General features: G+C 72.6%; 49 protein-coding genes and 2 pseudogenes (2 of these 51 cut by a window edge). 32 read left to right on the forward strand and 19 right to left on the reverse strand.

Annotated elements, in window-relative coordinates:
* Positions 1–195 carry the final stretch of a LacI family DNA-binding transcriptional regulator gene (locus ACIPSE_RS25850; RefSeq protein ID WP_401666438.1) on the forward strand. 822 nt of this gene lie to the left of the window's left edge, so 195 of the gene's 1017 nt are visible here — the last part of the coding sequence; its start codon lies off the left edge, out of view; it ends in the stop codon at positions 193–195.
* Positions 196–252: 57 nt separating this feature from the next.
* Here the strand turns inward: ACIPSE_RS25850 and ACIPSE_RS25855 are convergent, their stop codons facing one another.
* Positions 253–1047 (reverse strand): VOC family protein, encoded by a 795-nt coding sequence (locus ACIPSE_RS25855; protein ID WP_401666441.1) that lies wholly within the window; start codon positions 1045–1047, stop codon positions 253–255.
* Positions 1048–1294: 247 nt separating this feature from the next.
* On the opposite strand from ACIPSE_RS25855, the gene ACIPSE_RS25860 reads away from it, so the two are divergent.
* Positions 1295–1540, forward strand: a complete 246-nt coding sequence (locus ACIPSE_RS25860) for a WhiB family transcriptional regulator (RefSeq protein ID WP_401666443.1) — start codon at positions 1295–1297, stop codon at positions 1538–1540.
* A 101-nt stretch (positions 1541–1641) separates the two neighbouring features.
* Here the strand turns inward: ACIPSE_RS25860 and ACIPSE_RS25865 are convergent, their stop codons facing one another.
* The 4 genes from ACIPSE_RS25865 to ACIPSE_RS25880 all read right to left on the reverse strand — a co-directional run bounded on the left by ACIPSE_RS25865 (position 1642) and on the right by ACIPSE_RS25880 (position 7961).
* Positions 1642–4113, reverse strand: coding sequence for a hypothetical protein (locus ACIPSE_RS25865; RefSeq protein WP_401666445.1), 2472 nt, complete (start codon positions 4111–4113; stop codon positions 1642–1644).
* Positions 4114–4228: 115 nt separating this feature from the next.
* Positions 4229–5200, reverse strand: coding sequence for an acyl-ACP desaturase (locus tag ACIPSE_RS25870; RefSeq protein ID WP_401666448.1), 972 nt, complete (start codon positions 5198–5200; stop codon positions 4229–4231).
* 228 nt (positions 5201–5428) lie between these two features.
* The gene (ddaH, locus tag ACIPSE_RS25875) at positions 5429–6205 is read right to left on the reverse strand and encodes a dimethylargininase (RefSeq protein ID WP_401666451.1); all 777 of its coding nucleotides are present in this window, start codon (positions 6203–6205) and stop codon (positions 5429–5431) included.
* 130 nt (positions 6206–6335) lie between these two features.
* A complete protein-coding gene (locus ACIPSE_RS25880) occupies positions 6336–7961 on the reverse strand; it encodes an ABC-F family ATP-binding cassette domain-containing protein (RefSeq protein ID WP_401666453.1) in 1626 nt (541 codons plus the stop codon).
* A gap of 377 nt (positions 7962–8338) precedes the next feature.
* Here ACIPSE_RS25880 and ACIPSE_RS25885 point away from each other — a divergent pair, with 377 nt between their 5' ends.
* Complete coding sequence (locus ACIPSE_RS25885; protein WP_401666456.1) at positions 8339–8974, forward strand: GPP34 family phosphoprotein; 636 nt, start codon at positions 8339–8341, stop codon at positions 8972–8974.
* Between the two features lie 73 nt (positions 8975–9047).
* Positions 9048–9899, forward strand: coding sequence for an isocitrate lyase/phosphoenolpyruvate mutase family protein (locus tag ACIPSE_RS25890; protein WP_401666459.1), 852 nt, complete (start codon positions 9048–9050; stop codon positions 9897–9899).
* Positions 9900–9911: 12 nt separating this feature from the next.
* On the opposite strand, the gene ACIPSE_RS25895 is transcribed toward ACIPSE_RS25890, so the two are convergent.
* Positions 9912–10328: an SsgA family sporulation/cell division regulator gene (locus tag ACIPSE_RS25895; RefSeq protein ID WP_401666461.1), complete on the reverse strand. Its 417-nt coding sequence runs from the start codon at positions 10326–10328 to the stop codon at positions 9912–9914.
* A 226-nt stretch (positions 10329–10554) separates the two neighbouring features.
* Here ACIPSE_RS25895 and ACIPSE_RS25900 point away from each other — a divergent pair, with 226 nt between their 5' ends.
* The 3 genes from ACIPSE_RS25900 to mmpA all read left to right on the forward strand — a co-directional run bounded on the left by ACIPSE_RS25900 (position 10555) and on the right by mmpA (position 12714).
* Positions 10555–11655: a WD40/YVTN/BNR-like repeat-containing protein gene (locus tag ACIPSE_RS25900; protein ID WP_401666464.1), complete on the forward strand. Its 1101-nt coding sequence runs from the start codon at positions 10555–10557 to the stop codon at positions 11653–11655.
* Positions 11656–11692: 37 nt separating this feature from the next.
* Positions 11693–12412, forward strand: coding sequence for an endonuclease V (locus ACIPSE_RS25905; protein WP_401666466.1), 720 nt, complete (start codon positions 11693–11695; stop codon positions 12410–12412).
* A gap of 125 nt (positions 12413–12537) precedes the next feature.
* Positions 12538–12714, forward strand: coding sequence for a morphogenic membrane protein MmpA (mmpA, locus tag ACIPSE_RS25910; protein WP_401666469.1), 177 nt, complete (start codon positions 12538–12540; stop codon positions 12712–12714).
* A gap of 30 nt (positions 12715–12744) precedes the next feature.
* Here the strand turns inward: mmpA and ACIPSE_RS25915 are convergent, their stop codons facing one another.
* Positions 12745–13923, reverse strand: a complete 1179-nt coding sequence (locus tag ACIPSE_RS25915; protein WP_401666471.1) for a saccharopine dehydrogenase family protein — start codon at positions 13921–13923, stop codon at positions 12745–12747.
* Positions 13924–14186: 263 nt separating this feature from the next.
* Between ACIPSE_RS25915 and ACIPSE_RS25920 the strand changes: the two genes are divergently transcribed.
* The 6 genes from ACIPSE_RS25920 to ACIPSE_RS25945 all read left to right on the forward strand — a co-directional run bounded on the left by ACIPSE_RS25920 (position 14187) and on the right by ACIPSE_RS25945 (position 22525).
* Complete coding sequence (locus ACIPSE_RS25920) at positions 14187–15332, forward strand: CaiB/BaiF CoA transferase family protein (RefSeq protein WP_401666474.1); 1146 nt, start codon at positions 14187–14189, stop codon at positions 15330–15332.
* Positions 15329–16471 (forward strand): acyl-CoA dehydrogenase family protein, encoded by a 1143-nt coding sequence (locus tag ACIPSE_RS25925; RefSeq protein ID WP_401666476.1) that lies wholly within the window; start codon positions 15329–15331, stop codon positions 16469–16471. Before ACIPSE_RS25920 ends, ACIPSE_RS25925 begins: the two co-directional genes overlap by 4 nt.
* Positions 16472–16527: 56 nt before the next feature.
* On the forward strand, positions 16528–17742 hold the full coding sequence (locus ACIPSE_RS25930; RefSeq protein WP_401666478.1) for an acetyl-CoA C-acetyltransferase: 1215 nt from the start codon (positions 16528–16530) through the stop codon (positions 17740–17742).
* A gap of 40 nt (positions 17743–17782) precedes the next feature.
* On the forward strand, positions 17783–19963 hold the full coding sequence (locus ACIPSE_RS25935; RefSeq protein ID WP_401666480.1) for a 3-hydroxyacyl-CoA dehydrogenase NAD-binding domain-containing protein: 2181 nt from the start codon (positions 17783–17785) through the stop codon (positions 19961–19963).
* Positions 19964–20092: 129 nt separating this feature from the next.
* Positions 20093–21721, forward strand: coding sequence for a thiamine pyrophosphate-binding protein (locus tag ACIPSE_RS25940; RefSeq protein ID WP_401666483.1), 1629 nt, complete (start codon positions 20093–20095; stop codon positions 21719–21721).
* A 60-nt stretch (positions 21722–21781) separates the two neighbouring features.
* The gene (locus tag ACIPSE_RS25945) at positions 21782–22525 is read left to right on the forward strand and encodes an IclR family transcriptional regulator (protein ID WP_401666486.1); all 744 of its coding nucleotides are present in this window, start codon (positions 21782–21784) and stop codon (positions 22523–22525) included.
* Positions 22526–22574: 49 nt separating this feature from the next.
* Here the strand turns inward: ACIPSE_RS25945 and ACIPSE_RS25950 are convergent, their stop codons facing one another.
* Genes ACIPSE_RS25950 through ACIPSE_RS25960 form a run of 3 tightly spaced genes read right to left on the reverse strand, consistent with a single transcriptional unit; the run spans position 22575 to position 26192 of the window.
* A complete protein-coding gene (locus ACIPSE_RS25950) occupies positions 22575–24047 on the reverse strand; it encodes a sugar ABC transporter ATP-binding protein (protein ID WP_401666488.1) in 1473 nt (490 codons plus the stop codon).
* Between the two features lies 1 nt (position 24048).
* Positions 24049–25119 (reverse strand): sugar ABC transporter substrate-binding protein, encoded by a 1071-nt coding sequence (locus ACIPSE_RS25955; protein WP_401666491.1) that lies wholly within the window; start codon positions 25117–25119, stop codon positions 24049–24051.
* Between the two features lie 38 nt (positions 25120–25157).
* Positions 25158–26192: an ABC transporter permease gene (locus tag ACIPSE_RS25960; RefSeq protein ID WP_401666494.1), complete on the reverse strand. Its 1035-nt coding sequence runs from the start codon at positions 26190–26192 to the stop codon at positions 25158–25160.
* A 138-nt stretch (positions 26193–26330) separates the two neighbouring features.
* On the opposite strand from ACIPSE_RS25960, the gene ACIPSE_RS25965 reads away from it, so the two are divergent.
* Entirely contained in the window at positions 26331–27056 is a 726-nt protein-coding gene (locus ACIPSE_RS25965; RefSeq protein WP_401666497.1) for an SDR family NAD(P)-dependent oxidoreductase, read from the forward strand.
* On the opposite strand, the gene ACIPSE_RS25970 is transcribed toward ACIPSE_RS25965, so the two are convergent.
* Positions 27033–27809 (reverse strand): MerR family transcriptional regulator, encoded by a 777-nt coding sequence (locus ACIPSE_RS25970; protein ID WP_401666500.1) that lies wholly within the window; start codon positions 27807–27809, stop codon positions 27033–27035. The two genes, ACIPSE_RS25965 and ACIPSE_RS25970, sit on opposite strands and share 24 nt — an antisense overlap.
* Before the next feature lie 98 nt (positions 27810–27907).
* Between ACIPSE_RS25970 and ACIPSE_RS25975 the strand changes: the two genes are divergently transcribed.
* Complete coding sequence (locus ACIPSE_RS25975) at positions 27908–28423, forward strand: macro domain-containing protein (RefSeq protein ID WP_401666503.1); 516 nt, start codon at positions 27908–27910, stop codon at positions 28421–28423.
* A 50-nt stretch (positions 28424–28473) separates the two neighbouring features.
* Entirely contained in the window at positions 28474–28947 is a 474-nt protein-coding gene (locus ACIPSE_RS25980) for a hypothetical protein (RefSeq protein ID WP_401666505.1), read from the forward strand.
* Between the two features lie 51 nt (positions 28948–28998).
* Here the strand turns inward: ACIPSE_RS25980 and ACIPSE_RS25985 are convergent, their stop codons facing one another.
* On the reverse strand, positions 28999–30504 hold the full coding sequence (locus ACIPSE_RS25985; protein WP_401666507.1) for a M1 family metallopeptidase: 1506 nt from the start codon (positions 30502–30504) through the stop codon (positions 28999–29001).
* Positions 30505–30688: 184 nt separating this feature from the next.
* Between ACIPSE_RS25985 and ACIPSE_RS25990 the strand changes: the two genes are divergently transcribed.
* From ACIPSE_RS25990 to ACIPSE_RS26000, 3 genes are all read left to right on the forward strand, one after another.
* Positions 30689–32638 carry a Xaa-Pro dipeptidyl-peptidase gene (locus ACIPSE_RS25990; protein ID WP_401666509.1) on the forward strand — a complete coding sequence of 650 codons (1950 nt, stop codon included), beginning with the start codon at positions 30689–30691 and terminating at the stop codon, positions 32636–32638.
* Between the two features lie 38 nt (positions 32639–32676).
* On the forward strand, positions 32677–33924 hold the full coding sequence (locus ACIPSE_RS25995; protein WP_401667244.1) for a M14 family metallocarboxypeptidase: 1248 nt from the start codon (positions 32677–32679) through the stop codon (positions 33922–33924).
* Positions 33925–34009: 85 nt separating this feature from the next.
* Entirely contained in the window at positions 34010–35728 is a 1719-nt protein-coding gene (locus tag ACIPSE_RS26000) for a BCCT family transporter (RefSeq protein ID WP_401666512.1), read from the forward strand.
* Positions 35729–35800: 72 nt separating this feature from the next.
* On the opposite strand, the gene ACIPSE_RS26005 is transcribed toward ACIPSE_RS26000, so the two are convergent.
* Entirely contained in the window at positions 35801–36778 is a 978-nt protein-coding gene (locus ACIPSE_RS26005) for an FAD-dependent oxidoreductase (protein ID WP_401666515.1), read from the reverse strand.
* Between the two features lie 66 nt (positions 36779–36844).
* Here ACIPSE_RS26005 and ACIPSE_RS26010 point away from each other — a divergent pair, with 66 nt between their 5' ends.
* Positions 36845–37867, forward strand: coding sequence for an oxidoreductase (locus tag ACIPSE_RS26010; RefSeq protein ID WP_401666518.1), 1023 nt, complete (start codon positions 36845–36847; stop codon positions 37865–37867).
* A 67-nt stretch (positions 37868–37934) separates the two neighbouring features.
* Here ACIPSE_RS26010 and ACIPSE_RS26015 read toward each other — a convergent pair whose 3' ends face one another.
* Entirely contained in the window at positions 37935–38855 is a 921-nt protein-coding gene (locus ACIPSE_RS26015) for a peptidoglycan-binding protein (protein WP_401666520.1), read from the reverse strand.
* Between the two features lie 237 nt (positions 38856–39092).
* Between ACIPSE_RS26015 and ACIPSE_RS26020 the strand changes: the two genes are divergently transcribed.
* Positions 39093–40736, forward strand: coding sequence for an ABC-F family ATP-binding cassette domain-containing protein (locus ACIPSE_RS26020; protein ID WP_401666523.1), 1644 nt, complete (start codon positions 39093–39095; stop codon positions 40734–40736).
* A gap of 233 nt (positions 40737–40969) precedes the next feature.
* Here the strand turns inward: ACIPSE_RS26020 and ACIPSE_RS26025 are convergent, their stop codons facing one another.
* Positions 40970–43366 carry a Tex family protein gene (locus ACIPSE_RS26025; protein WP_401666526.1) on the reverse strand — a complete coding sequence of 799 codons (2397 nt, stop codon included), beginning with the start codon at positions 43364–43366 and terminating at the stop codon, positions 40970–40972.
* Between the two features lie 98 nt (positions 43367–43464).
* Positions 43465–44334: a hypothetical protein gene (locus tag ACIPSE_RS26030; protein ID WP_401666528.1), complete on the reverse strand. Its 870-nt coding sequence runs from the start codon at positions 44332–44334 to the stop codon at positions 43465–43467.
* Between the two features lie 125 nt (positions 44335–44459).
* Between ACIPSE_RS26030 and ACIPSE_RS26035 the strand changes: the two are divergent.
* Positions 44460–45014: pseudogene (locus ACIPSE_RS26035) on the forward strand (DJ-1/PfpI family protein); the annotation flags it as partial.
* Positions 45010–45375: pseudogene (locus ACIPSE_RS26040) on the forward strand (DJ-1/PfpI family protein); the annotation flags it as partial. The pseudogenes ACIPSE_RS26035 and ACIPSE_RS26040, both read left to right, overlap by 5 nt.
* On the opposite strand, the gene ACIPSE_RS26045 reads toward ACIPSE_RS26040, so the two are convergent.
* The gene (locus ACIPSE_RS26045) at positions 45353–46102 is read right to left on the reverse strand and encodes an enoyl-CoA hydratase/isomerase family protein (protein ID WP_401666530.1); all 750 of its coding nucleotides are present in this window, start codon (positions 46100–46102) and stop codon (positions 45353–45355) included. The pseudogene ACIPSE_RS26040 and the gene ACIPSE_RS26045 sit on opposite strands and share 23 nt — an antisense overlap.
* Positions 46103–46167: 65 nt before the next feature.
* Between ACIPSE_RS26045 and ACIPSE_RS26050 the strand changes: the two genes are divergently transcribed.
* Positions 46168–46833, forward strand: a complete 666-nt coding sequence (locus ACIPSE_RS26050; RefSeq protein ID WP_401666533.1) for an HdeD family acid-resistance protein — start codon at positions 46168–46170, stop codon at positions 46831–46833.
* A gap of 174 nt (positions 46834–47007) precedes the next feature.
* Positions 47008–47505 carry an ATP-binding protein gene (locus ACIPSE_RS26055; protein ID WP_401667247.1) on the forward strand — a complete coding sequence of 166 codons (498 nt, stop codon included), beginning with the start codon at positions 47008–47010 and terminating at the stop codon, positions 47503–47505.
* A 15-nt stretch (positions 47506–47520) separates the two neighbouring features.
* On the opposite strand, the gene idi is transcribed toward ACIPSE_RS26055, so the two are convergent.
* Together idi and ACIPSE_RS26065 are read right to left on the reverse strand one after the other, a co-directional pair.
* Complete coding sequence (gene idi / locus ACIPSE_RS26060) at positions 47521–48114, reverse strand: isopentenyl-diphosphate Delta-isomerase (protein WP_401666535.1); 594 nt, start codon at positions 48112–48114, stop codon at positions 47521–47523.
* Positions 48115–48292: 178 nt separating this feature from the next.
* A complete protein-coding gene (locus ACIPSE_RS26065; protein ID WP_401666537.1) occupies positions 48293–49228 on the reverse strand; it encodes a cation diffusion facilitator family transporter in 936 nt (311 codons plus the stop codon).
* 402 nt (positions 49229–49630) lie between these two features.
* Between ACIPSE_RS26065 and ACIPSE_RS26070 the strand changes: the two genes are divergently transcribed.
* The 7 genes from ACIPSE_RS26070 to ACIPSE_RS26100 form a co-directional block, all read left to right on the forward strand.
* Positions 49631–51424 carry a DUF5941 domain-containing protein gene (locus ACIPSE_RS26070; protein WP_401666539.1) on the forward strand — a complete coding sequence of 598 codons (1794 nt, stop codon included), beginning with the start codon at positions 49631–49633 and terminating at the stop codon, positions 51422–51424.
* On the forward strand, positions 51421–52173 hold the full coding sequence (locus ACIPSE_RS26075) for a sugar phosphate nucleotidyltransferase (protein ID WP_401666541.1): 753 nt from the start codon (positions 51421–51423) through the stop codon (positions 52171–52173). Before ACIPSE_RS26070 ends, ACIPSE_RS26075 begins: the two co-directional genes overlap by 4 nt.
* Positions 52161–53222: an iron-containing alcohol dehydrogenase family protein gene (locus tag ACIPSE_RS26080; protein WP_401666543.1), complete on the forward strand. Its 1062-nt coding sequence runs from the start codon at positions 52161–52163 to the stop codon at positions 53220–53222. The genes ACIPSE_RS26075 and ACIPSE_RS26080 overlap by 13 nt, the downstream gene beginning before the upstream one ends.
* Complete coding sequence (locus ACIPSE_RS26085) at positions 53200–53979, forward strand: CDP-alcohol phosphatidyltransferase family protein (RefSeq protein ID WP_401666546.1); 780 nt, start codon at positions 53200–53202, stop codon at positions 53977–53979. Before ACIPSE_RS26080 ends, ACIPSE_RS26085 begins: the two co-directional genes overlap by 23 nt.
* A 32-nt stretch (positions 53980–54011) precedes the next feature.
* Entirely contained in the window at positions 54012–54857 is an 846-nt protein-coding gene (locus ACIPSE_RS26090; RefSeq protein WP_401667250.1) for a glycosyltransferase family 2 protein, read from the forward strand.
* Positions 54858–54952: 95 nt separating this feature from the next.
* Positions 54953–55888, forward strand: a complete 936-nt coding sequence (locus tag ACIPSE_RS26095) for an ABC transporter permease (RefSeq protein WP_401666549.1) — start codon at positions 54953–54955, stop codon at positions 55886–55888.
* Positions 55881–56201, forward strand: partial view of an ABC transporter ATP-binding protein gene (locus ACIPSE_RS26100; RefSeq protein ID WP_401666551.1) — the 5' portion only. It continues 459 nt past the right edge of the window; the window shows 321 of its 780 coding nt (coding positions 1–321); its start codon is at positions 55881–55883; the stop codon falls past the right edge of the window. The genes ACIPSE_RS26095 and ACIPSE_RS26100 overlap by 8 nt, the downstream gene beginning before the upstream one ends.

Below are 56201 nucleotides of genomic sequence, written 5' to 3' on the forward strand. Positions count from 1 at the left end.
CCGGACGACGTCGCCGTCATCGGCTTCGACGACATGCTGCCGGTCGCCGAACAGACCGATCCGCCGCTGACCACCATCCGGCAGGACATCGAGGAGATGGGCCGCCTGATGGCCCGCCGCCTGCTGGAGGGAGCGGAGGCGGCGCCTTTCGGGGTCGTCCTGCCCACGACACTGGTACGACGGGCGTCGGCGTAGGTCCCGTCCGGCGGGTCGTGCCGGCAGGACCGGGCAGGAGCCTCCGCGCGGGCGGTGTCAGGTCTGCGGGGCCTCGCTCCTGATCACCGCGAACCGGGCGCCGTAGGGGTCGGCCAGCTTGGCGACGCGGCCGACGCCCGGCAGGTCGGTCGCGGGCAGCCGGATCTCGCCGCCCAGCGCCCGGGCCCTGTCGACCACCGCGTCCGTGTCGGTGACCTCGATGTACGGCAGCCAGTACGGGGCGCCCGCCGCCTCCAGCGGGTCGTCGGCGAAGGGGACGATCCCGCCGAACATGGCGTCCTCGGACTCCCCGGCCGGGTTCAGGGTCGTGTAGGTGCTGCCCGGTGCCATGTCCACGCCGAAGGTCTCCAGGCCGAGGATCTTGTTGTAGAACCAGGCCGCCATGGGCAGGTCCGCCGTGTACAGCTCGATCCAGCACAGCGAGCCGGGTTCCTGGACCACGTCCAGGCCCTTGAGCAGGCCGGGCTGCCAGACCCCGAAGGGCACACCGGCCTTGTCGCCGAGGATCGCCATCCGGCCCTGGTCCATCACGTCCATGGGCTGCATCAGCACCGACCCGTGGGCCTGCTCGGCGGCCTTCGCCGTGACGTCCGCGTCCTGTGTCCGGAAATACACCGTCCACGACGGCGGCCCGTCCTGCGCGCCCGTCTGCATTCCGCCGGCCACGGTCCGCCCGTCGAGCTGGAAGAAGCCGTAGCCGCCGGCCTCGGGCCCGCCCGGGAGGAAGGACCAGCCGAAGAGGCCGTTGTAGAAGGAGGTGGCGCCGTCGATGTCGGGGGTACCGAGATCGATCCAGTTGGGAGCACCGGTGACATAGCGGGTGGTGAGCATCTTCGCTCCTTCGCGGGGTCCCGTTCTCTGCACTGACGAGTCTCGCACCGCCCACTGACAATCGCCCCTGTTCACCGCCCGCCCGTGCGCACCGCCCGCCCGAGTTCGGCGAACGTCCGGACCGTTCCGCGCGCCGCCGTGCGCACGAGGACGCCCCCGAGGACCATCGGTGGGGCCGGAGGCCCGCGAACGGCCCGTTGATCCGGCGTTGATCGAACGTTTTTCGAGTCCGTGCACGATGCTGCACATGCTCATCGATACGACCACCCCGTCCGGCCTCGACTGGCAGGACGAGGCGTTGTGCGCCCAGACCGGCGGCGACTTCTTCTTTCCCGAACCGGGCAGCTCCGTCCGCGAGGCGAAGCAGATCTGCGGCCTGTGCCCGATCCGCTCCGCCTGCCTGGAGTTCGCCCTCGACAACGACGAGCGCTTCGGCGTCTGGGGCGGCCTGTCGGAGAAGGAACGCCTCGCCATCCGGCGCGCACCCCGCTGACCGACCACCGTCCGTAACGCCACGATCCCCGGCACCACGGTCCCCGACGCCACCGTCGTGGCCCCGGTGCGGGTGCCCCGGACGCCGCCGACCGCGCCCGGTCATCCGTAGGTCACACCGAACCGTTCCGTCCCCGCCGGCACCCGCACGTCCCGGCCGCTCCACACCAGCTCCCGGCCCCCGGCGTCGGCCGAGCGCACCTCGCCGAAGCAGCACGGATAGACGAACCGCACCCCCTCCGGCGCCTCGGTGATCTCCACCGTGACCCGCCGCGCGCGCGGATCGTGGGCGAGGCGGTAGCCGAACGGCGAGCCGAACAGCGTCGGTGCCGCGTCCACGCCCACCTCCTCCCCGCCCGGCACCCAGTGCGGACGCACCCCGGGCGCGAGGTACAGATGCGGATCGCGGTCCTCGTCGGCCTCGAAGAAGAGGATGTCGCGGATCAGCAGCAGATACTCGGCCGCCGCCCAGCCGTGCGGGATGTCGCCCATGTACCAGCGGCTGTAGGGCATGTCGCGGAAGCCGGACGCGATCGTGAACGCGTGCTGCTCGTTCCACGCGCCCAGCGCCACCGCGCGACCCGCCACCTCGGGGAAGCCCGCCTCCACGACCCAGCCGAGCAGCGCGTCCATGCGCCCCGGATCACCGGCGAGCAGATACGCGTGCGCCAACTGGAGGGTGAGGTAAGGCCCGTAGGCGTTCCAGGCCGCCTCGTGCCGGAAACCGCCGGTGACGAAGTGCGCGTACATCGTGTCGAGCGTGTGGCGGGCCGCGGCGTCGATGTCGTCGCCGAGCTTGCTGCCCATGTGCAGCCGCAGCGGATGGAAGTACGCCGCCGCGCCGATCATCGTCGAGTCGAGGCGCCCGACGTCGGCCGGCCCGGTCGGGATGAAGGTCTCCCACGCGCCGCGCCCGCGCTGCTCGCCCAGCACCCAGCGGATCGAGTCGCCCGTCGCCCGCTTCAGGTCGTCGAAGGCACCCCACAGCTCGGCGACCTCCTGGGCGCCGATCCGTTCGGCGAGACGGGCGGCCTCGTACAGGCCGGCCAGTGCCCAGAAGTCGTCCCAGTAGTGCGGCTTGTCGCGCTCGCCGAGGTGCTCGGCGCTCCAGCCGCTGTGCAGCAGGCCGTACCCGTCCCGGTTGTCGCGGATCCAGCGGGCCGCGTCCCGGACGTAGGGGACGTAGGCCCTGGCGCCGAACGCGGCGCGCGGGCCGCGCGTGCGGTCGAACCGGCCGATGGCCCACAGGGCCTGGCCGTTGCTGTCCCACTCGCGGTCGTCCTTCTCGTGCGGGCCGCCGTAGAAGCCGTACTCGGCGCACGGCCCGATCCGCCCGGTGCCGAGGTTGAAGCGCCGGGGGTAGTGCGTGCCCAACTGCCGTTCCGCGAGGGCCGTGTCGCCGACCAGCGAGCAGGCCGTCGCCTCCACGGAGGAGTCACGGATCCAGAAGGAGTCGTAGACCGTCGGGCCCGGATGGATCTCGCCGTGGTCGGAGAGCACCAGCAACTGCGAACGGGCCTGCCGGAACAGGTCGGTGAGATGGGCCACCGGGCGCGGCAGCCCGGGCTGGAGGCCCTGCCCGAGGAGCTTCGCCGTCCAGAAGTCCCGGTTGGCCCGCTCCAGTTCGGTGGTCGGCGTGCCCCTGAGCTCGGCGAGGTCGGCCGGGCCGGAGAACTCGCCGACGGGCAGCCGTACGTCGATCTCGAAGACCTCGTCCTCGGCCACCCGGAACGGCCACGCGAACACCGCGCTGCACATCCCGGCGACCTGGTCCCGGGCCTCCCGCGCCCCGCTCAGCTTGCCGCCCTCGACGAGGTCGTGGAAGGCGCTGCGGGTGAGGTAGGTGTCCGGGTCGAGGGAGAAGTCGTCGTTGCCGTACACGCCGTACTGCTCGGGCGCGGTGTCGAAGACCGGGCCCCAGCCGGAGTCGGTCTCCACCCGCCGTTCGTCCGGCAGGTGGCGCAGGAACGTCAGGCGCCGGTCGGCGGAGGTCCGCCCGCCCTGGCCGTGCCGCTGGAAGCCGGTCGGTCCGGCGGGCAGCACCGCCGCGCACAGCAGCCCCTCACGGGGGCGCCCGGTGGGGCTGCCGACGGTCACCCGGCTGACGACCAGGTCCCGCCCGGCCGCGCCGACCGTGGTGGCGAAGGTTCGCTGGACGAACTCCACGTCGTCCGGCGTGCGGAACGTCGTCAGGACGACCGGCAGATGCGGGGCCTCCATGCGCTGCTCCAGCCGCCCCGCGCCGGGGAGTTGGGGCAGGTACGGGGTGCCCGTCGCCGGGTCGTGCAGGAAGAAGCAGAGGCTGTACCGGTCGTAGACGGGCTCGATCTCGCCTGCCTGGCCGATCAGGGACTCCTGACGGTGGTCCTTGACGCCGACCATGTGCCAGTACCGGTACAGGGCGTTGGAGGCGAAAGCCGCCTCCTTGGAGTCGTACGTGCCGGAGTCGTAGTCGTCGCTCCAGCGGCGGAAGGCCTGCTGCGCCCACCAGGGCACGGGATACGGGATACGGTCCCGGCCCGCCCAGCCGCGCCACATGACCTCGTAGAACATCCACTCATGGGTCCGGGCCATGGAGTTCACCCCCTGCGGGCACCGTTGCACCGCAGGGGGCGGACGTAAATCGCCGGAACAGGCCGGAACAGGACGGAGGCCCGCCCTCCGCTCACGGAGTCCCGGTTCCGGGTGGTCAGCCGGCGCGGGCCGCCATGCGCGCCTTGCGGGCCGCGAGCTTCTCGTCGAACTTCGACGCCTCGGTGTCCAGGCCGTTCATGTACAGGCCGAGTTCCTCCTGCGCCTTGAGGCCCTCCGGACCGAGACCGTCGATGTCCAGCACCTTCAGGTAGCGCAGGACGGGCTGGATGACGTCGTCGTGGTGGATGCGCATGTTGTAGATCTCGCCGATCGCCATCTGCGCGGCGGCGCGCTCGAAGCCGGGCATGCCGTGGCCGGGCATCCGGAAGTTCACGATCACGTCGCGCACCGCCTGCATCGTCAGGTCCGGGGCGAGTTCGAACGCGGCCTTCAGCAGGTTGCGGTAGAAGACCATGTGCAGGTTCTCGTCGGTCGCGATGCGCGCCAGCATGCGGTCGCAGACCGGGTCGCCCGACTGGTGACCGGTGTTGCGGTGCGAGACGCGGGTGGCCAGCTCCTGGAAGGAGACGTAGGCCACCGAGTGCAGCATCGAGTGCCGGTTGTCCGACTCGAAGCCCTCGCTCATGTGGGCCATCCGGAACTGCTCCAGCTTGTCCGGGTCGACCGCGCGCGAGGCGAGCAGGTAGTCGCGCATCACGATGCCGTGGCGGCCCTCCTCGGCGGTCCAGCGGTGCACCCAGGTGCCCCAGGCGCCGTCCCGGCCGAAGAGGGAGGCGATCTCGTGGTGGTAGCTGGGGAGGTTGTCCTCGGTGAGGAGGTTCACGACCAGGGCGATCCGGCCGATCTCGGTGACCTTGGACTGCTCCTTGTCCCAGGCCTCGCCGTCCTCGAAGAAGCCGGGGAAGTTGCGGCCGTCGCTCCAGGGCACGTACTCGTGCGGCATCCAGTCCTTGGTGACCTTCAGATGCCGGTTGAGCTCCGTCTCGACGACTTCCTCCAGCGCGTACAGCAGCTTGGCGTCGGTCCAGACGGCAGGGCTGCCGAGATGAGGGGAGGCGATCGTCACGGGAACTCCAGGGGGACGCACGACACGAGGAACGCGACCGGCGAGCGGTGCCGGAACTTACGGGATCGTAGGCTACGAGACCGTAGGTTACGAAGCCGTAGGTTAAGAACGGTGTAAAGATCCCTGATCAGACCCTGTCGACCAGCGATCCTCCAGCGATCTTCGAGCCTCGAAAAAAGCCCCGGGACCCGCAGGTCCCAGGGCTGAACGGGTGATCGGATCACCCGGTCAGGCGTACAGCTCCCGGACCCGGACCGAGAGGCACGTCACACATCCTTCGAGCTTCTCGAACTCGCCGATGTCCACGACGACCGGGTCGTGACCGAGATCGGCGAGCAGCTCCGCCGTCTTGGGCGCGCTGGCCGCGATGAGCAGCTTGTGCCCCCCGAGCAGCACCACATGGCCCCCCGCCTCCTCCGGCACGCTCAGGAAGCGCGGGAACAGCGAAGGCCGGTCCACCTTCGGGATGTGCCCGATGACCGTTCCGTCGGGCAGCGCGGTCACCGCCGACTTCAGATGCAGCACCTTGCTCACCGGCACCGCGACCACCCGCGCCCCGAGCGGCTCGAAGGCGGCCCGCAGCTGCTGCACACCGGCCGCGTTGGTCCGTCCGCCCCGGCCGACGTAGATCGTGTCGCCGACCTTCAGGACGTCACCGCCGTCGAGCGTCCCGGGCTCCCAGACCCAGTTGACCGAGCAGCCCAGCGCCGCCACGGCCTCCTCGACCCCGGCGGTCTCCGCGCGCCGCGACTCGGCGCCGGGCCGGGTGATCAGCGCGACGTTGCGGTACATGACGACGGTGTCCTCGACGAACACGGAGTCCGGGCAGTCGTCGGCCGGGTCCACCTCGATGGTCTGCCAGTCGTGCGCGCGCAGGGCCTCCGCGTACGCCTCCCACTGCTCCAGGGCGAGATCGACGTCGACCTTGTCCCGCTGGACATGCGTGACCAGCCCTTCGGCGAGGCGCGGGCTGGGGCGGCGGATCAGGGCCTTCTTGCTGGGCACGAGGAACTCCGTATCGGCGGGACACTGGCGGCGCCCTCGGAGGGGGGCGCCGCCCAGCCATCATGCAGCGCGTGTCCAGCTCGGCAAAACCTTCGTTGTGAGGCTGTGCCCGTCCTGAGACGCACGCGCATTACTCACGGGTACGTCCGACCGCCTCCGCATCGGTCTCCCGCAGCGCGCCGTCCTCCATCAGCAGCCACCTGGTGATGCCGATCGACTCCAGGAACGGCAGGTCGTGACTGGCCACGACCAGCGCCCCCTCGTAGGACTCCAGCGCCGAGGTGAGCTGCCGGACCGACGCCAGGTCCAGGTTGTTCGTCGGCTCGTCCAGCATCAGCAGCTGCGGCGCGGGCTCGGCCAGCATCAGCGCGGCCAGCGCCGCCCGGAAGCGCTCGCCGCCGGAGAGCGTGTCCGTGCGCTGGTCGGCGCGGGCGCCCCGGAACAGGAAGCGGGCGAGCCGCGCCCGGACCCGGTTGTTGGTGGCGCCCGGCGCGAGCCGCGCCGCGTTCTCGGCGACGCTCAGCGCGCCGTCGAGCACGTCCAGGCGCTGCGGCAGGAAACGCAGCGGCACCTGCGCCCGCGCCTCGCCCGCCACCGGCTCCAGCTCCCCGGCGATCGTCCGCAGCAGTGTCGTCTTGCCCGAGCCGTTGCGCCCGATCAGCGCGACCCGCTCGGGCCCGCGCAGATCGAGGTTGCCCGCCCGCGCGCCGTGCGCGAGCTCCAGATCCAGCAGGGTCAGCACGCCCCGGCCCGGCGGCACGGCCGTGTACGGCAGGTCGACACGGATCTCGTCGTCGTCCCGCACCGCCTCCACCGCCTCGTCGAGCCGTTCCTTCGCGTCGGCGAGCCGCTCCTCGTGCAGGATGCGGTGCTTGCCCGCGGACTCCTGCGCCGCGCGCTTGCGCGCCCCCATGACGATCTTCGGCTCGCGCTTCTGGTCCCACATCTTCTGCCCGTAGCGCTTACGGGCGGCCAACTTGACCTGGGCGTCGACCAGTTCCCGCTTCTGCTTGCGGAAGTCCGCCTCGGCGGCCCTCACCATCCGCTCCGCGGCGTCCTGTTCGACGGCGAGGGCCTCCTCGTAGGCGGAGAAGTTCCCGCCGTACCAGGTGACCTCGCCCGCGTGCAGATCCGCGATCTGGTCGACCAGGTCGAGGAGTTCACGGTCGTGGCTGACGACGACCAGCACGCCCGGCCAGGACGCGACGGCCGCGCGGAGCCGGCGGCGCGCGTGCAGGTCGAGGTTGTTGGTCGGCTCGTCCAGGAGCAGCACGTCGGGGCGGCGCAGCAGCAGGGCGGCCAGCCGCAGCAGCACCGACTCGCCGCCGGACACCTCGCCGACGGTGCGGTCCAGGCCGATGTGACCGAGACCGAGCTCGCCGAGGGTGGCCAGCGCCCGTTCCTCCACGTCCCAGTCGTCGCCGATCGTCTCGAAGTGCTCCACGGCCACGTCGCCCGCCTCGATGGCGTGCAGCGCGGCCCGCCGCGCGGCGATGCCGAGCGCCTCGTCGACCCGCAGCGCGGTGTCCAGGGTGACGTTCTGCGGGAGGTAGCCCACCTCGCCCGCGACCCGGACGGCGCCGTCGGCCGGGGTGAGCTCACCGGCGACCAGCTTCAGCAGGGTCGACTTCCCCGACCCGTTGACGCCGACGAGCCCGGTGCGGCCGGGGCCGAAGGCGACGTCGAGGCCCTCGAAGACGGGGCTGCCGTCGGGCCAGCCGAAGAAGACGGAGGTACAAGTGATGGAGGTTGACATACGGGCCTCGCGGTTGCTCGGTGCGGTAAGGGGCAAACGCGTATCGAGAACACCTGCGACCGGAAGGGGAGGTCCTGGGGAGGGCGGGGCGGCATGGCAAGGGCCCCGCACCGGAGGACGGCTCGAACGCCGAGGTCGCACGCGGCGTACACACACCTCGGGTGTGCGACGCGGTGTCTCAGGACCTCAGACGAGCAACGTCCTTCTCCAATCGACGGCAACAGGACCGGTGTCCACGGTAGGAGGGGCTCCGGAGGCCGTCAATCGAATTAGGCGCCACCGTGGGAGAACCACCGACGGAGATCCGCGGTGGGACCACCACCGCGTCGGATCCACCGCGCGGGAACCGAAGCGAACCCCGACCCTGAGGAGGCCCCGTGCCCAACGGCCCGCTGTCGCTGCCGGCCCGGCTGTACCTGCTGTCCTGGGACCCCGCGAGCGGGGAGTCCGGCGCTCCGGCGCACCTGGTCCGCGCCGGTGCCCTCACCGAACTGGCCCAGCGCGGGCTCCTCGTGGACGACGACGGCATCGCCACCCCGGCGGACCTGGACTTCGGCACCGGGGACGCCGCCCTCGACGGGCTCCTTGAACTGGTGCGCGAGTCGCTGCCGCACCACTGGCGCGCGTGGGTGTCGCTGCACGCGCGCGTGACGCTCGACGCGGTGCGGGAGCAACTGGCCGCCGACGGCTATCTGCGCGCGGGCAAGCGGCGCGTGCTCGGGCTCTTCCCCAGCGTGGACTACACCCTGGAGCGGACCCGGGCCGTGGACGCGCTCCGGGAGGAGGCACGCCGGGTGCTGACCGGGCCGGTGCCGGCCGGTGACGTCCCCGAGCGGGACGCGGCGCTGGTCACCCTGGCCGCCGCGGCCGAGCTGCGCACCCTGGCGTCCCCCGAGGAGCGCGCACGGCACAAGGAGCGGCTGACGGGGCTGGCCGGGCGGAGCGGGCCGCGCCAGGCCATCGAGGGCGTCCTCACGGCGCTGTCGTCGCAGGCGGCGCCCACCGGCGCCTGACCCGTTCGCGCCGTCCCACGTCGACGTCGGATTCCTGCCAGCCCCGCCCCGGCCCCGCTGCTTGAGTGGAGCCATGACCCAGCAGACCTCCCCCGACCTCGGCGATCTCCGTGACCGCGCCCTCGCCTTCCGCGCCCTGCACGTCCCCGGCCGTCCGCTCGTCCTGCCGAACGCGTGGGACACCGCGAGCGCCCGGGTGATCGCCGACGCCGGTGCCGCCGCCGTGGCGACCACCAGTGCCGGGCTCGCCTGGGGCCTCGGCGCGGCGGACGGCGACCGGGTGGACCGGGACCGGGCGCTCGGCGTCGTCGCGGGCATCGCGGCGGCCGTGGACGTGCCCGTGAGCGCCGACGTCGAGAGCGGCTACGCGAAGGACCCCGAGGGGGTCGCGGACACGATCCGCGCGGTGCTCCACGCGGGTGCCGTCGGCGTCAACATCGAGGACGCGCTCTACGAGGAGGGCGCCGGACCGCTGCGGGACGTCACCGAGCAGTCCGAGCGGATCGCCGCCGCGCGGGAGGCCGCCGACGCGCTGGGCGTGCCCCTGTTCGTCAACGCCCGCATCGACACGTTCCTGCGGGGCGCCGGGGGAGTGGACCTCACCCTGGAGCGGGCCGCCGCGTACCGTGCCGCGGGTGCCGACGGGATCTTCGTCCCCGGGGCCACCGACCCGGGAACCGTGGAACTCCTCGCCGACGGCGTCGACGCGCCGCTGAACGTCATGGCCGGACCCGGCGCGCCGCCGGTCGCCGAACTGGCCGCGCTCGGCGTCGCCCGGGTCAGCGCGGGCGCGGGCATCCCCATGGCGGTGCACGCGCTGGTGCGGCGCGCCGCGCGGGAGCTGCTCGGCGCGGGCACGTACGCGTCGCTGGCCGACGGCTACGACTACGGCGAACTCAACGCCCTGATGGGCGGCGCCCGCTAGCCGGGGCCAGGATCAGGCCGCGTCCCGCATCAGCTCGGCCAGGTCGTGGTCGAGGTCGAGCTGGAGGTGTTCCAGGCCCATGGCCACCAGCTCGTCCGAGGCCCGCAGGAAGCGGCGCAGCTCGCCGGTGCGGACATGGATGACGGCGGTCCCCTCCGGGGCGTGGAACTCCAGGACGGTGCGCTCGTAGCCGTAGGGCCGCACCCGGACGTCCCCGTGCCCCTCGGGGCCCTCCAGGCCGGCGGCGAGGAGGTCGCGGGAGAACGTCCAGCAGACGTCCACACCCTCCAGGGTGGCCGGGGCCGGGAAGGTCATGCGCACCGCGAACGGATCGCACCGGTCGTAGTGCAGTACGGCGGGAATGCTCGGCATCCGCGGGGCCGCGGCGACGAGACGGGCCTCTACGGGCTGCTCGATGACGGTGGACAACACCTTGCTCCCTTGTGAGGGCTTGACCGGCCTCCCGGTGGAAGAGACCGCGCAATGGAAGAGACGACGGAACGGGCCGATCCGTGCACATGAATTCCGAGTGACCTCGGTCACCGTTTTCCATGCACGGGAGGGGCAGGACGGTTCCTCCGTGCCGCACCGGGCGCCTGGGGCGGGAGGTACACCGTCTGGACGGCCACGCGCGCGTGGGCTAGCTTCGCCCGCCATGAGGCGCTCGGGAACCACGCGACGGACCGGACGGACGACGAGAGGGGTGGCCGCGGGGGTGGCGTGCGCGGCGGCGCTGGCCGCGCTGACGGCCGCACCCGCGCGGGCGGAGGCCCGGCACCCGGCTCCGCACTGGGAGCTCAAGGACAGCGGCAGCCCGGACGTACGGTTCCGTGGCCTGTCCGCGGTGAGCCGCTCCACCGCCTGGGTCGCCGGCACCCAGGGCACCGTGCTGCGCACCACGGACGGCGGCGCGAGCTGGCGGAACGTCTCCCCGCCCGGGGCCGGCGACCTCCAGTTCCGGGACGTCGAGGCGTTCGACGCGCGCCGCGCCGTCGTCCTCGCGATCGGCGAGGGCGAGGCGTCCCGCGTCTACCGCACCGACGACGGCGGGGCCACCTGGACGGAGTCCTTCCGCAACACCGACCCCCGGGCCTTCTACGACTGCCTGACCTTCCTCGACCGCGGCCACGGCCTCGCGATGAGCGACCCGGTCGACGGGAGGTTCCGCATCCTGTCGACGAGCGACGGCGGCCGGTCCTGGAAGGTCCTGCCGAGTGACGGCATGCCGGCCGCGCTCGACGGCGAGGCCGGGTTCGCCGCGAGCGGCCAGTGCCTGGTCTCCTCCGGCCCGAAGGACGTCTGGCTCGCCACCGGCGGCGCCGCACGCGCGCGGGTGCTCCACTCCTCCGACCGGGGCCTGACCTGGACGGCCACCGACAGCCCGATCCCCGCGGGCGACCCGGCCAAGGGCGTCTTCGCGCTCGCCTTCCGCGACCGCACGCACGGGCTCGCCGTCGGCGGTGACTACCGCCCCGACCAGACGTCGCCGCGGGCGGGCGCCACGACCCGCGACGCGGGCCGCACCTGGCAGCCGTCCGCCACCCCGCCGCCCGCCTACCGCTCCGGCGTCGCCTGGCTCCCGCACAGCCGCACCGCCGCCCTCGCCGTGGGCCCCGCCGGCACCGACCTCACCACCGACGCGGGCCGCACCTGGCGCACCCTCGACACGGGCTCCTACGACACGGTCGACTGCACGCCGGACCTCAGCTGCTGGGCCTCGGGCGAGAAGGGGCGCGTGGCCCGGCTGGAACGCTGAGCCCGGCGGGTGCGGGAGTGCGTAGGCTCGCCCCATCATGACGACCGTACGCATTCCCGCGACCGAGGACGAAGCCCGTGCCGTGCAGGACGAGTTGCGCGCGCGGGTGATCCTGGACGAGCCGGGACCACCACCCGGGACCGGCCAGGTCACCGGCGTCGACGTGGCCTACGACGACGAGCGGGACGTGGTCGTGGCCGCCGCGGTCGTCCTGGACGCGGCGACCCTCGAAGTCCTCGACGAGGCGACGGCGGTGGGCCGCGTCACCTTCCCGTACGTCCCCGGCCTCCTCGCCTTCCGTGAGATCCCCACGGTCCTGGACGCGCTGTCCCGTCTCACGCGCCCGCCCGGCCTGATCGTCTGCGACGGCTACGGCCTCGCCCACCCCCGCCGCTTCGGCCTCGCCAGCCACCTCGGCGTCCTCACCGGCCTGCCCACGATCGGCGTCGCCAAGAACCCCTTCACCTTCACCTACGACGACCCCGCCACCCCGCGCGGCAGCGCCTCCCCGCTCCTCGCCGGCACCGAGGAGGTCGGCCGCGCCCTGCGTACCCGCACCGGCGTCAAGCCGGTCTTCGTCTCCGTCGGCCACCGCACGACCCTCGCCGACGCGTGCGCCCACACCCTCGCCCTGACCCCCGCCTACCGCCTCCCGGAAACGACCCGCCACGCGGACGCGCTGTGCCGCCGCGCACTGAAGGCGGCGACGGCCGTCACCGACCCGTCGGCCCAAGGCCCCGGAATGCCGGTGCCATGAGGCGTCGCGTCCCACGGAAGCCGCCGAGCCCGCCGAGGACCGGGTACCGGGTACCGGGTACCGAGTACATGATCTGAGTATCTGTACGGATGTGGCGCCCCGTCATGATCGGCAGGCTGTGGGGCATGACGACGCACCGCACGGCCACGCACCGCATGCCCCGCCGGCCCGACCCGAAGCCGCTCAGCGATCCGAACCGGCCGGTGGAGCGGGTCGTGATGGCAGGGCTGGTGCTCGGGGTGCTGGCGGGGGCCGGATGGATCGGCGGGATGATCTACACGGTCGTCACCTGGCCGTTCTGACGGCGGCCCGGCGGCCCGGCGGCGCCCGCGTCAGCGGCTGCCGGCCACCCGGAACACCAGGCCCGCGCGCCGCAGCCGTTCGATGAGCGCGTCGCCCATCGCGACCGCCGTGGTGACCTGGCCGGACGTCGGCGGGAGGTCGTCGAAGGCGAGGCACAGGGCCGACTCGGCGAACATCTTCGCCGTCTCGCCGTAGCCCGGGTCGCCCCCGGAGACCTCGGTGAAGACCTTGCGCCCGCCGCCCTCGCCGACGAACCGCACCGAGAACCAGCTCCTGGCCCGCTTCTGCTCGCTCGGCCCCTCGCCGGGCCGCACCCGGCCCGACAGCCAGCGCCGCGCGGGCGGCACCTGCGCCGCCGCGAACAGCGCGCCGACCGCGGCGACCCCGCCGAGCGCGACCGGCAGCCGGCGCACGGCCGCGTAGTGGCGGTAGCGGAAGTCGGGGCCGTAACGTTCCAGCGCCCGTGCCGAGCGGACCACGATCCGCGCGTCGATCGTCGGCAGCGGCAGCGCCCACGCGCCGATGTCCCCGACGAACCGCGGGGCCCCGTTCGGGGCCGTGGCCCGGCGTCCCATCAGACGCGGCTCGTGCCGCCCCCGGTCCCGCGCGGCGGCGAGCATCTGGCGCCCGCGCGCGAACTGGTTCAGCGCTGAGGCGAACGTGCCGCCGGAGAACATCGCGTCCGCCGTCACGTACCCGTCGACCGTGAGCGGCACCCCCTCGGGCAGCTGACGCACCGTGAAGTACGCGCCCAGGTCGTGCGGGACCGAGTCGAACCCGGCCGCGTGGACGATCCGCGCGCCGGTCTCCCGCGCGCGGGCGTCGTGCCGGACGTACATCAGGTCCACGAACTCCGGCTCACCGCACAGGTCGAGACAGTCCGTCCCGGCGTCCGCGCAGGCCACGACGAGTTCCTCGCCGTAGGTGACGTACGGGCCCACCGTCGTGGCCACCACGCGCGCCTGTCCGGCGAGCGCGCGCAGGGACGCGGGGTCGGCCACGTCCGCCGTGAGCACGCCGATCTCCTGGCCGCCCGGCAGCCGGTCCCGCAGCGCGCGCAGCCTCTCCTCGTCGCGCCCCGCGATCGCCCAGCGCAGCCCCTCGGGCGCGTGCGCGGCGAGGTACTCGGCGGTGAGCGCGCCCACGAAGCCGGTCGCTCCGAAGAGCACGATGTCGTACGGACGGTCCGTCCTGTTCAGCCTGCTCATGACACCCTTCGTACCGCACCGCGCGCCGTTGTCGGTGGCCGAGGCTAGCGTGAGGAACGCGGAGCCGGGCGGCGGGGTCGGCCGCGGGCGCCCGATGACCGCCCGGACGGGCCCCGCGGCGGAGCTGGACGCGCGCCGACTCCTCGGTACATTGGCTAAGCGCTTGCTCGTTCAGGGGTTGTGTCCGGCGGGGCTCGTTTCTAACATCACTGGTGTTACATCAGTTGTGTCACGCCGATGACGGCCGACGACATGGGGGCTGGATGACCACGGCAACGACGCCGCCCGGACAGGGTCCGCTCACGGGGGTGCGCGTGCTCGAACTGGCCGGGATCGGACCCGGCCCGTTCGCCGCGATGCTCCTGGCCGACCTGGGCGCCGACGTCGTCCGGGTGGACCGGCCCGGCGGCCCCGGGCTCGCGATCGACCCGGCGTACGACGTCACCAACCGCAACAAGCGCTCCGTGGTCGTCGACCTGAAGTCCGAGGACGGCCCCGCGCGTGTGCTCGATCTCGCCGCCCGAGCGGACATCCTCGTCGAGGGTTACCGCCCCGGCGTGGCCGAACGCCTCGGGGTCGGCCCCGACGCCTGCCACGCGCGCAACCCCCGGCTCGTCTACGGCCGGATGACCGGCTGGGGCCAGGACGGCCCCCTCGCCGCCCGCGCGGGCCACGACATCGCCTACATCGCCCTCACCGGCACCCTCGGCATGATCGGCACCCCGGACGCACCCCCGCCCGTCCCCGCCAACCTCCTCGGCGACTACGCGGGCGGCTCTCTCTACCTCGTCGTCGGCGTCCTCGCCGCGCTCCACCACGCGCGCGCGGGCGGCACCGGACAGGTCGTCGACGCCGCCATCGTCGACGGCACCTCCCACCTCGCCGCCATGATCCACGGCATGGCCGCCGCGGGCTCCTGGCAGGACCGGCGCGGCGCCAACCTCCTGGACGGCGGCTGCCCGTACTACGGCACCTACGAGACCGCCGACGGCCGGTACATGGCGGTGGGCGCCCTGGAACCGCAGTTCTACGACACGTTCGTACGCCTCCTCGGCGTCGAGGACCACGCCGACTCCCGCAAGGACTGGACCCGCTGGGGCGAGCTGCGCGAGGCCGTCGCCGCCCGCTTCAGGTCCCGCACCCGCGACGAGTGGACGGCCGTCTTCGACGGCACCGACGCCTGCGTGGCCCCCGTCCTGTCGCTCACCGAAGCCCCGCACCACCCCCACCTCGCCGCCCGCGGCACCTTCACCGACCACGGCGGCATCACCCAGCCCGCCCCCGCGCCCCGCTTCTCGGCGACCCCGACGACCGTACGGACCGGCCCCGCCCGGCCCGGCGCGGACACCGCCGAGGTGGCGCACGACTGGGACGTCCCCGACCTGACGAAAGGCCCCGACGCGCGATGAAGCGGCAGATCTTCGCCCCCGAGCACGACGCGTTCCGCGAGACCGTGCGCGCCTTCCTCGCCAAGGAGGTCCTGCCCCACTACGAGCAGTGGGAGAAGGACGGCATCGTCTCCCGCGACGCCTGGCGCGCGGCCGGCAAGCAGGGCCTGCTCGGCTTCGCCGTACCGGAGGAGTACGGCGGTGGCGGCAGCGCCGACTTCCGCTACTCGGCCGTCCTCGCCGAGGAGTTCACCCGCGCGGGCACCCCCGGACTCGCCCTGGGGCTGCACAACGACATCATCGGCCCCTACCTGACGGGCCTGGCGACCGAGGAGCAGAAGCGGCGCTGGCTGCCCGGCTTCTGCGACGGCACGCTCATCACCGCCATCGCCATGACCGAACCCGGCGCGGGCTCCGACCTCCAGGGCATCCGCACCCACGCCGAGGACCGCGGCGACCACTGGGTCCTCAACGGCTCCAAGACGTTCATCTCCAACGGCATCCTCGCCGACCTGGTGATCGTCGTCGCGAAGACCACCCCCGAGGGCGGCGCGCACGGGCTGTCCCTGCTCGTCGTGGAACGGGGCGCGGAGGGCTTCGAGCGCGGACGCAACCTCGACAAGATCGGCCAGAAGGCCCAGGACACCGCCGAGTTGTTCTTCCACGACGTCCGCGTGCCCAAGGAGAACCTCCTCGGCACCCTCGACGGCGCCTTCCTCCATCTGATGACCAACCTCGCCCAGGAGCGCCTGAGCATCGCCGTCGCCGCGATCGCCGCCGCCGAGCACCTCCTGGAGATCACCACCACGTACGTCAAGGAGCGCGAGGCCTTCGGCCGGCCGCTCGCCGCCAAGCAGCACATCCGTTTCGAGATCGCCGAGATGGCCACCGAGTGCGCCGTCACCCGCACCTTCCTGGACCGCTGCGTCGAGGAGCACGCGAACGGCGAACTCGACGCCGTCCACGCCTCCATGGCCAAGTGGTGGGCGACCGAACTCCAGAAGCGGGTCGCCGACCGCTGCCTCCAACTGCACGGGGGATACGGCTACATGAGCGAATATCCCGTCGCGAGGGCCTTCACCGACGGCCGTATCCAGACCATCTACGGCGGTACGACCGAGATCATGAAGGAGATCATCGGCCGTTCCCTGCTGGGCTGACCCGCCCCCGGCCCCGCCCGCACCCTCACCCCTCGACCACCCTCGAAAGGCCTCCTGTGAGCACCGAAGCGTACGTGTACGACGCGATCCGCACCCCGCGCGGCCGTGGCAAGGCGAACGGAGCCCTGCACGGCACCAAGCCCATCGACCTGGTCGTCGGGCTCATCCACGAGATCCGCGGCCGTTTCCCGGACCTGGACCCCGCCGCGATCGACGACGTCGTGCTCGGCGTGGTCGGCCCGGTCGGCGACCAGGGTTCCGACATCGCCCGGATCGCCGCCGTCGCCGCGGGCCTGCCCGACACCGTCGCGGGCGTCCAGGAGAACCGCTTCTGTGCCTCGGGCCTGGAAGCCGTCAACATGGCCGCCGCCAAGGTGCGTTCGGGCTGGGAGGACCTCGTCCTCGCGGGTGGCGTGGAGTCCATGTCCCGGGTGCCGATGGCCTCGGACGGCGGCGCCTGGTTCAACGACCCGATGACCAACCTCGCCGTCAACTTCGTGCCCCAGGGCATCGGCGCCGACCTCATCGCCACCATCGAGGGCTTCTCCCGCCGGGACGTCGACGAGTACGCCGCCCTGTCCCAGGAGCGCGCCGCGAACGCCATGAAGGACGGCCGCTTCGACCGCTCGGTCGTCCCCGTCAAGGACCGCAGCGGACTCGTCGTCCTCGACCACGACGAGTTCCCGCGCCCCGGCACCACCGCCGACTCCCTCGCGAAGCTCAAGCCGTCCTTCGCGGACATCGGCGACCTCGGCGGCTTCGACGCCGTCGCCCTCCAGAAGTACCACTGGGTCGAGAGGATCGACCACGTCCACCACGCGGGCAACTCCTCCGGCATCGTCGACGGCGCCTCGCTCGTCGCGATCGGCTCCCAGGAGGTCGGCGAGCGCTACGGGCTCACCCCGCGCGCGCGGATCGTCTCCGCGGCCGTCTCCGGCTCCGAGCCCACCATCATGCTCACCGGCCCCGCGCCCGCCACCCGCAAGGCCCTCGCCAAGGCCGGGCTGACCATCGACGACATCGACCTCGTCGAGATCAACGAGGCGTTCGCGGCGGTCGTCCTGCGCTTCGTGAAGGACATGGGCCTGTCCCTGGACAAGGTCAACGTCAACGGCGGCGCCATCGCCCTCGGCCACCCCCTCGGCGCGACCGGCGCGATGATCCTCGGCACGCTCGTCGACGAACTGGAGCGCCAGGACAAGCGGTACGGCCTCGCCACCCTGTGCGTGGGCGGCGGCATGGGCATCGCCACCATCGTCGAGCGCATCTGACCCCCTGACGGATACGACGGATCACACGGAGCCCTTCCCCATGAGCACTCAGTCCACCACCATCCGCTGGGAACAGGACCGCGACGGCGTCGTCACCCTCGTCCTCGACGACCCCGACCAGTCCGCGAACACCATGAACCAGGCGTTCCGCGACTCCCTCGCGCACGTCACCGACCGCCTGGAGGCCGAGAAGGACTCCGTCCGCGGCGTCATCATCACCTCCGCCAAGAAGACTTTCTTCGCCGGCGGCGACCTGCGCGACCTCATCCGGGTCACCCCGGACACCGCGCAGGCCCTTTTCGACGGCGGCCTGGCCATCAAGCGGAACCTGCGCCGCATCGAGACCCTCGGCAAGCCGGTCGTCGCCGCGATGAACGGCGCGGCCCTGGGCGGCGGTTACGAGATCGCCCTCGCCTGCCACCACCGCGTGGCCCTCGACGCGCCCGGCTCCAAGATCGGCTGCCCCGAGGTCACCCTCGGCCTGCTGCCCGGCGGTGGCGGCATCGCCCGCACCGTCCGCCTCCTCGGCATCACCGACGCGCTCCTCAAGGTCCTCCTCCAGGGCACCCAGTACAGCCCGCGGCGCGCCCTGGACAACGGCCTCGTCGACGACGTCGCCACCAGCCGCGAGGAACTCCTCGCCAAGGCCCGCGCGTTCATCGAGGCGAACCCCGAGTCCCGGCAGCCCTGGGACCGGCCCGGCTACCGCATCCCCGGCGGCACCCCCGCCCACCCCAAGTTCGCCGCCAACCTGCCCGCGTTCCCCGCCAACCTGCGCAAGCAGACCGGCGGTGCCCCCTACCCGGCACCCCGCAACATCCTCGCGGCGGCCGTCGAGGGCGCCCAGGTCGACTTCGAGACCGCGCAGGTCATCGAGGCCCGCTACTTCGTCGAACTGGCCGCGGGCCAGACGTCGAAGAACATGATCCAGGCGTTCTTCTTCGACCTCCAGGCCGTGAACTCCGGCGCCAACCGCCCCCAGGGCACCGCGCCGCGCCAGGTCCGCAAGGTCGCCGTCCTCGGCGCCGGGATGATGGGCGCGGGCATCGCCTACTCGTGCGCCCGCGCCGGCATCGACGTCGTCCTCAAGGACGTGTCGCCGGAGTCCGCGGCCAAGGGCAAGGCCTACTCCGAGAAGCTGTGCGCGAAGGCCGTGAGCCGGGGCCGGACGACCCAGGAGAAGGCGGACGCGCTCCTCGCCCGCATCACGCCCACCGCCGACCCGCGGGACGTCGCCGGCTGCGACGCGGTCATCGAGGCGGTGTTCGAGAACCCGGAGCTCAAGCACAAGGTCTTCCAGGAGATCCAGCACCTGGTCGACCCGGACGCGCTGCTCTGCTCCAACACCTCCACCCTCCCGATCACCGCCCTGGCCGAAGGCGTCGACCGCCAGGCCGACTTCATCGGGCTGCACTTCTTCTCGCCCGTCGACAAGATGCCCCTCGTCGAGATCATCAAGGGCGAGAAGACCGGCGACGAGGCCCTCGCCCGCGCCTTCGACCTGGTCCGGCAGATCAAGAAGACGCCGATCGTCGTCAACGACTCCCGCGGCTTCTTCACCTCCCGCGTGATCGGCCACTTCATCAACGAGGGCGTCGCGATGGTCGGCGAGGGCATCGAGCCCGCCTCCGTCGAGCAGGCCGCGGCCCAGGCCGGCTACCCGGCGAAGGTCCTCTCCCTGATGGACGAGCTGACCCTGACCCTCCCGCGCAAGATCCGCAACGAGTCCAAGCGGGCCGTGGAGGAGGCGGGAGGCACCTGGCCCACCCACCCCGCCGAGGCCGTCATCGACCGCATGGTCGACGAGTTCGACCGCCCCGGACGCAGCGGCGGCGCCGGCTTCTACGACTACGACGAGAACGGCAAGCGCGCCGCCCTGTGGCCGGGCCTGCGCGAGCACTTCACCCGCGAGGGCGCCGCGATCCCCTTCCGGGACATGCAGGAGCGCATGCTCTTCTCCGAGGCACTCGACACCGTCAAGCTCCTGGAGGAGGGCGTCCTGACCTCGGTCGCCGACGCCAACATCGGCTCGATCTTCGGCATCGGCTTCCCCGGCTGGACAGGCGGCGTCCTCCAGTACATCAACGGCTACGAGGGGGGCCTGCCCGGATTCGTGGCACGCGCGCGGGAACTCGCCGAGCGCTACGGCGACCGCTTCACCCCGCCCGCGCTGCTCGTCGAGAAGGCCGACCAGGGGGAGACCTTCACCGACGGCCGCTGACGGCCCTTCACGCCCGCCGGAGGCGTGCCGCTCGTACCGCTGAGCGACACGCCCCGCTTGCTCCGCGGGGGACGGTGCGCCGACGCTGACCGGCGACACGGTCCCCGTCCCCCCCCCGAGGAGCCCCCCATGGGAACCCGTCCCGCCCTCGCCTTCCTCGACATCCTGCGCGACGAGGGCGTGGACCGGATCTTCGGCAACCCCGGCACCACCGAACTGCCCTTCCTCGCCGCGCTCGCCGAGGCCGCGGACGCCCCCGCGTACGTCCTCGGCGTGCACGAGGGCGCCGTCGTCTCCATGGCCGACGGATACGCGCGCGCCACCGGCCGCCCGGCCTTCGTGAGCCTGCACATCGCCGCGGGCCTCGCCAACGGCCTCATCGGGCTGCTCAACGCCCGCCGCTCCCGCACCCCGCTCGTCGTCACCGCGGGCCAGCAGGACCGCCGCCACCTCCAGCAGGACCCGATGCTCTCCGGCGACCTCGTCGCCCTCGCCCGCCCCGCGGTCAAGGCGGCGTACGACGTCCAGCACGCCCGCGACCTCCCCCTCGCCCTGCGCCGCGCCTTCGCGCTCGCCGTACGGCCGCCCGCCGGGCCGGTGTTCCTGTCCATCCCGATGGACCTCCTCGCCGAGGACACCGAGGTCGACGTCCCCGCCCGCACCCCGGCACCCCCGCGGGGACCGGCCCCCGGCATCGAACGCGCCGCCGTCCTGCTCGGCGGCGCCGCGCGCCCCGCGATCGTCGCCGGTGACGGAGTCGGCCGCGAGGACGCCGTCGGCGCGCTGGTCCGCGCCGCCGAGGCGGCCGGGGCGACCGTCCACCACCAGCCGATGGCCGACTGCCTCGACTTCCCCACCACCCACCCCCTGTACGCCGGGATGCTGCCGCCCCGCCACGACGCGATCCGCGCCGCGCTCGCCCACCACGACGTCGTCCTCATCGCCGGAGCCCACGCCTTCACCCCCCACCACTACCGCCCCGGCCCGGCCCTGCCGCCCGGCACCACCGTCGTCCAGCTCGACTCCGACCCCGACGAGATCGGCCGCAACTTCGCCGCCGAGGCGGGCCTGGTGGGCGCCCTCGGACCGTCCCTGCACCGGCTCGCCGACCTCGTCCGCGAACGCGTGCCCGCCCACACCGCCACGGGCCGCGTCCTGCGCGCCGGCGAACGCCACACCGCCGACCGCGACCGCGCCGAGTCCGCGGCCCTCGCCGCCTACTCCGACGCCCCGCTCGCGCCCTGGGCCGCCGCCCACGCCGTCGCCCGGGGCCTGCCGCCCGAGGCGGCCGTCGTCGAGGAGGCCATCACCGTCGGACTGCTGCTGCGCCGCCTGGTACGACTGGACCGGCCCGGCAGCTACACCCACACCGTCGGCGGCGGCCTGGGCTGGGGCATCGGCGCCGCCGTCGGCCGCGCCCTCGCCGACCCCGGACGGCCCGTGGTCGCCGTACTCGGCGACGGCTGCACCCTGTTCGGCCTCCAGGGCCTGTGGAGCGCCGCCCGCCAGAACGCCCCCGTCCTGTTCGTCGTCATGAACAACGGCGCCTACCGCACCCTCCAGGACACCTATGCCTCCCTCGGCGCCCCCGGACCCTGCCCCGGCACCGACCTCGGTCCCCTCGACTTCACCCGCGCGGCGGAGTTCTTCGGAGTGGACGCGGTGCGGGCGCGGAGCGCCGGGCATCTGCGCGAACTGGTCTCCGGGGCAGGGGAGTTGACCGGGCCGCTGCTGGTCGACGTACCGCTCGGCAAGTGATCCGCCACTCACCGCGACCGGCATCTTGTCACCCGGTACCCGAGCCACCACCATCGGTCCATGACGGACGCTCCCCTGCCCAGGTCGGTGCTCGCGCGAGGGGTGTCGCTGCTGCGTGCCTGCGGGGACTCCGGCACCGCGCTGACGCTCGCCGAACTCGCCGCGCGCAGCGGCCTGCCCAAGCCGACGGTGCACCGGCTCCTCGGTGAGCTGGTCCGCCTGGGGCTGGTCGAGCGGACCGCGGAGGGGAGTTACCGCATCGGCCTCGGACTGTTCGTGCTGGGCCAGTCGGCCCCGTCCGTGGGCGAGTTGAGGGACGCCGCGCTGCCGTACCTGGGCGACCTCCACGAAGCGACGCACGAGAACGTGCACCTCGCCGTGCCCGACGGCGCCGACACCCTGTTCCTGGAGAAGGTGACCGGCCGCCGGGCCACCCCGATCGTCTCCCGCACCGGAGGGCGGCTGCCCGCCCACTGCACGGCCACCGGCAAGGTCTTCCTCGCCCAGGATCCGCGGCCCCCGTACCGCGGGACGCTCGTCCGGCTCACGCCCCGCACCCTCGTCCTGCCCGGGCAGCTCGCCCGCGACCTGGCCCTCACCCGGGCCCGGGGCTTCGGGGTGAACCTGGAGGAGGCCGAGATCGGGGTCTCGGCGGTGGCCGCCCCCGTCTACGCCGTCGACCGCGGGCCCCGCCCGATCGCCGCGATCTCGGTGACCGGCGGCACCCGCCGCCTGGACGTGGACCGGGTCGGCGCGAGCGTCTGCGCGGCGGCCAGAGCCCTCACCCGCACCCTGTCCGCCTGAGGTCCTGAGCGGGGCGGCCTCAGGGAGGTGCCGCCCTGGGGGAGCGGCGTCAGCCCGCCGACGCGCCCTGCTGCATCGCCACCGCCAGGTCGTGCTCCGTGAGACGGGCGCCGTGCACCTCGACGGTGATGCGGCCCCGGACGAACACCAGGACGCGGTCGCACACCTCCGTCAGCTCCGCCAGGTCCGTCGAGGCGAGCAGGACGGCCGCGCCGCCCGCCGCCAACTCGCCCACGATGCGGTGCATCTCCGCCCGTACGCCGACGTCCACCCCGCGCGTCGGGTCGTCGAGGACGACGATCCTCGGGTCGGTGGCCAGCCACTTCGCGAACACGACCTTCTGCTGATTGCCGCCCGACAGCCGGGCCACCACATCGTGCGGACCGCCCCGCAGCCGCAGGCGGTCGGTCAACTCCACCGTGCGGCGCACGAGTTCGGACCGGGAAGGGGCGATCCCGCCCCGGCCGAGGGCCAGCCAGCTCACCGACGTCGTGTTCTCCCACACCTCCCGGTCCACCATCAGTCCGTACCGCTTCCGGTCGCTCGGCACGAACGCCACCCCCGAACGCACCGCGCCCCGCAGCGAGCGCGGCAGCCCCCGGCCGCCGACGTCCACCCGGCCCGCCGAGACGTCCGCGCGCCCGCACACCACCGCCAACGCGTCCAGATGGCCCGCCCCTTGCAGCCCCGCGACCCCGACGACCTCACCCGCCCGCACGGTGAACGTCACATCGGCGAGCCGCCCCGGCACGCTCACCTCCGACAGCACGACCGGAGGCGGCAGGTCGACCACGGCACGCCTGCGCCGCTCCGGCTGCTCGGGACGGCCGCCCAGCATCGCCGACACCAGCTCCGGCACGTCCACCTCCTCGCGCGGCTCACCGGGGAGCGCGACCCGCCCGTCCCGCAGGACCGTCACCCGCTGGGCGAGCCGCATGACCTCCTCCAGGAAGTGGGTGACGTACAGGACGGCGATGCCCCGCCCGGTCAGGGTGCGCAGCACGCCTTCGAGCCGGTCCACGGCGGCGGCCGGGAGCGCCGACGTCGGCTCGTCGAGCACCAGCAGCCGGGGGCGGCGCAGCAGGGCCCGCGCGATCTCCGTCAACTGCTGGTCGGCGAGCGTGAGTTCGCCGAGCTCCTGGCCGAGGTCGACCTCCAGCCCGAGTTCTGCCAGGACGGGCCGGGCCGCCCGGTCCATGGCCCCCCGGTCGAGCAGCCCGAAGCGGCGCGGCGGCCGGTGGGGGAAGAGGTTCTCGCGGACCGTCAGGTCGGGGAAGAGGCTCAACTCCTGGGACACGGTGGCGATCCGGGTGTCCCGGGCCAGCCGGACCACCCCCTCGTCCGCCGCCAGCGACCCCGAGACGATCCGCACCAGCGTGGACTTGCCCGCGCCGTTCTCCCCGACCAGCGCGTGCACCTCGCCGCCCCGCAGCCTGAGCCCGGCCCCGTCCAGGGCCCGGACACCGCCGTACGACTTGACCAGGCCCTGGGCGACGAGGATGTCGCCGTGCTGCTCCCTCATCTCAGCGGGCGTCCTTCAAGGGGTGCATCTGCGCGTCCTGGTCGCCGAGCAGCTTGTCGATCGTCGGCTTGTACCAGTCGTACGCCGCCTCCGGGGTCTTCTGCCGGGCGATGATCTCGTCGATGTTGGACGCGTCGACGACGCCGCCGGGGGAGAGGAACCACCCCTTCGGCAGCTTCCCGTCGTTGTCGCGGACCGACTCGATGAGGATCGCCGTCGAGAGATAGCCCTTGAGGAAGTGCTGCGGGTCGATGGCGACGAAGTTGGAGCCGTCCTTGACCGCCTCCAGGGTCTTCGGGTCGACGTCGAAGCCCGCCGTCAGCCACTTCCCGCCCTTCTGCTGCTTGATCTTGGCGAGGTTGTAGCTGTCGGCGTCCCCCACACCGAGGAACGCGAGGGCGTCCGGGTGCGCGTTGACCTGCGCGGACCAGGAGGAGTAGTTCTGGCCCGGGTCGCTGTACGTCTGGAAGGGGCCGACGATCTCGACGTTCGGCGCCTGCTTCTCGAAGGTGTCCTTGATGCCCTGCGCCCGGCTGTCCAGCACCGGCGTACCGGGGTTGGGCACACCGATCGCGACCTCGCCCCTCGGATCGTCGCCGAGCCGCTCCAGGGCCTCCTTCGCCATCAGCTCGCCCAGCGCGTAGTTGTCGTTGCCGACGTAGAACTCCACCTTGCTGCCGTCGGTGGGGGAGGTGTCCAGGGCGACGATCGGGATGCCCTTGTCGACGGCCTGGGCGGCGGGGCGGGTGAAGATCGGCGGGTCGAGGTTCTCCAGGACGATGCCGTCCTTGGCGGTCGCGGTGAGGTTCTGGAAGAGCTGGACCTCGGCGGGGCCGTCGGTGTTGGGCGGGCCGACCGCCTTGAAGTCGACGTCCTTGGCATGGCCGGCGGCGCTCTCCGCCCCGAGCACCATCTCGTGGGCGAAGTTGAGGGAGATGTTGGCCACCGCGATGCCCATCTCCAGCTTGCCGCCCCCGCTGCCGGCGTCGTCGCCGTCACCGCACCCGGAGGCGGCGCCGAGCAGGACCAGGGCGCCGAGAGCGGCGGCCACCGAACGGAATCGACGATGCATCAGGGGCCTCCTAGGCACGGCTCTGTCGGGCACGGCTCTCATTGACGGCGCCGCCCGGTCCGGCGCAGCGCGCTGTCCGCCGCGACGGCGACGAGGATGACCCCGCCGGTCGCGAACGACGTCCAGTTGATGGGTACTTCGAAGAAGACGAGCCCGGCGGCCACCACCGACAGGATCATCGCGCCCGCCACCGCGCCGACCACCGAACCCCGCCCCCCGGCCAGCGGGGTGCCGCCGATGATGCACGCGGCGATGGCCTGGAGCTCGTAGCCCTGGCCCAGGGTCGGGTCGCCCGCGCCGTAGAAGGCGAGGGCCATGGTGGCGGCGCACGCGGTGGTCAGCCCGGAGAGCGCGAGGGCCTGGACGCGGGTGCGGACGACCGGGATGCCGCTGAACGCGGCGGCGTCGGGGTTGGACCCGATCGCCCGCACCCGGGCCCCGAAGCGGGTGCGGGCGAGCACCAGGGCCAGGACGACGACCACCGTCAGCAGCACCCACAGCGCGAACGGCACCCCGCCCGGATCGCCGCCCGCGAAGGTGAAGAACGAGTCGTCGAGCGGCAGATCGGTGATCTGCTTGCCGTCGGCGAGGGCCAGCCCGACGCCCCGGAACAGCATCAGGGTGCCCAGCGTGACGATGAACGACGGCAGCGCCAGCAGGGTCGTCACGAGCGCGTTGAACACGCCCAGGAGGATGCCGGTGAGCAGCATCGCCGGCACCGCCAGCCAGGGCGGCCACCCGTCCCGTACCAGCAGCGCCCCGACGACCAGCACCATCGCGTACGTCCCGCCGACCGACAGGTCCACCTCCCGCATGGCGAGCGCGAAGACCATCCCGCACGCCATCAGGGAGATGTAGACGGAGTTGTGCGCGGTGGACAGCAGGTTGCCGGTGTCGAGGAAGTCCGGGTAGGGGATGCCGATCCCCAGCACCAGCAGCGTCAGCACGATCAGGACACCCAGCTCGTCCCGCACCAGGCGGCGCGACAGCGGCCACCGCGGGCGGCGCCGTCCGCCGTCCTCCGGTTCGCGGGCGCGCTCGGCGTCGTCCACGGCACGCTCGGTGTTGGTCATCGGGTGCGGCTCCCGTACGGCTGCTGGCGCTGGGGTCGCTGCGCAGCGTCGGCCCCGGCGGGCCGGGCGGCAACACGGGCGTTCCAGCGAGTGGAATGCGCCCTTGCCGCGGCCCCGACGGGTCACCACACTCGCCCCATGGAGACGCGTACCGCCCTGGTGACCGGAGCGGCACAGGGCCTCGGGCAGGAGTTCGCCGTGGCGCTCGCCGGGCGCGGCTACCGGGTCGCGGGGCTCGACCTGGTGCCGCAGCCGCAGACCGCGGACAGGATCCTCGACTACGTCGAGCTGGTCGCCGACGTGACCGACGAGGACGGCGTCCGGGCCGGTCTCGAACGCGTCATCGACCGGTTCGGCACGCTGCACGTCGTCGTCAACAACGCGGGCGTCTACCCGGCCGCGCCCTTCGAGGAGGTCACCGCCGAGGAGTGGCGGCACGTCATGCGCGTCAACCTGGAGGCGCCGTTCCTGGTCGTCCGGGCCGCGCTGCCGTACCTGAAGGCCGCCGGATGGGGCCGGATCGTCAACGTCGCCTCCGCGGCCGTGTTCACCGCGCCGCCCGTGATGGTCCCCTATGTCGCCTCGAAGATGGGCCTCATCGGCTTCACCCGCGCCCTCGCCTCGGCGCTCGCCCCGGACGGCATCACCGTCAACGCCATCGCGCCCACCATGGTCCGCACCGCCACCGCCGAGCGCACGGTGGGCGCCGCCGGCGGCTTCGAGCACGTCCGCGACCAGCAGGCCGTGCGGCGCACGCAGGAACCGGCCGACCTGGTCTCCACGCTGCTGTACGTCGTCGACGAGGGCAGCGGCTTCCTGACCGGCCAGACCCTCAACGTGTCAGGAGGCTCCGCCTACCTCTGACGCCCCTGACGCCCCTGACGCCCCTGGCGCCCCTGGCGCCTCCGAGCCGTCCGCCGGCACCGAGCCGTCCATCCACCCGTCGAGCTCCTCCTTCAGGGAGCGCTGGAAGGCGGTCAGCAGCGCCTGCACCACGATCGGGTGCATGTGCGCGGACAGCGACCGCACGGCCCGGGTCTCCCGCTCGGACACCTCCCCGCGGAACAGCTCCGCCAGTTCGTGCGCCGCCCCGCGCGCGTGCTCCACGAGAACGTTCCGCGCGGCGAGGATCGACTCCTGCGACAGCGGTACGTCGAGCAGCCGCACGCCGAGCCGCAGCGGCCCCGTGTCGAAGCGGAAGGCGTCGCCGTCGGGCCGTACGACGCCCATCGCGGCCAGCCGCCGCACGTCGTCGTCGGTCAGCGGCCGTCCCGCGTGGCGCTCCAGCTCCCGGCGGTCCGTCGTCTCCGTGGTGTCCGGCGCCCAGGAGGCCACGACCGCGCGGTGGATCGCCAGCTCCCGCGCGCTCAGGCCGGGCGGCAACTGCCGTACGTACCGTTCGATCGCCGCGAGCGTCATGCCCTGCTGCTGGAGCTCCTCGATGAGCTCCAGGCGCGCCAGATGCCCGTCGCCGTAGCGGCCCACCCGGCGGGCGCCGATCACCGGCGGCGGGAGCAGCCCCTTGGTGCTGTAGAACCGCACCGTACGGACGGTGACACCCGCCTGCGCGGCCAGCTCGTCGATCGTGAGCGTCTGCTCTGCGGAGTCGGTCGTCATGTGGAGCAGTATCGCTGTCTCACCACCACTGTGACACCGGATCGGACCGGCCCGGCCGGTCCGGGGGCGTTGTCAGTGGCGGCGCCTACGGTGGGGGTGTGCCGGAGATCGCTTACATCAGGGGGGACGCCACCGCGCCGTCGGTGAAGGGCGTCAAGGTGATCGCCCATGTCTGCAACGACATCGGGGGATGGGGGAAGGGCTTCGTGCTGGCCGTCTCCCGGCGCTGGCCGGAACCGGAGGCCGCCTACCGGGCCTGGCACCGGGGCCGCGCGGGGAACGACTTCGGGCTGGGCGCCGCCCAGTTCGTGCGGGTCGAGCCGTACGTGTGGGTCGCCAACCTCATAGGGCAGCGCGGCATCCGTACCGGCAGCAAGGGCGTCCCGGTGCGCTACGAGGCGATCGACACCGCTCTCACGGCGCTCGCCGGCAAGGCGCTGGAACTCGGCGCCTCCGTCCACATGCCCCGCATCGGCTGTGGTCTGGCCGGCGGCACGTGGTCGCGGGTCGAACCGCTCGTGCGCGACCGGCTCGTCGCGCGGGGCGTCGCGGTGACCGTCTACGACCACGGGGACCGACCGGACCGTAGGCCGAATGCCGGTTCCCGGCCGTGATCGGCTTGGAGGAGCGGTGGGGCACGGGCGCGGTCGGGTAGGGGAGGGGCATGAGACTCATTCCCCTGGACATCGGTCCGATGAACCCCCAGGTCGAGGATCTCGTCTACAGCCTGGCCCTGTTCACCGTCTGCTTCCTGTGCGTGGTCTCGATGCTGCGCCGGGTCAACCGGGTCCTGGCGGAGCGCGAGCGGGCCACGGACGGGGCGGCCAGGCAGGCCGAGGAGATCCGCGCCCGCGCTCTCGAAGAGCGCGCCAAGGCCCGGGACGTGCTGGCCGAGGGCCGGCACGAGGCCGCGCGCATCCGCTCGCGGGCCGAGGCGGAGGGCGCCGTCCTCATCGCCGACGCCCGCGCCGAGGGGGTGCGTGAGCGCGACGCGCTCCTCGCCGAGGCGGCCACCCGCCTGGAGTCCGACCTCGCCGCCGCGCGCACCGAACTCCAGCGGGACCTCCCGCACCTGGCCGCCGCCCTGGCCGGCCGGGTGCTGGGCGAACCGGTCGGCCCCGGGGCGCGCGCGAGCTGAGAGGCGTGGGTCCGGCCGGTCCGGGCGCGGGGCCCGGACCGGCCGGCCGGGTCAGTGCCCGTGCACGTCGTTCGTGGCCGCGATCCGCTTCCACGACTTCGGCTGTGCGGGCACCGACTTCGCCAGGGCCGCGGCGGAGGAACCGGACGTGCCGGACAGCGCGGGCGCGGCCGGCTTCGACGGCTGGAACAGCCACGTGTCGAACAGCGCCGCCAGCGACCGCCCGGACACCTCCTCCGCGTACGCCCGGAAGTCGGCGACCGACGCGTTGCCGTACCGGTACTTCTGCGGCCAGCCCTTCAGCACCGTGAAGAACGCGTCGTCGCCGATCTCGTTCCGCAGCGCCTGAAGGGCGAGCGCGCCCCGGTCGTACACGGCGATGTCGAACTGGTTCTCGGGACCCGGGTCACCGGGCTTCACCGTCCAGAACGCGTCGTCGGCCGGGTGCGAGGCGTACACGTAGTCGGCGAGCTCCTGCGCGGTGCCCTCGTCCTCGTGCTCGGACCACAGCCACTGCGCGTAGCGGGCGAAGCCCTCGTTGATCCAGATGTCCTTCCAGCCCTTGACGGACACGCTGTCGCCGTACCACTGGTGCGCCAGCTCGTGCACGACCACCGAGGTGTTGGAGCCGTTCGCGAACTGCCGCGGGCTGTAGTACACGCGGGTCTGCGTCTCCAGCGCGTACCCGGTGGTCGTGTTCGGGACGTACCCGCCCACCGCGCTGAAGGGGTACGGGCCGAAGTACCCGGTCAGCCAGTCGGCGATCTCCCCGCTCCGCTCGACGCTCGCCCGCGCGGCACCGGCGTTGCCGCCGAGGTCCGTGCTGTAGGCGTTGACGACCGGGATGCCGCCCTCGCTCGTCCCGGTCGTCACGTCGAACCGGCCGACCGCGAGCGTGGCGAGATACGTGGCCTGCGGCTTGTCGGACCGCCAGTTCCAGCGCGTCCAGCCGAGCCGTGAACTCGTCGACTGGAGCGTGCCGTTGGAGATCGCCTGAGTGCCGTCCGGGACGAGCACGGACACGTCGTAGGTGGCCTTGTCGAGCGGGTGGTCGTTACTCGGGAACCACCACCACGCCGACTCGGGCTCGTTCGCGCCGACACCGCCGTCCGGGGTGCGGTGCCAGCTCGTGAAGCCGTACGCCTGCTTCGACGAGGGCACCCCGCTGTACCGGACCACCACGGTGACGTCCGTGCCCTTGGCGAGCGGGGTCCTCGGGGTGATCTCCAGCTCGTGCTCGCCTGAGGTCGTGAAGGCGGCCTTGGCGCCGTTGACCCGCACTTCACTGACGTCCAGCAGGAAGTCCAGGTCGAACCGCGACAGATCCTCGGTGGTGCGGGCCAGGACGGTCGCGGTGCCCTCCAACTCGTCCGTCGCCGGCTGGTACTTGAGCCGCAGGTCGTAGTGCGAGACGTCGTAGCCGCCGTTGCCGTAGGCCGGGTAGTAGGGATCGCCGATGCCCGGGGCGCCGGGGGAGTGGCTCGCGGCCGATGCCGGGATCGCCAGCAGGACGGACGCGGCGGCCAGTGCGCCCGGCGCCAGGATTGTGCGGTGCACGAAAGCTCCAAGTCGTTGGGGACCGAAGTCTGTTCGCAGCCTATTGAGTGGCTGTGGACCCGTCCGTGTCCACACGCGCCGCTGTCACACGATCGCCATTCGGCCGACACGAGCTTCCAGGAACCGTTTCCCGTCCCGAACGGCCCCCTTTTGCGCACGAGTTGACCGCAGTACCGTCCGGCGCATGCCGATAAGCACGCGCTTCACGATCTGGAGAACGCTCGCGACCGCGGCCACCGCCGCCCTGCTGGCCGCCTTCCTCACCCCCACAGCCGCCCAGGCCGCCCCCCGCGAGAGCCTGCCGGTCTACTCGTACGACGACGCGATCCGCGAGGCCGTCTGGGTCGACACCGGCCGCGACGGCGACGGCGACGGGCGGACCGACCGGGTCGCCGTCGACATCGTCCGGCCCCGTGAACCCGCCGCCCAGGGCCGCAAGGTGCCGGTCATCATGGACGCCAGCCCGTACTACTCCTGCTGCGGGCGCGGCAACGAAGGCCAGAAGAAGACGTACGACGCGGACGGCGACGTCGTCCAGATGCCGCTCTTCTACGACAACTACTTCGTGCCCCGCGGCTACGCGTTCGTCGGCGTCGACCTCGCCGGCACCAACCGCTCCGACGGCTGCGAGGACGTCGGTGGCGCCAACGAGGTCCGTTCCGCCAAGTCCGTCGTCGACTGGCTCAACGGCCGCGCGAAGGCGTACACCACCCGTACCGGCACCACCCCGGCCGACGCGGGCTGGACCAACGGCAGAACCGGCATGATCGGCAAGAGCTGGGACGGCACCATCGCCAACGCCGTCGCCGCCACCGGCGTACGGGGCCTGCGGACGATCGTCCCGATCAGCGCGATATCCAGCTGGTACGACTACTACTTCCAGCAGGGCGCCCCCCTCTACGACTCCGGCCCCGACTGGCTCTCCGACTACGTCAGCAGCCCCGCCTCCAAGGCGAAGTGCGCCACCGTCCGCCAGCGCCTGGTCGACGAGGCCCCGCGCACCGGCGACCTGACCGGCCTGTGGAGCGAGCGCGACTACGTCAAGGACGCCGGGAAGGTACGGGCGAGCGTCTTCGCGATCCACGGCATGCAGGACCTCAACGTCCGCACCAAGCACCTCGGCCAGTGGTGGGACGCCCTCGCCGCGCACGGCGTCGAGCGCAAGCTGTGGCTCTCCCAGACCGGCCACGTCGACCCCTTCGACTTCCGCCGCGCCGAGTGGGTCGACACCCTGCACCGCTGGTTCGACCACGAACTCCTCGGCTACGACAACGGCATCGACCGCGAACCGATGGCCGACGTCGAACGCCACCCCGACCAGTGGGAGACCTCCCGGGTCTGGCCCCCGCGCGGCACCGCGGCCACCATCCTGCGCCCCGCGACCGGCACGCAGCCGGGCGTCGGCACCCTCGGCCTCACCCGCGCCCGGGGCACCGAGACCTTCACCGACGACCCGGCGCTGAGCGAGACCGACTGGGCGGCCCGGATCGACACGTCCACGCCCGACAAGGCGGGCTTCGTCACCGGAGCCCTCACCGAGGACCTGCGGATCTCCGGCTCCTCCCAGGTCACCGTCACCGCCACCCCCACCACCGCGACGGCCCACCTCTCCGCCGTCCTCGTCGACCTCGGCCCCGACACCGTCCGTGACTACGCGGCGAGCGGCGAGGGCATCACCACGCTCACCGACCGCACCTGCTGGGGCGCGAGCACGGCGGGCGACAGCGCCTGCTTCAAGGAGACCGAGGCGAGGACCGCCGACGTCGCCCACACGGTCGTCAGCCGGGGTTGGGCCGATCTGGGGACCTACGCGAACCCCGGCAAGGGCGTCCCGCTCACCCCGGGCAGGGCCTACACCCTGACCATCGACCTCGCGGCGACCGACCACGTCGTCCCGGCCGGGCACCGGCTCGCGCTGATCGTCGCGGGCACCGACAAGGACCTCATCGACCCGCCCTCCACCCGGCCGACGCTGACGCTCGACCTGTCCCGTACGTCCGCCCGGGTCCCGCTCGTCGGCGGCAGGGCGGCCTTCGCGGACGCCACCGAGGGCGCGGCGGCGGTGACGCCCCAGGCGCGCGACGGCCTCCGCGCCCCGACGGCCGCGCGGCGCGTCCCGGGGGAGGACCGGTGAGCCCGGCCGCGGAGCCGGTCCGCCGGGCGGGAGCGCCGCTGGTCCGGGCCGTCGTCGCGCTCGCCACGGCTGCCCTCGGCGCGTCCGCGCTCGCCGTGCCCGCGCACGCGGCCCCGGCGCCGCCCCGTACCGGCTTCGAGCAGTCGGACGGGGCCCGCTGGACGGGCCAGGACGAGGAGCGCGACTTCCTGGCGGCGATCGACGCGGCGAGCGACCGGGTCGCGGTCACCCGCATCGGCACGACGCTCCAGGACCGCCCCCTGCGCATGGTCCGGCTGGGCCGGCCCACCGCCCCCGACAAGGTGCTCCTCGTGTGCAGCCAGCACGGCGACGAGCCCTCCGGCCGCGAGGCCTGCCTCACCACGATCCGCGACCTCGCCCACGCCCGGGACCCGGCGACCCGTCGCTTCCTCGACCGCACCACCCTGCTCGTCGTCCCCACCGCCAACCCCGACGGGCGGGCCGCCGACACCCGGGGCAACAGCGACGGCGTCGACGTCAACCGCGACCACCTCGCGCTGCGCACGGCCGAGGCACGCGCCCTGGCCGCCGTGATCAGAGACCAACGTCCGGACGTCGTCTACGACTTGCACGAGTACTCCGCGACGCCCCCGTACTACGACAAGGACCTCTTCGACCTCTGGCCCCGCAACCTCAACACCGACCCGGCCGTCCACGACGAGGCCCGGCTGCTGTCGGGTGCGTACGTCCGCCCCGCGGCCGGTGACGCCGGCTACTCGACCGGCACGTACGGCATCTGGACCGACCCGGTCACCGGCGACCCGATCCGGCAGACCGCCGGGGACGGGCAGGAACGCATCCTGCGCAACATGTCCGGCGTCAAGCACGCCGTCGGCCTGCTCATCGAGAGCCGCGTCGACGCGCTGAACGGCGTCGGCGAGGCGGAGAACAACCGGCGCCGGGTGGACTCCCAACTCGCCGCCCTCGACGGCCTGTTCGCCTTCGCCGACGAACGGCGCGGCCCGCTCGGGGCGGCGACCGGGGCGGCTCGCGTCGCCGGACTCGCCGACACCGGCCCCGTCTACGTCGGCGGTGCCGACAACGACCCGGCCGGGGAGGCCGAGGTGATCCAGGACCCGCCCTGCGGCTACCGGCTCACCGCCGAGCAGTACGCGGAGGTCAAGGACGAACTCGCCCTGCACGGAGTGCGGACGCGCGGCACGTACGTCCCGCTCCGCCAGTCCCTGCGCGCCCTCGTGCCGTTGCTCCTCGACGAGCGCGCGGCGTACCACCTCACGGTCGGTGAACCCGACACCGACTGCTGAAAGGGGAGGGAACCGCGGCACCTGTGATAGGTCGTACGTTCACGACGTACAGGGTTTTTCGGTGGTTTCGGAAAAGGTGCCGCATATGACAGAGAACTTGAATGAAACGGGCGGCCGGGGGGACCCTTCGGGGACTCCCGGTCCCCGCTCCGACGGTCCTGAGGCCACGGACCGTGTGGTGTTCGGCGTCACCGCCGTCATCACCGTGGCCTTCGTGATCTGGGGCTGGGCCGCCACCGACTCGCTGGAGAGCGTCTCCACCCGGATGCTCAACGGACTGATCCACAACGGCGGTTGGGCCTTCATGCTGGCGGCCTCCGGGTTCGTGGTGTTTGCCCTGTGGCTGGCGATCAGCCGCTACGGCCGGATCCACCTCGGCGCCGAGGGCGAGGAACCGGAGTTCCGCACCGTCTCCTGGGTCGCGATGATGTTCAGCGCGGGCATGGGCATCGGCCTGATGTTCTACGGCGTCAGCGAACCCCTCGCGCACTACACCGACCCGCCCCCGGGCACCGACCCCGCCGACTCCGCCGAACGCATGGAGACGGCGATGGCCACCACCCTCTTCCACTGGACGCTGCACCCCTGGGCGATCTACGCGGTCGTCGGGCTCGCCATCGCCTACAGCACCTACCGCAAGCGCCGCCGCCAGACCATCAGCGCGGTCTTCACCCCGCTGATCGGCGAACGCCACGCGCACGGCACCCCGGGTCGGGTCATCGACGTCCTCGCGATCATCGCCACCGTCTTCGGCTCCGCCGCCTCCCTCGGCCTCGGCGCCCTCCAGATCGGCTCCGGGTTCCAGGAACTGGACTGGATGGACGACGTGAGCACCGGTCTGCTCGTCACGATCATCGCCGTCCTGACCCTGGCCTTCGTCGCCTCCGCCATCTCCGGCGTGGAGCGCGGCATCCAGTGGCTGTCCAACATCAACATGGTGCTGGCGCTGATCCTCGCCGTGTTCGTGTTCGTCGCGGGCCCCACGATCATCGTCCTCGACCTGCTGCCCACCTCGGTCTTCGCCTACCTCGGCGACCTGCCCCAGCTCGCCGGACGCACCGAGGCGAGCGGCGGCGAGGGCGTCGCCGAGTGGCTCGGCAGCTGGACGGTCTTCTACTGGGCCTGGTGGATCTCGTGGACGCCCTTCGTCGGCATGTTCATCGCCCGCATCAGCCGGGGCCGCACCATCCGCCAGTTCGTCGGCGGCGTGATCCTCGTCCCCAGCACCGTCAGCCTGATCTGGTTCGCGATCTTCGGCGGTACGGCGATGAAGGTGAAGGAGGGCGGCGGACTGGCGGGCAAGGACACCCCGGAGGGCCAACTCTTCGGTCTGCTCCAGGAGTTCCCGATCGCCACGGCCACCAGCCTGCTCGTGATGATCCTCGTCGGCATCTTCTTCGTCTCCGGTGCCGACGCCGCCTCCATCGTCATGGGCACCCTCTCCCAGCGCGGCGCCCTCGAACCCGGCCGGTTCGTCGTGGTGTTCTGGGGTGTGGTCACCGGTGCGGTCGCCGCCATCATGCTGCTCGTCGGCAGCGGCCAGGGCGACGCCCTCACGGGCCTGCAGAACCTCACGATCCTCGCCGCCGCCCCCTTCGTCCTCGTCATGATCGGCATGTGCGTCGCCCTCATGCGCGACCTGCGCCGCGACCCCGTCATCGTCCGCGGCGAGATGGGCAGCGAGGCCGTCGAACTCGCCGTGATCGAGGGCCACAAGAAGTACGACGGCGAGTTCGAGATCAAGGTCGGCCCCGGACCGGGCACGGAGACGGAGGGCGACCCGCTCGGCCACGACCACGGCTGAGCCCACCGGAGGAAGCCACGACGCCGCCCGCTCCCGCACCCCGCGGCCACCGAAGTGAGCCTGCGGCGCCCGCTACGGCGTCGCCCCCGGCGGGGCCGGCCGGGCGGTGACGAGATCGGCCGCCTCCCGCGCACACCCCCAGGCCACCGTCACCCCGGCCCCGCCGTGCCCGTAGTTGTGCACCAGCACCCGCCCGTCCGGCAGGAGTTCACGCTCCAGCCGGACCGCGGGACGGGCGGGCCGCAGCCCCACCCGGTGCGCCAGCACCCGCGCCCCCGCGACCTCGGGCACCAGCGCCGCGCACCGCTCCACGATCGCCTCGGCCACGCCCGGATCGGGCTCCGTGGACCAGACGTCGTCCTCCGCCGTACCGCCCAGGACCAGCCGGTCGGGGTGCGGGAAGACGTACGCCATCCGCTCATGGTCGGTGCCCGACACCAGCCACGTCCGCACCCCGGGGTTCTCCACCACGACCAACTGCCCCCGCACGGGCCGCACCGACGGGTCCGGCACCAGCTCCCGCGCCCCCAGCCCCGTGCAGTTGACGACGACAGCCGCGTCCACGTCCGCGAGCCCGGACACCTCCCGTGTCTCCACCACGCCGCCCGCGTCGGTCAACCGCCCCACCAGCCACGGCAGATGCACCGCCATGTCGATCAACGGCAGCCGCGCCCACAGCCCGCCCCCGGGACACTCCGCCCCGGTCGCCGCCCGCACCCCGGGCAGCCGCCCGGACACCCACGCCTTGCCCTCGTCCAGCGACTCCCCGCCCATGACCCCTTCGACCAGGCGTACGCCACTGCGGTCCGCGTCCGCCGCCAGTTCCTCGTACACGTCCAGCGACCGCAGCGCCCAGTCCCGCGCCGTCACCACCGGCTCGATCCGGTACGGCCACCATAACGCCCCGGCAACCGCCGAGGTGGTGCGCTCCACGGGGTCCCGCGTCCACACCCGCACCCGGTGCCCCCGCTCCGCGAGCACCACGGCGGACGTCAGCCCGACCACCCCGCCACCGACAACGACGACATCCCCGCTCAGCTCACCGTCCACGCCCGGACGTTAGCGGAATGTCCCATCCCGTGCGCAGAGGGCGCTTGCTGAGGGAATACTCACACCATGTCTGCCGAGTACGCGACCTTCGGTCTGGCCCCGGCGATGCGTGCCGGTGGAGTCCTCGTCAACGGTGACTACCAGGTCCACCGTGACTTCGTGGACTTCATCGTCGACGGCCGCCCGTTGCTCTTCCAGCTCTCCGACCTCGACGCCGTCTCCCCGCTCGCCTCCGACGTCCCGCCCGCCATCTTCACCGCCCAGGTCCGCAGCCTCCTGCTGGAGACGGACGCCCCGCTTCCGGGCGGCCGGTACGTCGTCTACGGCTGCCCCGAGTGCGAGGACCTCGCCTGCGGGGCGGTCACCGCCGTCATCGAGAAGGACGGCGGCGACTTCATCTGGCGGGACTTCGCCTGGCAGACCGACCCGCACGCCGACCTGGAACTCAACGGCTACCACGGCATAGGGCCGTTCCGGTTCCGCGGGCCCGAGTACCGCGACGCCCTCGACTCCCTGCTCGCCCCCGGCACCGAGAGCCCGCGCCGCCGGGTCCTGCTCATCGGCGCCCGCGTCGCCCTGCTCGCCAAGCTGGCCGCCGCCCTGCGCACCATCGGCATCGGCGCCGACATCACCCACGGCGCCGACGACGTCCCCGCCGACGAACTGCGCTCCTACGGCGCCGTCGCCTTCGGCCGCGGCATCGGCGCGGCCGAACGCACCGCCGTACGCGGCGCCTTCGACCGCGCCGGGGTCGACGTGGCCTACGTCGACGGACTCGCCCCGATCGTCCCCCTGCTCGTCGCCCAGATCGAGAACGCCCTCGACCGCAGCCCGCACGACCAGCGCCGGCTGACCCGGCTGGTGGCCGCCGACGGCGAGGCGGGTGTCGAGGTCACCTCGCCCTGCCGGGTGCGCCTCACGGCGTACCGCCTGGACCGGCTGTTCCGTCCGCACGCGCAGGAGGTCTTCGACGGCGTGCTGGAGGCCGGCCGGCACCGCATCGCACTCGACGCCAAGGCGGTCAAGGGCGCCTCGTACGTGGTGGCCCGGACCTCGGGCAGCGTGCTGGTGGAGGCGATGGCGCACTGAGACCCCCGTGGCGGCGGGGGGCCGCCCGGTCCCACGGACCGGGTCCGGGTCCGGTTCCGCGTCCCGGTCAGGAGAACAGCAGCCGCCAGGTCAGCGGGCCCGGCGTACCGTCCGCGTCGCCGCGCAGCTGCTTGTTCGACTTCTGGAAGTCCCGCACGTTCAGCCGGTCCGCCTCGCCCCACGTCCGGCTCGGGCCGACCCGGTAGTGGTCGCCGAACCCGCGCTTGACGAGCTGTTTGCCGAGCTGGAGGACGTACTTGTTCGTCGCGCCGGCCGTGAAGTACTTGCGCCCCGGGAAGGCGGGCACCTTCGGCCTGGCGGGCGTGGAGGCGGAGGAGGTGTCGTCGTCCTCCACGTCCAGCTCGGCCTTGGCGTACTTCACCAGCCGCCCGAAGTCGATCGCTCCCGGGTCGCCGTGGACGTTCTCGACGACGTGCAGATGCCCGCAGATCCCCTTGAACCTCTTCCACTCGGCGGCCGTCATCCGCGCCCCGCTGCCCGTGCCGTACGACCCCGGGTAGGCGGGCCACTGCCCGGGGCCCGACAGCCGCACCCCGTGCTCCTCGTGCATCCAGGCCAGGAAGCGGGCCACACCCCGCAGCGCCCAGTCCGGGGCGTCCGGCCAGTGGATGTGCGCCTGCCCCGCCGCCAGCCACTTCTTGTGCGTTCTCGGGTCGCAGGTGCCCACCAGCTCCACCTGGCAGACGTTGTTCGTGTTGGTCTCCGCCCCGCCGCGCAGATTCACCAGCGCCCGGGAGGAGGTCTCGACGTCGAAGTGCTGATACCACCGCAGCTTCTTCGCGGCCAGGTCCGGTACGGCCGTCAGGTTCGGCGCGGAGGAGCCACCGCCGTAGCCGGGCAGGGTGCGCCCCTCGGTGGTGTGCAGGACGACGACGTCCACCTCCATCGCGTCACCGCCGAAGTCGTCCTGGTACCAGTTGGCCCGGCTCGCGCCGGGGAAACGCTGGGGACCGGTCTTGGTGCTCATCACAGACTCCTGGGAGGGATACGTCGGTCGAGGGGTCGTGCCTCGTTCGAAGCGCCGTGCGGCGTAACGAAGTGCACCGCACAACGACGGTCCGCGTCAGGGAAATGGCCCGATACGTCACATGTGCGAACCCGTATTCCGCCCGCGAGCCGGAGCGGACGCGCCGGAACACCGGAGGGTGCCGCACGGAACTCGGGCGGAGGCCCGCCGGCCGCGCTCGCTAGGATCAGCCCCCTGATGACTGCCACTCTCGTCGCCAAGAACCTCGCCGCCGGCCACGGCGACCGCTCGCTCTTCTCCGGGCTCGACCTCGTCGTCGCGCCCGGCGACGTCATCGGGCTCGTCGGCGCCAACGGCGCGGGCAAGTCCACGCTCCTGCGCCTGCTCGCCGGACTGACCAGGCCGGAGGAGGGGGAGCTGCGGCTGTCCCCGCCGACCGCGACCGTCGGCCACCTCCCGCAGGAGCCGGAGCGCCGCCCCGGCGAGTCGATCCGCGACTTCCTCGCCCGCCGCACCGGCGTCGCCGAGGCCCAGCGGCTGATGGACGAGGCGACCCAGGCCCTCGTCGACGGCGCCACCGGCGCGGACGACGCCTACGCGACCAGCCTGGAACGCTGGCTCGACCTCGGCGGCGCCGACCTCGACGAGCGGGCCGAGGAGGTCACCGGCTCCCTCGGCCTCGCGGTCGGCCTCGACCAGCCGATGACGTCCCTGTCCGGCGGCCAGGCGGCCCGGGCCGGACTCGCCTCCCTGCTCCTGTCCCGCTACGACGTCTTCCTCCTCGACGAGCCCACCAACGACCTCGACCTCGACGGCCTGGACCGCCTGGAGGCCTTCGTCCGCGGGCTGCGCGCCGGCACGGTCGTCGTCAGCCACGACCGCGAGTTCCTCACCCGCACCGTCACCAAGGTCCTCGAACTCGACCTCGCCCAGGGCCGGATCAACCTCTACGGCGGCGGCTACGAGGCCTACCTGGAGGAGCGCGACGTCGCCCGCAGGCACGCCCGCGACGACTACGAGGAGTACGCCGACAAGAAGGCCGCCCTCCAGGACCGCGCCCAGATGCAGCGCTCCTGGATGGACAAGGGCGTCAAGAACGCCCGCCGCAAGGCGAGCAACGACAACGACAAGATCGGCCGCAAGTTCCGCAGCGAGGCCAGCGAGAAGCAGGCCGCCAAGGCCCGCCAGACCCAGCGCATGATCGAGCGCCTGGACGTCGTCGAGGAGCCGCGCAAGGAGTGGGAACTGCGCATGGAGATCGCCTCCGCGCCCCGCTCCGGCTCGGTCGTCGCCACCCTGCGCGACGCCGAGGTGCGGCGCGACGGCTTCACCCTCGGACCGGTGTCCCTCCAGCTCGACTGGGCGGACCGGGTCGCGGTGACCGGCGCCAACGGCGCGGGCAAGTCGACCCTGCTGGGCGCCCTGCTCGGCCGGGTGCCGCTGACCTCCGGCCAGGCGTCCCTCGGCTCCGGCGTCCTGATCGGCGAGGTCGACCAGGCCCGCGCGCTCTTCCACGGCGAGGAGTCGCTCATCGACGCGTTCTGCGCGGCCGTCCCGGACACCGAACGGGGCGAGGTGCGCACCCTGCTCGCCAAGTTCGGCCTCAAGGCGGACCACGTCCTGCGCCCGGCCGCGACCCTGTCACCGGGGGAGCGGACCCGGGCCGCCCTGGCCCTGCTCCAGGGCCGCGGCGTCAACCTCCTGGTCCTGGACGAGCCGACGAACCACCTGGACCTGCCGGCGATCGAACAGCTGGAGTCGGCGCTCGACGCCTACGAGGGCACGCTCCTGCTGGTCACCCACGACCGCAGGATGCTGGACGCGGTCCGGGTGACCCGCCGCCTGGAGGTGGCGGCGGGCAAGGTGACGGAATCCCGCTAGGCCCTGTCTTCACATCCCCCTCTGCCCCGCGGCGCCCGGCACGCACTCTCGCTGCACCGGGCACAGACCCAAGTACATCCAGTACGAGGGCCTGCACCCGGCACACCGAGAGCACGCACCGGACGCCGCGGGGCCGCCCTTCGGGCGACGAGGGGGATGTGAAGACAGGACCTAGCGCGGACCCCGGGGAACCGCGCGACCGGCCGCACCGGGCCCGCGGTTCCCCCTCTGGCCTACCGCCCCTTGTTCTTCTGATCCAGCAGCCCGGCCTTGCGCAAGGCATCGGCCATGGCACTGTTCGCCGGCGGCGCCGCCTGCCGCGAGCCGCTGCCGCCGCCCCCACGGCCTTGCTGCCGCTGCTGCTGTTGCCGCTGCTGGGGCGCACGCCCGCCGCCGCGCTGCTGCTGGGGCCGCCGCTCCCGCTCACCGCCGGAGGCGTTCGCCTCGTCGTCCAGCCGCAGCGTCAGAGAGATCCGCTTGCGCGGGACATCGACGTCGAGCACCTTCACCTTGACGATGTCACCGGGCTTCACGACGTCCCGGGGGTCCTTCACGAACGTCTTCGACAGCGCCGAGACATGCGCCAGACCGTCCTGGTGGACACCGACGTCGATGAACGCCCCGAACGCGGCCACGTTCGTCACGACACCCTCCAGGACCATCCCCGGAGCGAGGTCGCCGATCTTCTCGACGCCCTCCTTGAAGGTGGCCGTCTTGAACGCCGGACGCGGGTCGCGCCCCGGCTTCTCCAGCTCCTTCAGGATGTCCGTCACCGTCGGCAGACCGAACGTCTCGTCCACGAAGTCCTGCGGGCGCAGCGAGCGCAGCACCCCCGTGTTGCCGACGAGCGCCGCGACCTCCTGCCCGGACGTCTTCACCATGCGCCGGACGACCGGGTACGCCTCGGGGTGGACGCTCGACGCGTCCAGCGGGTCCTCGCCGCCCCGGATCCGCAGGAAGCCCGCGCACTGCTCGTACGCCTTCGGGCCGAGCCGGGCGACCTTCTTGAGCTGCGAGCGCGAGGTGAACGGGCCGTTGGCGTCACGGTGGGACACGATGTTCTCGGCGAGCCCGGAGGTGATGCCGGAGACCCGGGCGAGCAGCGGGGCGGAGGCGGTGTTCACGTCGACCCCGACGCCGTTCACACAGTCCTCGACCACCGCGTCCAGCGAACGCGACAGCTTCACCTCGGACAGGTCGTGCTGGTACTGGCCGACGCCGATCGACTTCGGGTCGATCTTCACCAGCTCGGCGAGCGGGTCCTGGAGCCGGCGCGCGATGGACACGGCTCCGCGCAGCGACACGTCCATGTCGGGCAGCTCCTGCGAGGCGAACGCCGACGCCGAGTACACCGACGCGCCCGCCTCGGACACCATCACCTTGGTGAGCTTCAGCTCGGGGTGCCGGGTGATGAGGTCACCGGCGAGCTTGTCGGTCTCGCGGGACGCCGTGCCGTTGCCGATCGCGACCAGCTCGACCGAGTGCCGGGCGGCGAGCACGGCCAGCTTGGCGAGCGCCTCGTCCCACCGGTTCGCCGGGACGTGCGGGTGGATCACGTCCGTTGCGACGACCTTGCCGGTGGCGTCGATGACGGCGACCTTCACACCGGTGCGGAACCCGGGGTCCAGGCCCAGCGTGGAGCGCGTACCGGCGGGGGCGGCCAGCAGCAGGTCGCGGAGGTTCTTCGCGAACACGTCGACGGCCTCGTCCTCGGCGGCGGTGCGCAGCCGCAGCCGCAGGTCGATGCCGAGGTGGACCAGGATGCGGGTGCGCCAGGCCCAGCGGACGGTGTCCTTGAGCCACTTGTCGGCGGGCCGCCCGCGATCGGCGATGTCGAACTTGTGGGCGACGATCCCCTCGTACGACGAGGGTCCCTCCGTCGCCTCCTCCGGCTCCAGGACGAGGTCGAGGACGTCCTCCTTCTCGCCGCGGAGCATCGCGAGGATGCGGTGCGAGGGCAGCGCGGTGAACGGCTCGGCGAAGTCGAAGTAGTCGGCGAACTTGGCGCCCGCCTCCTCCTTGCCGTCCTTCACCTTCGCGGCCAGCCGCCCGCGCCCCCACATGCGTTCGCGCAGTTCGCCGATGAGGTCGGCGTCCTCGGAGAACCGCTCGGTGAGGATCGCGCGGGCGCCGTCCAGGGCGGCCTGCGGATCGGCCACGCCCTTGTCCGCGTCGACGAACGCGGCGGCGGCGGCCTGCGGGTCCACGGACGGGTCCGTGAGCAGTCCTTCGGCGAGCGGTTCGAGACCGGCCTCGCGCGCGATCTGCGCCTTCGTCCTGCGCTTCGGCTTGTACGGGAGGTAGATGTCCTCCAGCCGGGCCTTCGTCTCGGCGCCGAGGATCCGCGCCTCCAGCTCCTCGGTGAGCTTGCCCTGCTCGCGCACCGACTCCAGGATCGCGGCGCGTCGCTCCTCCAGCTCCCGCAGGTAGCGCAGCCGTTCCTCGAGCGTGCGCAGCTGCGCGTCGTCGAGCATCTCGGTCGCTTCCTTGCGGTAGCGGGCGATGAAGGGCACCGTCGAACCGCCGTCGAGCAGCTCCACCGCGGCTCTGACCTGCCGCTCCCGAACGCCGAGCTCCTCGGCGATCCTTCCTTCGATCGAGCCAACGTCGATGGGGCTGCGTGTCGTCACGATCCCGTACCCGCCTTCTGACTGAGGTTGCGCGGCAATTGTGGCAGGTGGCACAGACAACCCGGGATCAGGGCACGGCGACGGGGCCGGGCCGCCGCTCAGCCCTTGCCCAGCAGATCCCGCGGGAACGCTCCCGCCATCAGCGCCGTCCGCGCGAACCCGGTGCCGAGCTCCGTCAGCCGGGCGACACCCTCGGCGCCGAGGTGCTCGTAGGGGGCGCGGTCGAGCCGGTCGGTCTCGGTCTCGATCGCCCGGCGCAGGTCGGTGCCCTCCTCGGTCAGCTCACCGGCCCCGTCCAGCAGCCCGCGGTCCCGGAGTCGTGCGACGGCCGCGTCCCACTCCTCCTGGGTCCAGCCGCGGGTGCTGAACACCCACTTGGGGTTCATGCCCTTGCCGGTCGCCGTGTGCGTGACGAGGGCCTCCAGGCCGTCGAGTCCGGCCGCCACGAGCGCGGCGAGATGCCCGTCGCCCCGGTGCTCGCGCAGCAGGGTCGTGGCGTGGAAGTACGCCAGGTGCGGTTCCGCGGGGACCGGCAGGTCGGCGTGGGCCGAGTACAGCGGCCGGGCACTGCGCGAACAGGCCTCGGCGGCGCGCAGGGCCAGCCGCGCGGCCTCGGCGATCCCGGGGGACGTCACCGTCTCCTCGCCCAGCAGCCGGCACAGGGAGCCGTCGACGGCCCGCAGCCGCGCCGCGAGCACCGCCTCGGGGGAGGCGGCGGTCCACACGGCGGGGACGTGCCGGGCCACGAGCTCGTGCTTGTAGTTGTAGAAGGTCGCCGTCACGGTCCCGGCGCCCACCGCCCCCAGCGCGGCGGAGCGCACCGCGAAGTTGACTGCCCTCGGGTCCGTGATCCCGATCGCGGCCATCTCCTGGCCCAGCTCGGGCGCGAAGTAGGACGTGGCGTGCAGGGAGTTGAGCACGTTGTGACAGCGGCGGCCGGCCCGCGGCTCGATGGCGGCAGTAGTCATGCCCGGCAGGTTACCAACCGCTTGGTACGTCGCCGAGGGGGCGGACGGACCCGGGTGCGGGCATGGCAGGAAAGGCGGGGTGCCCGTCATTGCTGCCACCGGGAGCCGGGCCGGGAATCAGGGACATGGCGCGGCGAACCGTCCTCGTCGTCCTCGTCGACGGAGTGCGGAGCCTCGACGTCACCGGCCCCCTGGAGGTGTCCGCCGGGGCCGAGTCCCCCACCCCGGGCAGCTACCGCATCCGCACCGCCTCCCTGGACGGCGCCCGTGCGCAACCTCCAGCGGCCTGACCCTGGTGCCGGACGGGACGCCGGCGGGGACGGCGGACCCGCACTCGCTGCGGGTGCTCGGCGGGCAGGGCACCCGCCGATCCGATCCGTGCCTGATCGCCCGGCTGCGGGCGCGGGCCGGGGGCCGAGCGGCTGGTCCCCGTCCGTACCGGGGCGCCCCCGTTCGCCGAGGCGGACCTCCTGGACGGCCGCCGCGTCACGACCCACTGGGCCCATTGCGCGAAACTCGCCCGCGACCATCCGGCCGTCGCCGCCGCGGCGGACCCCGTCTTCATCCGTGACGGCCGGGTCGCCACCTCCGCCGGGGTCACCTCCGGCATCGACCTGGCGCTCGCCCCGGTCGAGGAGGACCTGGACCGGGACGCCACCCTGACGATCGCCCGGCACCTGGACGACGTCCGTGTGCACCGGCTCCCTGCTCCCGGCCGCCGCGGCCCTCCCGGACGGCCGCCGCGCGGCCTCCCACCGGCCGGCCCTCGGCCACCTCGAGCGGTACGGCGCCGAACCCACCGGCGAGCGCGTGGTGTTCGGCGGCGAGTACGTCACGGCCGTGGGCGTCTCCGCCGGCTTCGACATGGGCCTGACCCTGTCCGGCCGCATCCCCGGGGACGAACACGCCCTGGCCGTGCCGCTGTTGACGGATTACGACCCGCAACCGCCCTACGTCTGCGGCTCGCCCGGGAAGGCGCCCGCCCGCCTCGTCGAGGAGTTCCGTGCCCGCGGCCGGTTCATCCTGACGTGGTCCAGGTGAACCGCGGCTGCCTGCGCTCCAGGAACGCGGCGACCCCTTCGGCGGTGTCGCCGCTGCCGCGCGCCTGCTCCCGCCAGTACCCGTCCCGGTCCCCGCGCCCGTCCGCGAACTCCTTCGCCGCGGCCTGCGTCAACTGCGAGCGGGAGACGAGGGTCCGGGTGAACTCGGCGACCCGGTCGTCCAGTTCGCCCTCCGGCAGCAGCTCGTCCACCAGCCCCGTGCGCAGCGCCCGCCGCGCGTCGATCAACTCTCCCGAGAACAGCAGGTACTTGGTGGTGGCCGGACCCACCAGGGACACCAGCCGCCCGGTGGAGGAGGCGGGGTAGACGATGCCCAGCTTCGCGGGCGTCACCCCGAACAGCGCGTCCTCCTCGGCGAACCGCAGGTCGCAGGCCGCCGCGAGCTGCGAACCGCCGCCCACGCAGTGCCCCCGGATCGCCGCCAGCGTCGGCTTGGGGAACGCCGCGAGGGCCTCCTCCGCCGCGACGGCGAGCCCCTGCGCCTCCTCCGGCGACCCCTGGAGCGTGAAGATGTCCGCCCCCGCGCAGAACGTGCCGCCCTCGCCGGTCAGCACCAGCGCCCGTACCTCCGGATCGGCGGCCAGCGTCTTCAGCAGCGGGGGCAGCGCGCGCCACATCGCGGCCGTCATGGCGTTGCGCTTGGCCGGGTGGCGGATGACGACGGTGGCGACCGAGCCGGTCACGCCGTGCTGAACCTGGGGCTCCATGGGCGGATGCTAACCGGCCTGCCCGACCGTACGATCGGGGAGGGGCTGCGCGCGAGGAGGCGCCGATGGCCGAGGACCGCAAGGGCACGGACGAGACGGCGCGACTGAAACGCGGCTTCGGCTGGCTGGCCGCGCTCGGCGTGGTCCTCGTGCTCGCCGGCCTGATCGGGCTGATCTACACCGGGGTCGCCACCCTCACCTCGATGCTCCTGTTCGGCTGGCTCCTGCTGATCGGCGGCGTGGTGGGACTGCTGCACGCGATCCAGGCCCGGGGCACCAACTTCTTCTGGCTCGGCGTGGTCGTCGCCGCCCTCAACATCGCGGCGGGCGTCGTCGTCATGCGCCGCCCCGAGGCCGCCGCCGAGGCCCTGACCATGTTCGCCGCGCTGCTCTTCCTGACCGGCGGGGTGTTCCGCCTGGTCGGCAGCCTGGTGGTGCGCGGACCCCAGTTCGGCTGGACCCTGGTGCAGGGCGCCTTCGGCCTGCTCCTGGGCATCCTGGTCCTCGCCTCCTGGCCGAGCAGCAGCAAGTACGTCATCGGCTGCTTCTTCTCCCTCGCGCTCCTCTTCGACGGTCTCGGCCTCATCGCCACCGGGTACGGCGGGCGGCGGATCGTCGGCCTGGTCTCGGAACGGCTCACGGCGGAGGAGCAGGCGCGGCGGACGGACGAGGCCGAGAGCGCCGGGCGTGTGCCGGACGAGGTCACCGTCAAACCCGTACAACCCGAATAGTTCGCGAACACGGCACGAGCCGGGCGGTAACGGTCACGAGGGTGATCGCCCCGGACATCGGTGGTCACGATCGCTCGATATGAGCTGACTTCTGTTCAGTCATCCGGCGCGGAGCGACACGTTGCCAACACTCGACGTGTGGTGACAATCGAGCGTGAGGGTGGCGACCCGACGATGGAGAACCTCGGGCGCGGGTCGGACCCGTGTCCACCGGCGCAGGGGCCGCCGCCGGACACGGGGCCACTGCCGTACGAAGGGGTCTGGCGCTTCACCGCTCCCGCGGTCGACGCCTCCGTCCCGCAGGCGAGACACGCCGTGCGGGACCTGCTGCTGCGCCAGGGCGTCCCGGTCTCGGACGACCTGGTGCAGGGACTTCTGCTGATCGTCTCCGAGCTGGTCACCAACGCGGTCAAGCACGCGGCACTGCTGTCGCCGACGCTCGCCGTGGAGGTCGCCGTCGGCGCGGAGTGGGTACGGGTGGCCGTCGAGGACAACCACCCCTACCGTCCGACCGCCCTGGAGGCCGCCCACAGCGAGACCGGCGGCCGGGGCCTGCTCCTGGTGCGCGAGATCACCCGCGAGGCGGGCGGCGTCTGCGACGTCGAGCACACCGCCGACGGCGGCAAGGTGATCTGGGCCGCCCTGCCGCTCGTCCCGGTGACCGTCGCCTAGCGGCCAGTGCGGGGGCTACCAGCCCGCCGACGGGCCCGTCAGCTCCCTGATCGCGGGGCGCGCCGCGTCCAGCACCGTCATGAACCAGGCCGAGAACGGCGCCCGCGCGTGCCGCTCCGCCAGCTCCGCGGGGGTCACGAAGGCCGTCGAGGCGATCTCCTCCGGGTCGGGACCCAGCGGCGACTGCACCATCCCGACGAACAGATGGTTGTACTCCTGCTCCACCAGGCCCGACTCCGGGTCCGGGTGGTTGTAGCGCACCGTGCCCGCCTCGGCGAGCAGCGACGGCGAGGCACCCAGCTCCTCGTACGTCCGCCGGGCCGCCGCCGCGAACGGGGCCTCGCCCGGGTAGGGGTGGCCGCAGCAGGTGTTGGACCACACCCCGGGGGAGTGGTACTTGCCCAGCGCCCGCTGCTGGAGCAGCAGCCGGCCCTGCTCGTCGAAGAGGAACACCGAGAAGGCACGGTGCAGTTGCCCCGGTGGCTGATGGGCGGCGAGCTTCTCCGCGGTGCCGATCGTGACGCCGTCCTCGTCGACCAGTTCCAGCAGAATCGGGTCAGCGGTGCCGTTCGACGGAGTGTGCGTCGCGGTGGCAGGTGTGATCGGCATACCCATCCTTCGCAATCGGTCTTTCGCGCCCCAAGTCTGCCGTACGAAAACGGTGCGCCGGGCAGGCGATCGTGCCCGGCGCGGCGGACGGGGGACCGTCAGGGGCGGCGCTGTGAGGGTGAGGACGCGCCCGCGGGTCGGATGGCTCCATTCCGTCAATGCCGGATTTACCCGACTCTCAGTGGCACAGCTTCGCCTCGTGTTCCGCGTGGCCACCGGGCTCCAGCTGGAAGGTGCAGTGCTCCACGTCGAAGTGGTCGCCGAGGCAGCCCTGGAGCTCGTGGAGCATCTTCTCGTGGCCGATCGCGTTCAGCGCGTCGGAGCGCACCACGACGTGAGCGGAGAGCACAGGCATACCCGAAGTGATGGTCCACGCGTGCAGATCGTGGACGTCCTCGACCCCGTCCAGGGCCAGGATGTGGGTGCGGACCTCCGTCATGTCGACGCCCTTCGGGGCCGCCTCCAGCAGCACGTCGAGGGTCTCCCGCAGCAGCCGCAGCGTGCGCGGCACGATCATCAGCCCGATGAGGAGGGAGGCGACCGGGTCCGCCGCCTGCCAGCCCGTGGTGAGGATCAGCACCGCCGAGACGATCACCGCGAGCGAGCCGAGCGCGTCCGCGGCGACCTCCAGGAACGCGCCCCGGACGTTCAGGCTGTCCTGCTGGCCGCGCACCAGCAGCGTGAGGGAGATCATGTTGGCGACCAGGCCGATCCCGCCGAACACGATGGTCAGCCCGCCCTCGGTGCCCGCGGGTGTGATGAACCGCTGGATCGCCTCGTACAGGACGTACCCGCCGACGCCGAGCAGCAGCAGGCAGTTGGCGAGCGCGGCGAGGATCTCGGCGCGGGCGTAGCCGAACGTGCGCCGCTCGCTCGGCGGGAGGTTCGCGAAGTGGATCGCCATCAGCGCCATGCCGAGGCCCAGCGCGTCCGTCGCCATGTGGGCCGCGTCGGCGACCAGGGCGAGCGAGTCCGCCATGATCCCGCCGACGATCTCGACGACCATCACGGTGAGCGTGATCGCCAGCGCCACCCGCAGCCGGCCCCGGTAGGCGGTGGTCGCCGTAGAGCCGGTGGGCGCGTGCGTGTGCCCGTGGTCGTGCCCAGCCCCCATGGAAGCCGCCTCCAAAGTTCCGTCCGGGCTCACAGTGAACTACGGGTGGGGGGTATCGGGCAACGCGGCACTGAACACCGTTGTCATGTGCCCTGACCTGCGGAAACGAACCGCAGGTCAGACCCGTGCGCACCCCCTTGCGGTCGGCTCGGCCAGATGTCCCGGATGCCCGGTCTGGGGTGCGCGGTTTGTCGGCCGGGCCTGTGATCACCGATGATGATCGCGGCAAAGGCCGGGGGAGACGGCGTTGATCGGCCAGTGAACGGGCGGTGAACGAGGGCTTCCCGGCATCCGATAGCCTCTGCCGACACGCCGCCCGAGGGGTGCTCCGCAGCAGACCGAGGGCCCCGCACCACGCACATGACCGACGTCCTCGCGTCGGGCCCCAGGGAGTGAGTTCGGTTGTCGACCGTCATCCTCACCGGTCAGCCGGTCCCCGGATCGTCGATCGAGACCGATCTGCGCTCGCTCGGCTTCGACGTGCGCCCCGCCGCCGACGCCGCCGAGGCCGAGACGCTCCTCGCGCAGGTCCCCGCGGACCGCAGGGTGGCCGTCGTCGACTCCCGGTTCGTGGGCCATGTGCACGCCCTGCGGCTCGGGCTCACCGACCCCCGCTTTCCGCTCGCCGCGATCCCCGGCGCCGTCACCGCGCAGGCCGCCGGCCGTCAGGCCCTCACCCGCGCGATGGCCCGGGAGAACAGCGCGGGCGGCGGCACGGCCCTCGCCGTGGACAGCCTCGCCGACCGCGTCGTCACCGCGCTCGACACCGACCGCGCGGGCGTCCACCACCCCGAACTCGGCAGCCTCGTCGCCGTCGTCCCGGCCGACCCGCAGACCCGCAACGAGGCCCGGCAGGCCGTCGCCGCCGTGGACGACGAGGCCGTCCGCCTGAAGTCGGCCGTCAAGTCCCGCGACGGCTTCTTCACCACGCACTTCATCAGCCCGTACTCCCGCTACCTGGCCCGCTGGTGCGCCCGCCGGGGCCTCACCCCCAACCAGGTCACCACCGCCTCGCTGATCACCGCGCTGATCGCGGCGGGCTGCGCGGCCACCGGTACCCGGCCCGGGTTCGTCGCGGCGGGCCTGCTCCTGATCTTCTCGTTCGTCCTGGACTGCACCGACGGCCAGCTCGCCCGCTATTCGCTCCAGTACTCCACGCTCGGCGCCTGGCTCGACGCCACCTTCGACCGGGCCAAGGAGTACGCCTACTACGCCGGACTCGCGCTCGGCGCGGCCCGGGGCGGCGACGACGTGTGGGCACTCGCCCTCGGCGCGATGGTCCTGCAGACCTGCCGGCACGTCGTCGACTTCTCCTTCAACGAGGCCAACCACGACGCCACGGCCAACACCAGCCCCACCGCCGCCCTCTCCGACAAGCTCGACAGCGTCGGCTGGACGGTCTGGCTGCGGCGCATGATCGTGCTGCCCATCGGCGAACGCTGGGCGATGATCGCGGTCCTCACGGCGGTCACGACCCCGCGGATCACCTTCTACGCCCTGCTCATCGGCTGCGCCTTCGCCGCGACCTACACGACCGCGGGCCGCGTGCTGCGCTCCCTGACCCGCAAGGCACGGCGCACAGACCGGGCGGCGAAGGCCCTGGCGGACCTCGCGGACAACGGGCCGCTGAGCGAACTGGGCGCACGGATCCTGCCGCGCACGTCGCTGGGCCCCGGGTTCCTGTGGGCCGCCGCCGGAGCCGTCCTCGTACCGCTGGCGGCCTGGTTCGACGGGCCGGGCTGGTCGGTCGTCCTGGCCGCGGCCGTCTACGTGCTGCTGTCCTCCGAGGCCGTCGCCCGCCCCCTCAAGGGCGCCCTCGACTGGCTCATCCCCCCGTTCTTCCGCGCCGCCGAGTACGGCACCGTCCTGATCCTGGCGGCCAAGGCGGACGTGAACGGAGTGCTTCCTGCGGCTTTCGGCCTGGTGGCCGCCGTCGCCTACCATCACTACGACACGGTGTACCGCATCCGCGGCGACGCCGGAGCGCCGCCGGCCTGGCTGGTGCGCGCCATCGGGGGGCAGGAAGGGCGGACGCTGCTCGTCGCCGTCCTCGCCGCGGTGCTCACCGCCACGCAGCTCAAGGTCGCGTTCACGGCGCTCGCCGTGGCCGTCGCCCTCCTGGTGCTCGTCGAGAGCATCCGCTTCTGGGTGTCCGCAGGGGCACCCGCAGTACACGATGAAGGAGAACCCGCATGATCGGCCTCGTGCTGGCGGCCGGCGCCGGACGGCGTCTGCGCCCCTACACCGACAGCCTCCCCAAGGCTCTGGTGCCGGTGGGTCCCGCGGGCATAGAGGGCGAGCCCACGGTCCTGGACCTGACCCTCGGCAACTTCGCCGAGATCGGTCTGACCGAGGTCGCGGTCATCGTCGGCTACCGCAAGGAGGCCGTGTACGCGCGCAAGGAGGCGCTGGAGGCGAAGTACGGCCTCAGGATCACCCTCATCGACAACGACAAGGCCGAGGAGTGGAACAACGCCTACTCCCTGTGGTGCGGCCGTGACGCCCTCAAGGACGGCGTGATCCTCGCCAACGGCGACACCGTCCACCCCGTCTCGGTCGAGCGGACACTGCTCGCCGCGCGCGGCGACGGCAAGCGGATCATCCTGGCCCTGGACACCGTGAAGTCCCTCGCGGACGAGGAGATGAAGGTCGTCGTCGACCCCGACCGGGGCATGACGAAGATCACCAAGCTGATGGACCCCGCCGAGGCCACCGGCGAGTACATCGGCGTCACCCTCATCGAGGGCGACGCCGCGGCCGAACTGGGCGACGCGCTCAAGACGGTCTGGGAGAGCGACCCGCAGCAGTTCTACGAGCACGGCTACCAGGAGCTCGTGAACCGCGGCTTCCGGATCGACGTCGCGCCGATCGGTGACGTCAAGTGGGTGGAGATCGACAACCACGACGATCTCGCCCGCGGACGGGAGATCGCGTGCCAGTACTGACCCGGCTCATTCCCTCGCCGGTCGTCGTCGACATCCGCCCGGGTGCCCTCGACGACCTGGCGGCCGTCCTCGCCGACGAGCGCGTCTCGCACTCCGGCCGGCTCGCCGTGGCCGTGAGCGGCGGCTCCGGCGCGCGCCTGCGGCAGCGGCTCGAACCCACCCTGCCCGGCGCCACCTGGTACGAGGTCGGCGGCGGCACCCTCGACGACGCGGTGCAGCTGGCCAGCGACATAAGGGCCGGCCACTTCGACGCGGTCGTGGGCCTCGGCGGCGGCAAGATCATCGACTGCGCCAAGTTCGCCGCGGCGCGCGTCGGGCTGCCGCTGGTCGCCGTGCCGACGAACCTCGCGCACGACGGGCTGTGCTCGCCGGTCGCGACCCTCGACAACGACGCGGGCCGCGGCTCCTACGGCGTACCCAACCCGATCGCGGTCGTCATCGACCTGGACGTCATCCACCAGGCCCCGGCCCGGTACGTGCGCGCCGGGATCGGCGACGCCGTCTCCAACGTCTCCGCGATCGCCGACTGGGAGCTGGCCAACCAGGTCAAGGGCGAGAAGATCGACGGCCTGGCCGCCGCCATCGCCCGGCAGGCCGGCGAAGCCGTGCTGCGGCACCCCGGCGGCATAGGGGACACCGACTTCCTCCAGGTGCTCGCCGAGGCGCTCGTGCTCAGCGGCATCGCCATGTCCGTCTCGGGCGACTCCCGCCCCTCCTCCGGCGCCTGCCACGAGATCAACCACGCCTTCGACCTGCTGTTCCCCAAGCGGGCCGCCGCCCACGGCGAGCAGTGCGGCCTCGGCGCGGCCTTCGCGATGTTCCTGCGCGGGGCGCACGAGGAGTCGGCGTACATGGCCTCGGTGCTGCGCCGCCACGGTCTGCCGGTCCTCCCGGAGGAGATCGGCTTCACGGTGGACGAGTTCGTCCGCGCCGTGGAGTTCGCCCCCGAGACCCGGCCCGGCCGTTACACGATCCTCGAACACCTCGACCTCAAGACCGACCAGATCAAGGACACCTACGCCGACTATGTCAAGGCCATCGGTAGCTGAACTCCGCCCGGTCGTCCACCCCGCGGGGGTGAAGGACCGACGCAGCGGTGAGCACTGGATGGGACGCCTCTACATGCGTGAGGTGTCCCTGCGGGTCGACCGCTACCTGGTGAACACCAGGGTCACGCCCAACCAGCTCACGTACCTGATGACCGTCTTCGGTGTCCTCGCCGCCCCGGCACTGCTCGTGCCGGGGATCTGGGGCGCCGTGCTCGGTGTGATCGCGGTCCAGATGTATCTGCTGCTCGACTGCGTCGACGGCGAGATCGCCCGCTGGAAGAAGCAGTACTCGCTCAACGGCGTCTACCTGGACCGTGTGGGCGCCTACCTCACCGACGCCGCCGTCCTCGTCGGCTTCGGGCTGCGCGCCGCCGACCTGTGGGGCAGCGGCCGGATCGACTGGCTGTGGGCCTTCCTCGGCACCCTGGCCGCGCTCGGCGCCATCCTGATCAAGGCGGAGACCGACCTCGTCGGCGTCGCCCGCCACCAGGCCGGCAAACCGCCCGTGCAGGAGTCGGCGGCCGAGATGCGCTCCTCCGGCATGGCGCTGGCCCGCAAGGCCGCGTCGCTGCTGAAGTTCCACCGCCTCATCCTCGGCATCGAGGCGTCCCTGCTGATCCTCGTCCTCGCGATCGTCGACGACGTCCGCGGCGACCTCTTCTTCTCCCGTCTCGGGGTCGCGGTGCTCGCCGGCATCGCGCTGCTCCAGACGCTGCTGCACCTGGTGTCCATCCTCGCCTCCAGCAGGCTGAAGTGACCGGCACGAAGGTCGGCGCGGTCATCATCACGATGGGCAACCGCCCCGACGAACTGCGCGCCCTGCTCGACTCGGTCGCCAAGCAGGACGGCGACCGCGTCGAGGTGGTCGTCGTCGGCAACGGCTCGCCCGTCCCGGACGTCCCCGAGGGCGTCCGGACGATCGAGCTGCCCGAGAACCTCGGCATCCCCGGCGGACGCAACGTCGGCATGGAGGCCTTCGGCCCGAGCGGTCGCGACGTCGACATATTGCTCTTCCTCGACGACGACGGCCTCCTCGCCCGGCACGACACCGCCGCCCTGTGCCGCGAGGCCTTCACCACCGACCCGCGGCTCGGCATCATCAGCTTCCGCATCGCCGACCCGGACACCGGCGAGACCCAGCGCCGGCATGTGCCCAGGCTCCGGGCCGCCGACCCGATGCGCTCCTCCCGGGTCACCACCTTCCTCGGCGGCGCCAACGCCGTACGCACCCAGGTCTTCGCCGAGGTCGGCGGACTGCCGGACGAGTTCTTCTACGCGCACGAGGAGACCGACCTGGCCTGGCGGGCCCTGGACGCGGGCTGGATGATCGACTACCGGTCCGACATGGTGCTGTACCACCCGACCACCGCGCCCTCGCGGCACGCGGTCTACCACCGCATGGTCGCCCGCAACCGCGTCTGGCTGGCCCGGCGCAACCTCCCCGCCCCGCTGGTCCCGGTCTACCTCGGCGTCTGGCTGCTGCTGACCCTGGTCCGCCGCCCCTCGCGGCCCGCGCTCAGGGCCTGGTTCGGCGGATTCCGGGAGGGCTGGGGCAGCCCGTGCGGACCCCGGCGGCCGATGAAGTGGCGTACCGTGTGGCGGCTGACCCGACTGGGCCGCCCCCCGGTCATCTGACAAGCTCGAACCCGAGACCACCCGGGCCGGACCCGGCCCCGGCTCCCGCGCGCGCCCGCACAGGCCGCGCGTCCCGAAGACGAAAGTTTCCACCAGTGAGTGAGACAACGCACGACGGCCCGGTCGCGGTGACCGCGACCGCGTCGCCCGGCGAGGGCCTCACGCCGGCCCAGCTCGCCGACAGGTACGGGCTGACCGTCAGCGGCGCCCGCCCCTCCCTCGTCGAGTACGTCCGTCAGCTCTGGGACCGGCGCCACTTCATCCTCGCGTTCTCGCGGGCGAAGCTGACCGCCCAGTACAGCCAGGCCAAGCTCGGCCAGCTCTGGCAGGTGGCGACCCCGCTGCTGAACGCGCTGGTCTACTTCTTCATCTTCGGCCTGCTGCTCGGTGCCCGGAAGGGCATCGCGCACGACATCTACGTGCCGTTCCTGGTGACGGGCGTGTTCGTCTTCACCTTCACCCAGAGCTCGGTCCTCGCGGGCGTCCGCGCCATCTCGGGCAACCTCGGCCTGGTGCGCGCGCTGCACTTCCCGCGCGCCGCGCTGCCCGTCTCCTTCGCGCTCCAGCAGCTCCAGCAGCTCCTGTACTCGATGATCGTCCTCGTGCTGATCATGGTCGCGTTCGGCAGCTACCCGGGCCTGTCCTGGCTGCTGGTGATCCCCGCGCTGGTCCTCCAGTTCGTCTTCAACACCGGCCTGGCGCTGATCTTCGCCCGCGCGGGCAGCAAGACACCCGACCTCGCCCAGCTGATGCCGTTCGTGCTGCGCACCTGGATGTACGCGTCCGGCGTGATGTTCAGCATCCCGGCCATGCTCGAAGGCAAGGACCTGCCGGGCTGGGTCACCGAGGTCCTCCAGTGGAACCCCGCCGCGATCTACATGGACCTGATCCGCTTCGCGCTGATCGACGGGTACGGCTCGGAGTACCTGCCCCCGCACGTGTGGCTCTTCGCCCTGGGCTGGGCGCTGCTCGCCGGGGTGTTCGGCTTCGTGTACTTCTGGAAGGCGGAAGAGAGGTACGGCCGTGGCTGAGCAGCAGCAGGAACAACTGGTTCCGACCGTCATCGCGGACGAACTGCACATCGTCTACCGCGTCAACGGCGCCAAGACGGGCAAGGGCAGTGCCACCTCCGCGCTCAGCCGCATCGTCAAGCGCGGCGAGGAGCGCGGGGTGCGCAAGGTGCACGCCGTGCGCGGCGTCTCCTTCGTCGCCTACCGGGGCGAGGCCATCGGCCTCATCGGCTCCAACGGCTCCGGCAAGTCGACGCTGCTGCGCGCCATCGCCGGTCTGCTGCCCGCCGAGAGCGGCAAGGTCTACACCGACGGCCAGCCCTCGCTCCTCGGT

Origin of the sequence: Streptomyces sp. NPDC090106, assembly GCF_044747265.1 — a bacterium.
Lineage (GTDB): Bacteria > Actinomycetota > Actinomycetes > Streptomycetales > Streptomycetaceae > Streptomyces.

Coding starts and splice junctions, on each gene's coding strand:
- ACIPSE_RS26055 (WP_401667247.1), top strand. CDS start 47,008: ATGGAGAACCTCGGGCGCGGGTCGGACCCGTGTCCACCGGCGCAGGGG.
- ACIPSE_RS25915 (WP_401666471.1), bottom strand. CDS start 13,923: ATGAGCAGGCTGAACAGGACGGACCGTCCGTACGACATCGTGCTCTTC.
- mmpA (WP_401666469.1), top strand. CDS start 12,538: ATGACGACGCACCGCACGGCCACGCACCGCATGCCCCGCCGGCCCGAC.
- ACIPSE_RS25970 (WP_401666500.1), bottom strand. CDS start 27,809: ATGACGACCGACTCCGCAGAGCAGACGCTCACGATCGACGAGCTGGCC.
- ACIPSE_RS26065 (WP_401666537.1), bottom strand. CDS start 49,228: ATGGGGGCTGGGCACGACCACGGGCACACGCACGCGCCCACCGGCTCT.
- ACIPSE_RS25925 (WP_401666476.1), top strand. CDS start 15,329: ATGAAGCGGCAGATCTTCGCCCCCGAGCACGACGCGTTCCGCGAGACC.
- ACIPSE_RS25865 (WP_401666445.1), bottom strand. CDS start 4,113: ATGGCCCGGACCCATGAGTGGATGTTCTACGAGGTCATGTGGCGCGGC.
- ACIPSE_RS26015 (WP_401666520.1), bottom strand. CDS start 38,855: ATGAGCACCAAGACCGGTCCCCAGCGTTTCCCCGGCGCGAGCCGGGCC.
- ACIPSE_RS25945 (WP_401666486.1), top strand. CDS start 21,782: ATGACGGACGCTCCCCTGCCCAGGTCGGTGCTCGCGCGAGGGGTGTCG.
- ACIPSE_RS25920 (WP_401666474.1), top strand. CDS start 14,187: ATGACCACGGCAACGACGCCGCCCGGACAGGGTCCGCTCACGGGGGTG.
- ACIPSE_RS25950 (WP_401666488.1), bottom strand. CDS start 24,047: ATGAGGGAGCAGCACGGCGACATCCTCGTCGCCCAGGGCCTGGTCAAG.
- ACIPSE_RS25860 (WP_401666443.1), top strand. CDS start 1,295: ATGCTCATCGATACGACCACCCCGTCCGGCCTCGACTGGCAGGACGAG.
- ACIPSE_RS26030 (WP_401666528.1), bottom strand. CDS start 44,334: ATGACTACTGCCGCCATCGAGCCGCGGGCCGGCCGCCGCTGTCACAAC.
- ACIPSE_RS26020 (WP_401666523.1), top strand. CDS start 39,093: ATGACTGCCACTCTCGTCGCCAAGAACCTCGCCGCCGGCCACGGCGAC.
- ACIPSE_RS25990 (WP_401666509.1), top strand. CDS start 30,689: ATGCCGATAAGCACGCGCTTCACGATCTGGAGAACGCTCGCGACCGCG.
- ACIPSE_RS26075 (WP_401666541.1), top strand. CDS start 51,421: ATGATCGGCCTCGTGCTGGCGGCCGGCGCCGGACGGCGTCTGCGCCCC.
- ACIPSE_RS25980 (WP_401666505.1), top strand. CDS start 28,474: ATGAGACTCATTCCCCTGGACATCGGTCCGATGAACCCCCAGGTCGAG.
- ACIPSE_RS25955 (WP_401666491.1), bottom strand. CDS start 25,119: ATGCATCGTCGATTCCGTTCGGTGGCCGCCGCTCTCGGCGCCCTGGTC.
- ACIPSE_RS25855 (WP_401666441.1), bottom strand. CDS start 1,047: ATGCTCACCACCCGCTATGTCACCGGTGCTCCCAACTGGATCGATCTC.
- ACIPSE_RS25935 (WP_401666480.1), top strand. CDS start 17,783: ATGAGCACTCAGTCCACCACCATCCGCTGGGAACAGGACCGCGACGGC.
- ACIPSE_RS26050 (WP_401666533.1), top strand. CDS start 46,168: ATGGCCGAGGACCGCAAGGGCACGGACGAGACGGCGCGACTGAAACGC.
- ACIPSE_RS25880 (WP_401666453.1), bottom strand. CDS start 7,961: ATGTCAACCTCCATCACTTGTACCTCCGTCTTCTTCGGCTGGCCCGAC.
- ACIPSE_RS26010 (WP_401666518.1), top strand. CDS start 36,845: ATGTCTGCCGAGTACGCGACCTTCGGTCTGGCCCCGGCGATGCGTGCC.
- ACIPSE_RS25960 (WP_401666494.1), bottom strand. CDS start 26,192: ATGACCAACACCGAGCGTGCCGTGGACGACGCCGAGCGCGCCCGCGAA.
- ACIPSE_RS25905 (WP_401666466.1), top strand. CDS start 11,693: ATGACGACCGTACGCATTCCCGCGACCGAGGACGAAGCCCGTGCCGTG.
- ACIPSE_RS26000 (WP_401666512.1), top strand. CDS start 34,010: ATGACAGAGAACTTGAATGAAACGGGCGGCCGGGGGGACCCTTCGGGG.
- ACIPSE_RS25890 (WP_401666459.1), top strand. CDS start 9,048: ATGACCCAGCAGACCTCCCCCGACCTCGGCGATCTCCGTGACCGCGCC.
- ACIPSE_RS25965 (WP_401666497.1), top strand. CDS start 26,331: ATGGAGACGCGTACCGCCCTGGTGACCGGAGCGGCACAGGGCCTCGGG.
- ACIPSE_RS25940 (WP_401666483.1), top strand. CDS start 20,093: ATGGGAACCCGTCCCGCCCTCGCCTTCCTCGACATCCTGCGCGACGAG.
- ACIPSE_RS25900 (WP_401666464.1), top strand. CDS start 10,555: ATGAGGCGCTCGGGAACCACGCGACGGACCGGACGGACGACGAGAGGG.
- ACIPSE_RS26045 (WP_401666530.1), bottom strand. CDS start 46,102: ATGGAGCCCCAGGTTCAGCACGGCGTGACCGGCTCGGTCGCCACCGTC.
- ACIPSE_RS26085 (WP_401666546.1), top strand. CDS start 53,200: ATGTCAAGGCCATCGGTAGCTGAACTCCGCCCGGTCGTCCACCCCGCG.
- ACIPSE_RS26090 (WP_401667250.1), top strand. CDS start 54,012: ATGGGCAACCGCCCCGACGAACTGCGCGCCCTGCTCGACTCGGTCGCC.
- idi (WP_401666535.1), bottom strand. CDS start 48,114: ATGCCGATCACACCTGCCACCGCGACGCACACTCCGTCGAACGGCACC.